Raw genomic sequence first — 49,181 nt, forward strand, 5'->3', positions numbered from 1 at the left:
TCCTTAGGAGCTTTCGATTACCTAATCCGCAATTAATAATAAAAAAATAAGTTTAATCATTAAAAGTCACTTTACTGTAAAAAGTAAGGTGACTTTTTTATTAGGTGCTTTTTTTAAACTTTTTTTAAACTTTTTTTAATTGTTTGAAGCGAAAGTGAGAGACTCATGCTTAAAATACGTTTGTAGGTAGACTCGAGGAGAAGACTTCTAGACCACCCACGTAAGTACTCCTGTAGCAGAATAAACACCCAAGCTTAACAGTACTTTTAGTGGAAACAAACTTCACTTTTCAAATCATAGTACTCCAATTAGTGTTATAATCACAAAATAGCTTCAATAGTAATGATGAAACAATGAAATTTTACTTATTCAGAACGATATCCTTGAACTAATGACGCTAATGTTATATATTGGGCTTCGTCATCTTATATAACTTATGACAATTAAATAATAGAACGAACAATAGAAAGGTGTATGTATAATGCAAGAGAATCCAACATTAAAACAACGGCTGGGATTAGCGTTATTGCTAAGCATGCTTGGCGCTTTAGGCCCGCTAAACATTGATATGTACTTACCATCCTTCCCTGATATTGCAAATGACTTGGAGGCTCATGCTTCGCTCGTTCAAATGAGTCTAACAGCATGCTTAATTGGACTTGCGACAGGACAACTCGTAGTAGGACCAGTCAGTGATGCTTATGGTCGTAGAAGACCATTGTTAATTTCGATTACATTATTTGTACTTGCTACATTACTATGTGCCTTTGCACCTTCAATTGAAATTTTGATTGCTGGTCGCTTTTTACAAGGACTGACTGCGTCTGCTGGTGTTGTCATTTCCCGTGCAGTCGTTCGGGATAGTTTTAGTGGTAAAGAATTAACGAAGTTTTTCTCACTCTTAATGGTTATTAATGCTGTTGCACCATTGGCCGCACCAATCGCTGGGGGCGGGATTTTATGGTTCCCAAATGCAACATGGAATACAATTTTCTTTGTACTATCAATCATCGGATTAATTATCGTAATCACTATTTATTTCAAATTGAAAGAAACACTCCCCGTCGAAAAACGCATGCCAAGCTCTTTCGGACATACAATTCGTACGATGGGATCCTTAATGAAGGATCGCTCGTTTATCGGCTATGCCCTTACACTAGGATTTGTACATGGTGGTAGCTTTGCTTATGTATCAGGTACACCATTTGTGTATCAAGGTATATACGGTGTTTCACCACAAATGTTTAGTATCCTATTTGGTATTAACGGAATTGCGATTATAACAGGTAGCTTTCTTGTTGGTCGCTTAGCAGGAATTATCGAGGAAAAGCGATTACTAAAAATTGGTGTAGTTACGGCAACGTGTGCAGCTGCATTTTTATTTGCCATGACAATCATTAAAGGACCACTTGCACTTATTGTTATTCCAATTTTTATTTATATGACTTGTATGGGAATCGTACTGACAAGCTCCTTTACCGTAGCCATAGCCAAACAGGGGCATCGCGCAGGCAGTGCGAGTGCATTACTCGGAATGCTCCCTTTATTAATTGGCTCGATCGTTTCTCCGCTTGCTGGAATAAATGAAACGTCCGCTGTGCCGATGGGAACAATTATCTTTACTACAACACTTCTCGGCTCGGCCGCTTTATTTCTATTAGGGGAAAAGTCTCCTTCTCTAAGTAAATAGTAAAAGCGTACATACTATTTTTATAGAGAAGCATTTGCGAAGAATGCTAGAAAAAGGATTATTGAAACCGTACCAATCCAAGTTGGAGAGTATTGAACATTTATATTTTGTTTGATAATCTTAGGAGATTTTCAAATAAAACGAGGGTGACTCAAAAGCAAAGCTTCGCCCCCCCAAACACAATATACAACCTAATGATGAGGTTAGTTTACTATATATCAGTGTTTGTTGGAGGGGGCAGCTCCTTTTGAGTTACCCTCTACTAGTTTTTAGCCGTGTAAATCAACTCTAGGTTTTATGACCTTAAAGCTGTTCTCCGTTTCTTCTACTTCATAAATCTTAGCTCGAGACTCTGGTGTACTAAATGGTTGATGAAGAATAAGCATCCATTCATCTTCAAATGTTTTGAAAAGCATTCCATGTCCACTATCACCTTCGACTAATGGTTCAAGCTGTTCCCAAGGTCCTATTAGCTTCCCTGACTTTGAGCTAGCGATTGTTTGGACATAGCTATCATTTTTATAGCTAGACCATAGCATCACTAGATGTCCGCCTTTTGTACGATACAATTGACAGCCATCAGAAACATAAACAGTAGGCTTTACATCTGGCTTTCGTTCAGCATTTATCCACGGTGCATCTGAAGCTTTAAATAGATGAAGAGGTTCACCATCTGCGCAAGACAAATCAGCCATAAGCGGAACCGCCTCAAATGTCCCATCTATTACTTGAATCCATTCATGACAATATACCATCCATGGCTTTCCACCCTCATCTACATACAAAGTGCCATCTAATGTCATGAAAGTGCTAGGAGGAACAGGTCCATCCGTTTTTAGTAATTCAAACGGACCGTCCGGTGAATTAGATACGGCAATGCTAGTGCCTCGAAGATGATTGGTTTTCCAAACCTCTGGTGGCTCTGCAAGGATCTTATCTCTATTATGAAGTGTGACGAATAAATAATATTTATTATCGTAGTGATGAACCTCAGGTGCCCATGTCCCATGCTGTGGATGTGCCCACGTTCCATCCGGGACTTCAAAAACGACATAAGGGCCCTCCCAGTTTAGTAGGTCTTTGCTTTTATAAACAAGTACACTACTTCTCTCTAAATCCGTTAATTCTGGAATTCCTGTCGTATAAAGATAATAAGTATTTGTTTCTTTATGTGACAAGACAAACGGGTCATGAGCAGGAATATTTTTCAGCCTATGTCCCTTTATAGGATTTGTTGTATCTGACGCTTTGTTATACGGCATTTTCAGCATCTCCAAACGATTATTTTTATTCTTTTAGCTTCTCGCCTAAGTCGAAGATTCCGTTTCCGAATACTCTTGCTTAAATGAGAGTTCTTTCAACTCCTCTGTCCTTTCGCGTGATCACTTTTCTTAAGATTTAAAGAAAGTAACACTATTAATCAACATTAATTTCAACAGATGAGCTTTCCAAGCCAACAGATGATGTTTTTAAAGTAATGGTTCCTGCTTTGTTAGTAGACTTCACATATATTAATAATTTTCCATTGTAGGCTTTTCTGTTTGTTTCTTTATAATTCTGATGACTTATAGGGTTGCTGCACTCAATTCCGATAATTTCACCAGGTCCCTCAATCTCACAATCAATTAAATTATCTGCATCATAGACAAGGGTATTATTCTTATCTAGGATTTGAACTTCTACATGTGCTACATCCTGTTTGTTCGCTTTTAATGTATTCGTATCAGAAAGTAACTCTAACTTAAAAGGGTCATCAGCTGTCTTTAATTCAAATGAACAGCAAATGCTACCGTTCCTTTTACCAATTGCCTTAATTGTCCCCTTAGCATATGGAATGTCCCAATAGATCGTTCCATATGGAAAGTCTTTACGCTTTTTTACACCTAATGATTCACCATTTAAAAGTAACTCTACTTCAGGACAATTTGTACAACAAGCAACCCTGACAATCTCTCCTTCATTCCCCTTCCAAGCGCAGATAACTTCATGGTCCCAATAAATTTGCCCTGGATTCTCTTCCTTGATAGGTGTTAAGCCGATATAGACCATGTCGTGATCAGACCATTCACTTTGTTTAAAATAGTATAAAGGCTTTTTGAAGCCAGCAAGATCGAGCATTCCAGGAGTTGCATGACGTACTGGCCATCCACGTGCTTCTCCCAAATAATCAATCCCTGTCCAGATAAACTGACCTGATATAAAATCATTTTGTTCGACAGCCATCCATACATCGTGATTTCTTCCATTTTCACTTCCGTAAATTACTCTATTAGGGTATTTTTTATGGTCTTCAATATAACGAAATTCTTGATAATTATAACCAACTACGTCTAGAGCATCTGGAAACTCAGTTTCATTTGACATTATAACACTTGCTAAAGCTGCTGTTACAGGTCGGGTCGGATCATAATGCTTTACAACACTCGCCAGCCTTTTGGCGATTTCCCCCATTCTCTTTGCTTCAGGTTTTTCAGCATTATAGCGCTCTTCAAGTACTGGGTGTGAATATGGATCATTCGGATAATCAATTTCATTCCCAATACTCCAAAAAATAATCGACGGATGGTTTCGGTCTCTTAACACCATGTCCTTCAAATCCGTTTCTGCCCATTCAGCAAATTCAGAAGCATAGCCATCTAAAGATGGTTCACCTCGATTCCATCCCTCTACCCACTTATTTTTAGGAAATTCCCACTCATCAAATGCTTCATCCTGAACTAAAAATCCATATGAATCACACATATCCAGTAATTCTGGTGCAGGGGGATTATGACTCATTCTAATCGCATTCACACCAGCTTCTTTTAAAAGCCGCAAACGACGATGCCAAACCTTTTCAGGAACAGCCGCTCCGAGACACCCCGCATCATGATGGATACATACACCTTTTAATTTCAAGCTTTTACCATTAAGAAAAAAGCCTGAATCCACATCGAAATGAAATGACCGAACACCAAGCGGCGTGGTCACCATATCTATCACTTCACCACTTTTTCTCATTTTCGTTTCAACACTATATAAATACGGATGATCAGGTGACCAAAGATTTGGTTGTTCAAGAAAAACAGAATGCTCAAAGTTAAGTTCATGATTTGCTGGAATCTTCTCGATAGATGAACAGGAGATTACTTCTTTTCCATTAGCATCTTTAATATGATGTTCTATCTGAATTGTAGCTTCGTCTTGAAAATCATTTTTCACACTTGTTTGAATATGGATTTCAGCCTCTTGTGTTGATATGTTCGGTGTCGTAACAAATACTCCATATGGCTTGATATACACATTATCTGTTATATTGATAAATACATTTCGGTAAATACCAGAGCCTGGATACCAACGAGAATCAGCAAAATCGGAATGATCTACTTTTATAGCAAGAACATTTTCCTTTGTTTCAAAATTCACATATGGAGTCAGGTCATAATGAAATGAGCTGTAACCATATGGTCGTTTACCAAGAAAGTGTTCATTTATCCAGACTTCACTATTTTTATAAATTCCATCAAACTGAATAAATAGCTTCTTTCCTTTAATATTTTTAGGGATAGTAAATTTCTTTCGATACCAACCGATCCCACCTGGTAAATACCCTGTTGAGCTTGCATATTCCTTCTTAAACGGACTTTCAATACTCCAATCATGTGGCAAATCTAATGTACGCCAAGCTGAATCATCAAACTGAATTTTATACGCATCAGAATTGTCACCTTTTAAGAATTTCCAATCAAAGTTAAACATTCTACTTTTTACAGATAGATTCCAGTCTTGAGTTAGTACATTTGACATAATCGCTACACCCCTTAACAAGTGATTGTAAGTGTTTTATTTAAAGCATTTTAGACTGATAGAATAAGGGCTATCAAGCAAGTATGATAGCCCTCTGTTCACTTAACTTTCATCGTTCGATTAATTGCCCTCTACAAGCTTTTTATATTCATCCATTTGCTTTTGGATTTCATTTAATACCTTCTCATACCCTGCTGCTTCTAATCTCTTACGCAAGTCTTCAACAGCTTTTTCTGGGTCTCCTGCTTTACCGAAGGCAATTGCGGGTACCATTTGAGCAGTTACTTGTGATAAAGCAGCAAGCTCTGCTTCTACAGGAGTACTATCGAAAACAAATTGTCCATATGGATATGGCTTCTTAATTTTATCGTACTCCGCGTAAATCTCAGACATTCCCTCCCACTTATCAGCACTTGGAATTTCGAACTTGTCAACACGCCCACCCCAGAAGTTAGAAGCGAAGGAATGCTTTGTTTCATCATAGCCTTCAGGACGAACACGTTTGCCGTCTTTAATTTCATATTGTACGCCTTCAATACCATAGTTAAATAGCTTGTAAATTTCCTCATCATTGCGAAGTAAATCGTATACCATTAACGCCCGTTCTGGGTTTTTACTTTTCGCTCCAACAGCAGTAGCTCCGTGAGTAATCGACATTGAAATTAAATTGTCTCGTGTATCAGACCATGCAAACATATCGATTTCTGATCCTGGTTGTTTTATGTCCATTTGTGGACGCAAGCCTGAAAATGTTTCAGTATGATGCTGGTCAGCTCCTGTCTTACCAGCTTGGAATAATGCCCGAGTGTCTCCTTTGTAGTTTAATACATCTGCACGCCAGTAGCCTTTATCCGCCCAATCTTTCATTAGCTTTGCATAATCGACAAAAATATCTTCGAACACCGGACTCATAATTGTATATGGATCCTCATAGGATTTAGCCCAATAAATCGGGAATACTCCTGTAGCGATTGGAATTTCAATCGCATCTGAATAAGAAGTTGTATATCCCCATGCAGTTGTAACGTTTGTTCCTGGTGTATCCCATGGAATGACACCTGGTTTATTATCGATAATACCTTGGAAGTACTTACCTAATGTTTCAAAATCCTCAATAGGTTCTGTAATTCCAAATTCCTTGGCCCAATCTGTACGATAGAAAAAGCCATGGTTTACCCATTGTGTAAAGGAGTCCTCAGGGATCATCACAATTTTGTCATTATATTTTGTTTGCTCCCAATTTTCTTCAGATACTTCCTCCCAAGTTTTAGGAGCGTATGTTGGAAGTAGCTCAGTAATATCCATGAATGCACCTTTTTGTGCATTTCCCCACGCATCTAACCAGTCAGTTGCTGTGATAATTAAATCAATAGGTTCTCCCGACGCAAGAGTTAGATTATACTTTGTCATATAATCCGCCCATTCAATCCATTTTATTTCAAGATGAGCGTTTACTTTTTCTTTTAATTTAGCATTTACTTGTTCCATTACTTTTTCTAATTGACCGTTTGTCGGCTTATCTCCCAATGTCATCATCGTAATCGTAACAAATTCTGACGTATCAATTTCCCCATCTTCATTGACCTTTGTGCTTGGATTTGAGTTTTCTGAATTCGTTTGACTAGATCCATTACAGGCTACAAGGCTAAAGGTCAACAGCATTGCCATGAACAGTACTAATAGCTTTTTCATCTTTACCATATAATTGCCTCCCTTTACTTAATTGTTCTTTCTATGAAATGAGGATGTTCCCTCAGACCATAACCAATTATCCTTTTACTGCTCCAACTGTAATCCCTTTAATAAAGAATCGTTGTACAAAAGGATAGAAGAGAATTACCGGACCAGTTGCAATCACTGCTGTTGCCATTTTCATCGTTTCCAACGGTATTTCCTGTGGTGCTACATTTGAAGCTGCAGCAGAATTCCTTATGAAGTCAGCACTTGTAATAACGTTATAGAGAAATAACTGTAACGGTCGATATTCCATGTTCGGTGATAGGAATAGCATTGAGTTGTACCATTCGTTCCAATAGCCTAACGCAATAAAGAGACCGATAGTAGCTAAGGCTGGTGTTGACATTGGAAGAATTAATCTGAGAAAAATCGTAAAATCACCGGCACCGTCCATTTTTGCAGATTCTGTAATTTCATGTGGGATTGATTTAGTAAACGCTTTCATCATAATGATTAAAAACGGACTTAATAATCCTGGAAGAAGTACTGCAAGATAATTATCTTTAAGATGTAAATATTGTGAGATTAACAGATAAAACGGCACTAATCCACCAGAAAAAAGTGTTGTGAAGTAAATATAAAATGAAATCTTATTTCGATAGTGGAAGTCCACTCGCTGTAATGCATAGCCTGTCATGGCGACAATGAACAAACCTAATGCTGTACCAACTAGCGTAATTCCAAATGTTACAGCATATGAACCTATAATAAGTCTTGGATTCCTAAAAACAATTTCGTATGCAAACGTAGTGAAATCTAGTGGCCACAAGGAAAAGCCGTTTTCCATAATCGCCTGCTCTGATGAGAAGGAAGATGAAACGATTAACACAAAGGGTAAAAGACAACATAAGGAAAAAATCCCGATAAACCCATAACCGATTATACGAACCATTATGGTCGATAAGTCTATATTCCGCCTACTCGTACTTTGCATAAACAATTCCCTCCTTTAAAACAATGAATTTTCTGGCGAGAATTTTTTAACTAGCCAGTTTGCAGTAATGACGATAATAAATCCAAATACTGATTGATATAAACTAACTGCACTTCCAAGAGAGAAGTTGAAATTTGTCATTAATGTACGGAACACATACGTCTCAATAATATCCGTCGACTCATAAAGCATTGTATTATTTGCCCCAACTAAATTGTAGAACAAGCCGAAGTTTCCTCGTAATACTCCACCTAAAGAGAATAGGAGTAAAATGATGAAGGTTGGTTTTAGCCAAGGGATAATGATATATCGAATTCGTTGGAATGCATTTGCGCCATCAATTTCAGCTGCTTCTAAAATCGATTTGTCCAGACCCATAATAGCAGCAAAATAGACGATTGAGCCGTAGCCTGTAGATTGCCAAAGGAAGGTCACAACGATGATATAAGGCCATATTGCAGGATTAGAATATGTTTGAACTGGATCCATTCCGATTGATTTTAAAAATGAATTTAGCGTACCATAATCGTAGCTAAGAATGTTATATGCTAGTAAACCAATTAGAACTGCAGATATAAAATGCGGGAGAAACATAATCGTTTGTGATACTTTTTTGAACCATTTACTTCGAAGTTCGTTTAGCATAATTGCGACACCGATTTGTAGGAAATTACCGAGAATAATAAATGCTAGGTTATAAGCAACTGTATTAAAGGTTAGCTTCCATAAATCTCCTGTCATAATTAAAAAGCGAAAATTTTCTAAGCCAACAAAAGCGCTTTCAAATATTCCGAGTGAATAATCATAATTTACAAATGCAAGATATAATCCTGGCATTGGTAGATATGCAAATATAGCAAAGAAAATAATTGCAGGTAAACACATTAGCAGTAGGGTTCGGTTCTTCCACATTCTTTTAAATACAGATTCTTTCTTCTGTTTTTCAACAATTGTTGTCTGTGACTGCACAGTTACGGTTTTCATATAAATCCCCCCTAACAACATAATCTTAATAATGTAGCAGCAACCAACTTTACCAAATAAAGCGACAATATTATCTAGTTGATTACTAATCTCTTACCATACTCAATATTTAAAAAGACTTTCTTATTTAAAAGAAAGGCTTGTTACATCTATATGGAGAAGATAAATGTAATAGAAACTAGAAATGAAACGGGTTTCAAAAATGAATAATTAAAAGATGGACGACTTCTTGATTAACTCTTTCTTGGATGATTTCTAGAATGGACATGAAATGGGTTTCAAAAATTAATTGCAATGTTTCTTATTCATTATTTTTGCCTTGTAATACCAATATTGTAAGCGGTTACTACAATTCCCATTATATTCATACGGCAAATAAAAGTAAATACAATTATTTTGACAAATTTCTATAATTTTTTTAAACTCCCCTCTAGGAAGGCGCAAATATTGAAACGGGTTTCTAAGTGCACTCATTAGCTGTTCCCTCGCTCTATAACTTATCAAAGGGAACAGCTAAACTTCTTAGTATGAATAATTGATTACTTATTTCTCATTTGTGAAATCTTTACGAGGAGTTATAAATCCTTTATCTGAATCCCCTTAAGCTTGAAAGAATACGAGTAGCATTTATCAGCAAATAATGTGAATTCTGGATGTGTTTTTTGCCCCCAGCTATCATCCCCACCGACACCCATTTGTAGATCATTTATTCGAATCACTGTCTTAGCACTTTGAGGTAATTTATATCCATGATCATGTTCTTCAAGCTCAAAAGGTGTATAAGGTAAGGCATTTACCTCAACTGTTGGGATTCCCGATATCTTTAAGCCCACCCCTTGCTGATTAGAAAGCACCGCCCATCTTACACCTGTTTTATTTCCGCATTCCTGAGGTCTTAAATATGGAACATATTGCTCTTTTACTTTACCTGTATATAATCCTATTTTAGCTCCCTTTTCTTTATCACAGTAATTTTCATAAGGTCCTTTCCCATACCACGTAATCGTATCAAATGAACCATCTAATGTTGTCATCATTCCGACCTCAGGTATTTCGGGAAGATCCTTTCCAGGCTTTAGCTTATAGTCTACTGTTATTTCTCCATCACCCGTAATAGTGTAAATAATCTCGCACGTGGACATTGTGGTTGGCAAACTGTAAGCAGTTGTAATGATAGTCGCACTATTTTCTACATCCACTAAAAACGATGTGAGAACTTTATTCATTCCAGCTTCTCTCCATACAGAGCTACGTTCATGTAATTTATTCCCACGGTCATTGTCTGTCATCGCACGCCAAAAGTTTGGCGACAATTCATTTTCAAGCAAATGCGTCCCTTTGAAACTATATGATTCTAGCGAGCCATTGTTTTTATTAAAAACAGCATGAAAGGATTCACCCTTTATTGTTACATCATTTTCTCCTACCTGTACTTTTGTATCTGGAAAGTTAATTAATGGATAATCAAATGTTGCTTTTCCTGTAGGAATGACAAATTGTTCAAAAGCAAGCTCATGTCCCTTTTGAGCCCAAATTGTGTCATTTTTCAAATGCAAACTTACAGTTAAAATGTATTCATCAGACTGTTTAAAGTCTTTTGGAAGGGAGAATGCTAGGTTTATCGTTTTTGACGAACATGGTTCTATCTCTATTTTAGCTGTACCCTTTTGGATGAATACTCCGTTTTCCGCTAGCTGCCAAATAAGTTCGAATTCCTGCAAGTTTGTAAACAAATAGTTATTTGTTACATTAATTTTTCCTGCTTCTAGATTATTTACTGTAAAACGGACATTCTGATAGCACTTTTTCACCTCAATAATTTTCGGTGAGATTGTTCCATCAGCAAAAATAAGACCATTCCCAGAAAAATTCCCATCATGTGGAGTTTCTCCAAAGTCACCGCCATATGCTAAGTAAGGCACTCCATCCTTTGTCTTTGCTTCTAAAGCTTGATCCTTCCAGTCCCAAATAAAACCTCCTTGAATGATCGGATACTTTTCAAATAAATCCGTATACTTGAAAAGGTTTCCACAGGAATTGCCCATAGCATGACTATACTCACAAAGTATATACGGTTTCGGATTTTCTGCATTCTCGGCATATTCAGCATATTTTTTTACACCCTCAGGATTAATATACATCGTGCTTTCAATATCTGAGGCTGCTTCTGATTTGCGATAATGAAAAATACCCTCATAATGAACAATTCTTGTCGGGTCATTCTTTTTAAGAAAATCATGCATTTTAAGAAAGTTCTCTCCACCAAATGATTCATTTCCAAGCGACCAAACAATAATCGAAGGATGATTTTTATCTCGTTGAAACATGGAGTTACATCGATCAAGGACGTTTTCCTGCCATTCAATTTTGCTCCCTGGCACTGTATCTTCTAAATCCTTTTGCCCATATTTCCATGTTCCATGTGTTTCAAGATTTGTTTCATCAATACAATACAATCCGTATTGATCACATAATTCGTACCACAATGGATGATTAGGATAATGAGAGGTACGGACAGCGTTTATATTATGCTGCTTCATGAGTTTAATATCATGAACCATTTCATCATACCCAATTGCTCTACCTTTATCAGAGGCAAACTCGTGACGGTTTACACCTTTAAAAACAATTCGTTTTCCATTGATTTTCATGAGGCCGTCCTTTATTTCAAAGGTACGGAAACCAACCCTACAGCTTTCTGTCTCTATAATGGTTCCGCTTTCATTTTTCAATATAAAAACAAGTGTATACAAGTATGGTTTTTCTGCACTCCATTTAAATGGATTTTTTACAATTGTTGAAGCATAGAGAGACATAAAGGATTGATTATTCATGTCCACCTTTATTTGAATTGGCTTCTCTAAAACAGGATTAGCATCATTGTCATAAAGCACTGCCTCTACCGTAAACCCTTGAACTGTTTTCTCAAATACATTTTTGATTTTTGCTTCGATATTCAATTTTGCATCCTTATAATCAGAATCTAACTCTGTCGTTACAAAGAAATCATTGATATGAACCTCTGGTGTTGAATACAAATAAACATCGCGAAAGATTCCGCTTAATCTCCAGAAATCCTGATCCTCTAACCAGCTTGCATCACACCAACGATATACTTCTACCGCTAGCTTATTCTCTCCATCAATTAAATACGGAGTAATATCAAACTCAGCCGGTGTAAATGTATCCTCACTATATCCAACAAATTCACCATTCACCCACACATAAAAGGCTGACTCTACTCCTTGAAAGCTAAGATATACCGGCTGGCCTTTCCAATCTTCTGAAATCGTAAATTTTTGAATATATTGCCCGACAGGATTATAATTTACTGGGGCAAAAGGTGGCTTTATATCCTCTTTTCCTTCCCATGGATATCTGAGGTTTGTATATTGCGGATAGTCATATCCTTGTAGCTGCCAGTGTGACGGAACCTTGATCTCATCCCAATTTTCATCGTCATAATCCATCATAAAAAATGCTTGATTTCTCATTTCCGGATTCTCATAAAATGCGAATTTCCACCTTCCATTTAACGACTGATAAAATTCAGATGCAGTTCGCTCTCCTTTTAATGCCTCCTCAACAGTCCTATATGGCATTAATGTCGCATGTGCATCCAAACGGTTCAATTGAAAAATTTCAGGGTTGTTGTTCCACTCTGGATAGCCATTTTTAGGGGGAGTATAGCTATACTTTTTCAGCTGTTTGATCATAAGAATACCTCACTTCCATAAATGTAAATTCCAAACGCTCTCTAAACCACTTCATGAAACCCGTTTCATGAATTTTCAAGTTAAAGGAATACAGAGTTTTATCATAGTAATATTCATATCTATTACATTATATTCCTTTTAACAAGAAACCCTTTTCATAATTATCGTACCTTACTTTTAGGTAATAAGCAATATTTTCCACATATTATTCAGAAAGTAATTTACAAGAATCTCTTAATATGAGTGAAGTTGGAACAACCGTTTCTCTCTCTGCATCCCTTTCATTTATTAAATCTGCTAGAACATTGATAGCAGTTTCCCCTAACAAATCGTAATTTTGACTTACAGTCGTAATCCCAGGAGGGAAATGCTCTGCCAAATAAATATCATCAAACCCAACAACAGAAACATCATCCGGAACCTTTAGCCCAAACTTTGTTAGAACTTTTATTACCCCGATCGCTACAAAATCATTTACACAGATTACCGCTGTTGGTCTCTCCTTTAAATAGAGCAGCTGTGCAGCAACCTCTTCACCAGATTCAATGCTAAACCCATTGCCAAAAACCCAATCTTTATTGACATCTAATCCTTTATTATTCATCATTTTAACAAACGTGTTCGTTTTTACATCTGTTGAACTTATTCCTTCTATTCCACCGAGGAAGCCAATTTTTTTATGATTCAGATTAACTAATAATTCAACAAGCTTTTCAATTCCCGATTCTTCATCTGTTCTTACAATATGCGCATCAACTCCTGTCATTTGCCCATTCACAAAAACGACAGGTATTCTTTCCATCACTTTCTTCATTTCATCTGCGTACTTTTGTTCGGTATCAGTGTCATTAATTCTTCCACCTAGATATATAATCCCATCCACCTGTTTTTCTACTAAGCTTTGTAAATATTTTGATTCATTTTCCGAGCTGTTCATCGTATTGCATAAAAACGAAGTGTACCCTAATTCCAAAGCATGTGCTTCACTTTTTTGCACTAATGTTGAAAAAAATGGATGATTGATGTCTGGTAGAATAAAACCAATCGTCTTCGATTGCTTGTGTAATAAGCTCCTTGCTAAACTATTAGGCCGGAAATTATATTTTTCAATTACATCAACGATTTTCCGCATTGTCTGTGGACGAACCTTTGCATTTCCCGTAAGTACTCTCGAAACTGTAGCAGGAGATACATTCGCTTCTTTAGCAATATCATAGATTGTTATGTTTTCCTTTTTCATAGCTTTCCTCCATCGCTTATAATTTCACTGCAATCTTGAAGGTTTTTTGAAACCCATTTCATTTAATTTAAATGCAATATTATCCATAAGTCAATAAGTATCTTGATTCAACTACCTTTTGAACTATATATCGTATTCTTTATCGCTCTCTTTTTTCAAATGTATGGTCATAGTCGTTGATTCATAAATTGCCAACCTCTTCTCTATATACTACTATTGATTCCTTTGATCAAGTATTGAACGGGATAACTTTTTTACATCTAAAATCTCCTACATCTAGACTTTCAATCAAGTTTTCTCTATATTAGTTTTTAAATAGGGGGTTGTTTAATGAAAAATAAAATGGATTCACGTGAAAAAATACTTCAAACTGCCTCACGTCTCTTTCAATTACAGGGGTACCACGCAACTGGTTTAAACCAGATAATAAAAGAAAGTGGTGCACCTAAAGGCTCGCTTTATCACTACTTTCCAAATGGAAAAGAGGAATTAGCTATCGAAGCAGTTAAATATACAGCATTATTTATTGAAAATAAAATGAAACAAACGTTGGATAGCTGTTCTGATCCAATTGAAGCGATTCAGCTTTTTATTCGAGAAACTGCCAGTCAGTTTGATCATCCAGAAACGATCGAGGGAATTCCCGTTGGACTCGTTGCAAGTGAAACTGCACTATTGAGTGAGCAGTTACGTGAAGTCTGTATGAATGCGTTTAAAAGCTGGGAATCAATCTTCACTGAAAAATTGGTTCAAAACGGTTATGAGGTAGAAGTAGCTCAAAAGGCAAGTATGCTAATAAATACGATGATTGAAGGTGGGATAATGCTCTCAATTACCCAACAGAACAAATCATATTTCTTACTAATTGAGGAGCAAATCCCACACTTAATTAGGAAAAAAGGATAATATTCATTTATCCTTTTTGATGGTATTATATAGACTGGTCTAATTAATGCGATTCCGAACTAGTCTATAGGAGGTCTTTATGACAACATTATTTAAGCACTCTCTTCAGGAAGAAAAGGTTCCTTATTTACTAAGAAGCGGTGAAGGTAAACGATATTTATTTGGCAGACAGGTTGCTACAGTTATGGCTGATGAAAAGAGTACTGGTCAGCTTTTTGAACAGGTATTAATTGCAGGAGGGAAAGGTGACCAGTTTCCTTTACATCTTCATAAATCGACTCATGAAGCCATTTTAGTCCTTGATGGAAAGCTTAGGCTGACACTAAATGGAGAAAATCATCTTCTATTGCCTGGTGATTTTGCCAATATTCCCGCTGGTACTATTCATTGTTATCAAATGGAAAGCCATCGGACCAGATTTGTTTCATACACAATGGGAGGAAATCTTTCTGCGATTTATTCAACTATCGGTATACCTTATGATAAGATAGAATACCCTCCACACGTAAATCAAGAAATTTCCAACTCACTTTTAGAAAAAGCTGAATCCATTGCAGATGTTAAACTATTTCTCAATGAGCAGCCACCATCTACAACAGCGTTGCTTGTTGAAAATGCAACTCTACCAACAGATGTTGTTCCATATGTATTAGAATCTGGAGAAGGTGATCGACTTCTAACAGGTGATCAGCTCCATCGGATTGTTGCAACACAAGAGAATACGAATGGGCAATTTATCGTCGTTGTGTCAGAGGGACCAATAGGAGAAAAAATTCCTGAGCATTACCATGAACAGCATACTGAAACCTTTTTTTGCCTAGAGGGTCAAATGACAATGTGGGCAAATGGAGAGGAAATCATGTTAAATCCAGGGGATTTTCTCCACGTTCCAGCTAATACAGTTCATTCTTACCGTCTTGATTCACATTATACAAAGGTTGTTGGTTTACTTGTTTCTGGTTTATTTGAACCATTTTTTCGAACATTAGGTGATCCATACGAGCATTATATTTTTCCAAGTGAGCCTCAACCATTACGATTTGATCGAGTTATTCAAAATATTGAGCAATTAGACTTAAAGGTAATCGGCAAAAATAATTAAGTATATTTAAGTGGAAACAAAAGATGTTTAGAAGAAACTTAATCTTTTTATGCATGTTGAGTAAAGCTACTAACGTTTATAAGTACTACAAATGTATTAAACCGAAAACACCTTGTTCTTCTACAGTGACGGTCCTTTAATAATAGGATGAGATAGTAGATAAGCTCTCTTTAGTTCATCCATGAATTCTTATGCAATCTACGCAAAAAAGCCTACATTTTTCTACATGTAGGCTTATTAATTATCGAACAAGTCAATTGAACTTTAAACATACAAAGAATCGATAATTTCAATTACCTTCGAAAGCTCTTTTTCCTTCATACTATTTAATCTCATATGAAAGGCTTCAAATTCTAGGTTCTCAGTTATCTTATTAGGAACAATTACACATTTCAATCCTGCAGCTATGGCTGCCTTTGACCCGTTGACGGAATCTTCAAAGGCAATTGCCTCATATGGTTCTATTCCCAAATAATGAATGACATTCCGATAAAGCGCAGGATCCGGTTTTACTTTTTCTACGTCATCACGAGTTTGGATAACATCGAAATAATCGAGAAGATTTAACTTTTTCAAAAAATACGTTACCCACTCTCTATTTGAACTTGATGCTAACCCTATTTTCAAACCTTTAGCCTTTGCTTCCTTTAAATAGTCTTCAACACCATCTCGCGCAATAGGAGACTCAAGCCTTTCCTTATGAAGCGTATGTGATTTTTCAATGACCTCCTCTTGTGTCATTTCACCGTTTGATTTACTCACTATATAATGATAGAGCTCTGTGGAATCAGTCCCTATATATTTAGCATATTCATTAATTGGTAGATCACCAGAATTTATGTTTAGCAAATCACAAAATGATTCATATAACGCGAATTCGGTATCAATGATTAACCCATCAAAATCACAAACAATCGCTTTAATCATGTTTCTCACCTTCAGCTTTCTTCAATAGATTTACGAAAGGATTATTTTGTTGCTTTTACGATGAAGCTTTCCTCACCGTATTGCTCGAGCCAGTCTTTTCTAAATTTTTCAACATTCTCTTCAATTGAAGGATGTGCAATAAGTGCCTCTATTAATTCAGGTGCGGCAGTAATTCCGTGTGCGCCTGCTAAACAAATGTTATGAATCTGTTGAACATTTTTAAAGCTTGCTGCTAATACTTTACAAGATAAATGATGACGTGTGAATATGTCTGTAATTTCACTAACAACCTTTACACCATTTCCTGTCAAATTATCAATTCGATTCACATAAGGGGCAACATATTCCGCACCAGCTTTAGCAGCTAAATAGGCATTCATTGGAGTATAAACTGTTGTTGCTAATGTACGGATTCCTTCTTGCTTAAGTAGTTTAATTGTTTTAATGCCTTCCATCGTTACTGGAACCTTTATAATTATATTTCCAGATAAAGTTTCGCAAATATATTTTGCTTCTTCTACCATATCTGTCGCATTTTTAGAAATTACTTGAACAAAAAGCTCTTTTTTATCACCAATTACAGTTCTTATTTCTTTTAATAAGGGTAAGTACGGCTTTTTCTCATTTACAATAATACTTGGATTTGTTGTAACTCCATCGATCGGAAAAAATTCAATTAACTTATTAATCTTTTCAATATTCGCTGAATCAATTACTAATTGCATACTTACTACTCCCTTTCTAAGATAGAATAATAGCTTAACTCTTGCTATTCATTTTCTTTTAAAGACGCTACAAAAGTTAAGCTAGTATTCATTCATCGTTTTATGAAAAAATTTGAATTTTATCGCCTATTTTTACTTCTTTAATCTCAGTTTCCTCTAAATATAAAGTGCCTGGTAATTCAGGAGTCTTCGAACCATCAAATTTTAAAGTAATATGACCTAGTGAGGATAAATTCTTTTTAACCGCATCACCTACAGCGGTAATTCTATATTCATTGTTACCTAATTGAAGCGTGTCACCAACTTTAATGTCATCTTCAACAGCATTCACATCAATTAAAAGGCAATATTCAGCTAGTTCTGCTGGTGCATTTTCACCAAATAAAATTAACATTTTTTCACCAAGGAAATCTGATACCGATGGACCGATTTTATTGATTTGTGTCTCAAATTTAGTTTGCATTGAAAAATACTCCTTTTCATTCATAATTTTCTTATAGGAATCGATTTCATCTTGACAGGATCCTCCAAAAGTGGAGGAATCCTGTCCTTATTTATATTTTAGCTGCTTTAAAACTTAAAAATAGAGCGAAAATATCAACTATCGTATAAGCCAAAGCTTGCTAGCCAGGCTATAAAGACTGTTGGTGCACCCGTTAGGAACCTTGAATAGAGAACCGACGGAACTCCTACCTCTACTGTTTCAACATCCGCTTCTGCCAATCCAAGACCTACTGGCACGAAGTCAGCTGCTGCTTGTGCATTAATGGCAAATAGAGCAGGTAATGCTAAATGAGCTGGAATATTCCCTTTTCCAATTTCAACCCCAATAAGTGTACCAACTACTTGAGCAATAACAGCACCCGGTCCTAAAAATGGAGATAGTAGTGGGAACGAACATACTAGAGCTATGACAATTAATCCCCATATCGAACCTGCAAACGGTGATAGGAATTTCGCAAACAGATCACCGATGCCAGACTCAAGAATAACACCGATAAGCATTGCAACAAACGCCATAAACGGAAGAATTGTTTTGATTACAGTATCAATTGCTTCACGGCCAGCTTGATAAAAAACACTAGTTATCGAGCCCATTGCCATACCAACTCGTGCCATAATACCTTTTGGCTTTTGTTGTTCACTTATTTTCTTGCTCGCATCATATCTAGGCTCTTTTACTGTGCTATCATTGCCCTCTTGAACAGCAGCTACTGTTGTTTCTACTGCACTGCCACCGTCTGCCAATTGAATATTTTCAGACTTTACACCTGAAACATAGATATCCTCAGTAATATGCTTAGCTAATGGACCACTTTGTCCTGTAGGCATAATATTAATTGTTGGAATTCGTTTTTGAGGATATAGTCCACAACGTAACGTACCCCCACAGTCTATAATTACACATGCCATTTCGCTTTCAGGAACAGATGTTTTAAACCCATCGACAAGTTCGCAACCAGTTAGTTCTGCAATTCTCTCTGCGATATCTGGTCTTTGTCCCCCTGTAATATAAACAACCTTATTTTTTTCTGCTGTCGGGGTAATGACTAATGGTCCGCCGAAGCCACCTGCACCTTTTGTTATTTTAATTGATTGAAAATTTGTCATTTTTCCCACCACCTATAATTGAACTGTATCTTTTAATTTCACATTTTGCTGTTTAGCAACATACGCTGTTGTTAAATCCGTTACCCAACCTCTTAAAAAGTTTGTTACAATCCCTACTAAGAAGTAACGAAGTGCTAATTCTGTCACATCATGTCCTAATGTCGTAATCCCTGCTGATATCCCAAGGAAAACAAATAACTCACCTGGATTTACGTGTGGAAACAATCCATTATGCGTGTGACATGAGTATGATGCTGCAGCATAGTAACTCGGTTTATATTTTTCTGGCAAAAATCTTCCAAGTGATAGTGTCATCGGATTCGCTAAAACAAACGTTCCAATGACGGGAAGAATAAAATATCTTGTAAATGGATTTTTCCCAGATTTTCTAGCAAGTTTTTCGACCCGCTCTTCCCCAACTAAACGAACAAGTGCATTCATCGCAACTAATAGCATGATTAATAACGGTACAATATCCGTAACTAGACCAACAAATGTTTCTCCACCTTTACGGAATAAATCCATAAAGCCTTCTGCTAAATTAATAATAATATCCATTATTTCAACCCCTTCTCATTTCTTTCTTTTAGGAATTAAAAAGTCTATCCAACCTTTTTTCACTTGCAGCTCGCCACCTTTAGAAATAATGTCATAACTTCTAAGAGCGTCTGCAATTGCTAGTCTTGTTAATTTATCAACACCTTGAAAATCTTCCTCAGAAATTTTCAATAAGTATTTGCCTTCAAACCCCTTTAACTCTTTAACTCGAGAAAATACGGTCACACCTTGCATTTTTGCTGCCTTTAAGATTTTATTTCTTTTATCAATGGCTATCATAACAACTGTCCCGGCACGAAATGCTCCTGTTTTCTTTCCGATTGCAACTCTTCCCAATGCTCGCATTTCAGCATATTTTTTGTTGAAATGTCTGATTTGCATAAACCCAAGGATACTTTGTACAAGCCATGCAGCTCCAATTAAAATAATTAAATATACTATCATCTACTCTTTTTCCCCTTTCATGATGTTCCTCATTAGTTGCTCGACTGTTCAATCACCCGCATAAATTGTTCATATGTGCTTACATTCGTTAATTGATCAATAATTTGTTGGTTATTAGCAATACGTATAATTTCGTCGTAAATCTTAACAATTAAATTTTCATTATGATCATTTTGTCGTTCTGGCAGACCAAGTAAGAAAACAAGTTTTACTTCTTTCCCATCTGCAACAACGTTTTCAGGAAATACTCCAATTGCAAGCTCAATTGATTCCGAACGATTGTTAAAAGTATGAGGAAAGGCAATGTAGCGATCAAACACCATGGATCCTTGCTCTTCTCTTTCTTTCAAACGCTCTTTAAAGCCAGTATCGAGATGACCATCCTCTACTAAATATTCAATCATTTCTAGCACATTTTCTTGATAGCCTTTAGTCGAGTCTAATAAGAAAAATTTCTCCTTTGTAACAAGATGTGTAATCATGGATTGATAGTCATTCGCATTATGAATCTTTAATTTTTTCATATATGTTACTTTTTCGATTTCTCTAGAGACATTACGTTCATCAAAAATCTCATTAATCATAATAAAAGGAGCACTCGTTTCAAAGGACAGCTTCACTGTTGAAAATACAAGATCGTATTTATCTAATATCACTTTTGTTGCTTCTTTTTCTGAGAACAGATCTATTTCTGTATTTTGATTGAGAACACGTTGTAATTGGATCGCTACTAATTTTGCTGTTCCTCTACCAGTTCCACATACAACAGCAGCTCTTCGAAATCTTTTTTCTTTTAAATCACTTTGGCCAATAAACACTCCAAAATAGAAAGCTAAATAACCTAATTCATCCTCAGGTACTTTAAGCCCATATCTATTCTCAACAACTTGACCAGCAATCTCTGCCATCTTGTAAGCAACGAAGTATTTTTCCTTCACATCAGCTAGTAAGGGATTTTTCAATCTCAATCCAAAAATTAATCGATTTAACATGAAAGTTAGATGATATTGGAGATCTTTAAAAAAAGACTCATTTTCATAAATAATTTCTTTCTTAAAGCCAACATGCTCAATGATTTGCTCTAATAATTTTTGCACATCCTGTGTAATTGCAATGTCTGCTAATGTCCGATTGTTTGTAGGTGTTCTTCTCCCGGCAATCGGTAGGGTGATAAACAAAATTTCAGCCTGAGGAATCTTAATGGGAAGCTGATTTTCTATTTTCTGTACAATCTCTAATGCAATTTGATAATCCATTGTCCCCAATAATTTTTTATGTTTTTCGTCTACTTCATTAATTGGGTGATCTTTCAAGATTCGATCCAGCATAATAATAATAAATTCCATTAATCTAGCTTGGGTTGTCGATTCTAGGTTATGCTTATTTGATATCATCTCAATTGCTTCAATAATGTCAGTATCTAATGGGTAATCTCCGTACAAAACATCATAAAGATTATCAAGAATGTAGAATCGGAGATCCAATTCCTTCCCCTTCAGCTCCATACCTCTATTTGGCTTTCCTTGAATGGTAAGACTATACGTTTCCAAGGAAACAGCTGCCTTTTTAATCTCATTAACCAATGTTGTTCTACCAATATGCATTTCAGATGCTAGATCATCAAGCGTATACGTCTCTTCACTATTCATTAAACGGTCAATTATAAAGGCAATTCTCCCCTTTTGAGAGTTTAGTGTATCGTCCTTTATTCTGTTTTTTTCTAGTAAAGATTCGAATGCTTGTTTATCAATTATATCTAAACGATATCCCCTACCTCTTTCATTTATAATTGAAGCTATTCCTACTAAATCATCATTTAATTGCTTAAGATAATTGCGAACAGACCTTGTACTTACGTTCAATGCATCAGCAAATTCTTCTAGAGAATGGTATTTACTTGTTCGAGCAATTTCCAGAATTTGAGCTATTCTTTCATCAAATATTATGTCTGACATTGTTAGCACCTCTTTCTAAAATGGATGCCATTATAGTTTTCCCCGTACGAATTGGCATCCATAGAGGCTATGATTTGACCCTTATGCCATCAACCGCGGGATTTACCGCCTGAGATATTAAATGTTGTACCTGTTATATAACTTGCACGATCAGAGGACAAGTAAGAAACAAGATCAGCAATTTCGCTTAGTTTCCCTTCACGCCCTAAAGGAATAGATTTACTATAATCTGTTGATAAACCATCTACGGTTACACCGCGAGTATATGCCAATGCTTCATTATAAGCATCTGTTCTCAATCCAGTAGTTTCAATAATTCCAGGCGCAATTGCAACAACACGAATATTGTGTTTTCCTAATTCCTTTGCCCAAGCACGTGTAAATGCAATGACAGCTCCTTTTGTAGCAGAGTAACAACTTTGTCCTGCAGACCCTTCCTGACCAGCTTCCGAAGAAACATTTATAATGACACCATTACCTTTCTTTAACATCTCTTTAGCAGATGCTTGTGCGAAAAGATATGGACCTTTTTGATTAACCGCAACCATAAAATCAAAATCTTTTTCACTTAATTCATATTCAGGTTTTTCACCCTGATCGTCAACTAAAAGTCTTGGAAGATTGACACCTGCATTATTTACTAGGATATCCAATGATCCAAATAACTCTACTGTTTTTGAAACTGTTTGATCAACACTTACCTTATTCGTTACATCACATTTCATAAAGTAAGAGCCATTAGATTGTTGTCCCTCTTCTCCATTCAGATCCGCAACAACTACTTTCACACCATTGTTTAAAAGCTCATTCGTTATATTTAAGCCGATGCCAGAAGCACCACCAGTAACGATAGCAACTTTCCCTTCTAATCCAAGCCAAGAACTACTCATTTGTAATTCCCCCTTCTCTATACTTTTTATGAAAACCATTTCAATTACAAACTCAGTATAATCATAGAGCTATGAAGATTTAATACAGTCTTTTTCACACTTAAGTGAAAACGGCTGTATTATTAAGCTTGTCAATTACTGAATAATAAGACACTTGGAGTGTTAATGCTGCTTTTTTCTAATATAAAAATACCGAGGTGCAAAATTATTGCACCTCGGTATTTTAAATATTACTTTATTTTCGTAGTTACTAGTCTAATAGAAAGGAAAAAAAATATTTAATACGGATTCTTTACAAACCTATTAAAGCTACCTAAGATTAATAAAAAATACTCGTATTTAGAATTTTACAAAACAGCTTTTATATGCTACTTCCTCCATATGCTTTCACCAAAGCGTTGTACTCATCTATTGTTATTGACATTACACCACCGTGCTTAGAATTTACAGGAATATCTAAATCGTCATTACTTCTTGTAAACTGGGCTGATTGTAAATCTGTCGTATAATAAGGGATATATTTCTTCTCTATCTCATAATGGTCAAGCAATAAACACCATTTATTGCCTTCTTTTAATTTAAAACAAGCAGGACCCTCAACTCCTATAAGATCTTTTAGATTCGTCTCGAGAGTAGTGAACTCGCCTAGTAAACTATCAGAAACTTCTACAGTTATGCTTTTAACCGTTTCGTCCTTTGAGAAACGATAATATTTACCGTCCTCTTCAATAATCGTTGTATCAATAATATGGTTGTTTCTTTCAATATAAAGTTTAGGCTTGGTAAAGTTTTTAAAATCCTTTGTTTTTGAATAAAATATTTTTTGTTTATCAGCACCAAAGTTTTCTCTTGATGCCCAAAAAACTAGAAAATCATCGGTTTCTTTATCATATATTGCTTCAGGAGCCCAAACACATCCTGTAGTTTCAGGACCAACCTTAATTAAACGTTGTTCTGACCAAGTGATTAAATCCGTAGACTCCCACACAACAATATGCTGACTGCCCGATTTTTGTACCTCGTCCCAATCCTTGCGAAAATACATAGATAAATCTGTACCTATTATGTAAAATTTATGATCGATTGGAGAACGGACAATAAATGGATCTCTTACCCCCTGTTCACCTAGCTTTGAGGTTAAAACAGGCTTCCTATCATTTAAAGTCTCCCATCTTATCCCATCCTGACTAACGGAAAAATACACCTGTTCTAAGTCAGCCCTACTTTCATTCTCATGAATAAAATGGACAAATAAATATGCATGATCTTCAACATTTATCACTATGTTTTCTCCCCTCTGATTAACCTGTAGAATCATAAATTCTAGGTTTCTTAAAAAGCAACAAATTTCCCGCCATTCACCCGTTGTGTAATCGTTTACAAATCTAGTTATTATCCATTATAAGAATACATGCACATGTAATCAATAATAATCGTTTATGAAAGGTAGATTCTTTACATGAATTAAACTTTTTTGTGTCGCAATTTTGAATAAGATTGTTCGTATTCATGCAATCTAAAAAAAAGCATTCATCGTTTCAATAAATGAGAATGGGGTACTCACATATGACAGGAATTCTTTTAGCCATCCTTGCAGCCGTTACTTGGGGCAGCATCGTATTTGTCAGTAATAAGCTTGGTGGAGATGAAGACAGCCAGACACTTGGTACAACAGTTGGTGCCTTAATATTTGCTATTGGTGTGTATTTTTATAAGATGCCTCATTTGTCTTCTGTCACCTGGGCAATAGGCTTTATTTCAGGCTTATTTTGGTGCATAGGACAAAAAAATCAATTTGGCGCAGTTCGATACTTAGGTGTTGCAAAAACAGCTCCAATGTCAACAGGGTTACAGCTTATTGGAACAACATTCTTCGGTGTTTTTATTTTTAAGGAATGGGGAACAACAAAGAGTATTATAATCGGGCTTGCTGCGCTTGCTTGTATTATTACAGGTGCGATTCTTACATCTATCAAGCAAGGGAATGATAAAGGACAAGCTAAAAGTAGAAAAAAGGGATTTCTTATCTTGCTCATATCGACAGTAGGATATGTTACATATGTCGTATTAATTCGTTGGTTTAATATTGATGGCTGGGCAGCTATCCTACCTCAAGCGATAGGAATGGTAGCAGGTGCTTTCTTTATCACTTTACGGGATAAGCCATACAATATCTATGCTGTTCGAAATATTTTAACAGGCCTTCTTTGGAGCACAGGAAACCTTGGACTATTACTTGCTTTACCGAAAATCGGTGTGGCGACAAGCTTTTCCCTTTCGCAAACAGGCATTGTTATTTCAACTATCGGCGGTCTTTTCTTTTTAAACGAGCGCAAAAGTAAAAAGCAGGTATGGCTTGTTTTACTTGGATGTTTGTTTATTATCATTGGCGGAGTCTTATTAGGCTTTACAAAAACATAAAGGAGGAATTATATGTATCCAAGTCTTGAAGGAAAAGTAGTTGTGATTACAGGTGGAGCTACAGGTATAGGGAAGGCAATGGCAGAGAGATTCGGTGCTGAAAAAGCGAAGGTAGTCATTAACTATTTCAATGAAGAGCAGGAAGCAAATGAGATCATTAAGACGATTGAAAAGACGGGTGGAATCGCAAGTGCGATACAAGGTGATGTCACGAAGGAAGGCGACATTAAGAAGATCATTGCCCATGCCATAGATACATTCGGCTCCTTGGATATTATGGTCAATAATGCTGGAATAGAAAATGAAGTCCCTTCTGAGGACCTCTCACTCGCTGATTGGAATAAGGTAATATCAACGAATTTGACAGGTCAATTTTTAGGTTGTCGGGAAGCAATTGACTATATGCTAAACAATAACATAAAAGGCTCAATTATCAATATGTCTTCTGTTCACCAGGAAATCCCATGGCCTCATTTTGTCCATTATGCAGCAAGTAAGGGGGGCGTGAAATTGATGACTGAAACACTCGCACTTGAATTCGCCCCTCACGGAATTCGAGTGAATTGCATCGCTCCTGGTGCAATCGATACGCCAATTAATAAAGAAAAGTTTGATGACCCTGAGCTTAAAAAGGGAGTCGTTGAGCTTATTCCAATGGGTTATATCGGCAAGCCTGAAGAAATTGCAGCATGTGCAGTATGGCTTGCTTCGAGTGAAGCGAGCTACGTTACAGGTCTAACACTCTTTGCTGATGGAGGAATGACTCAATATCCTGGTTTTCAGGCAGGAAAGGGCTAAAGATGAAAAAGCAGCCAAAAAGATGAATCTTTGGCTGCTTTAAAATATAATTTTTATTATTAATGTCCATTTCAAAGATAGCTCTCGTGTAAATACTCTGATAAGCAAAGAATAGCAAGTGATTGTCCATATGGCATATTCGTAACTTTAATCTTTTTATAAAAATCTAAACTATCACCCATCCCTGTACCAACTGACACCTTTTGCAGAGCACCTTCATCATTTATTTCATTTACAATCCCTTTAATTGCCTTTAAGGCTACATCCTTATATTCATCACTAATATATTGTTTATGAACTGACTTTAAAATCCCGTAAGCAAAACCAGCAGTTGCTGAAGCTTCTAAGTAAGAGGATTTATCATTAATTAATGTATGCCATAAGCCGCTCTCATCCTGATATTTAGCAAGTGCTTCAATTTGTCTAGTTAATGTATTAATTAGAAACTCTCTTAAAAAGTCCCCTTCCTTTAATTCCAATATTTCGATAACTTCTGGGATTGCGATGGTAATCCAACAATTCCCTCTCCCCCATAAAGCTTCAGCATAATTGTGGTTACCTTCAAATGTCCAACCATGATACCATAATCCTGTTCTTCGATCTGTTAAGTATTTAATATGGATCAAAAACTGTTGCTTTGCTTCTTCAATATATTCATCTTTATTGAAAATCCTTCCAATTTTTGCGAGAGGGAGCACAGTCATCATTAATGTGTCATCCCAAAGCTGATTTTTATTTTCTGGTCCGTATGTCATATGCTGCAGTCCATTTTCTTTTGTACGCGGCATATCGTTCATGACCCACTCAGCCCATTCTTCTAAATAAGGAATAAGTGTAGGGTCCTTTATTTCTTCATATAAAAATGCTAATGTTAATAGCGGTGCCATTGTATTTACATTTTTCGGAGGAACCCCTTCCTCAAATCTAGCTTCAAACCAGTCATTAATCATTTTTAAAGCCTTTTGGCTATTTGTTAATTTCCAATATTTAAAAATCCCATACAGCCCGACACCTTGCGGCCAATTCCATACAGCCCAACTTTTATCATCAACTACGAGTCCATCGAAGTTTAATAAGTATTCCCCTGTACTGTCCTTAATTTGTGAAAGATTATCCATTAGTTGTTCAATATACGTATTAACTTTACTTTTATTAATAAGCTCGGTTTGATTCATTTTATCTTCCCCTTTATAATGATAATATTTTTCTAGTGCATTCGTTTTCAAATCTTCATCATTCTTGAGATAGATAAGATTTTTTATCGTTCTTATTCAAATTTAAATGTAATGATGGCTTTTTTCTTTTTTACAAACATGTGCCTCAAAAGTAATTGGCCCAAGCAATCCAGATGGTAAACGAGCATTATCCATTTCATTTGCTCGATTGTTCGTAACTTCAATTGTTAGTTTATTAACACCTTTTCTTACATAATCTGGATTCACTTCAAAGTGATACGGAGCCCACATTTTCACACCAACCTCATAACCATTTAAAGCCACCTTGACGATTTCATATACTTCACCTAAATTTAGGAAAACCTTTTTTATAGAAGCTATTTCATCTAATGTAAATAGATTTTCATAGACGACTGTCCCAGAAAAGGACTCCATTCCTTTCCAAAGATGCCAGGATTCTAAAGCGAATAATTGATAATTATTTACATACCAGTTTTTATCGATCTCCAATTTTTCAATGGTAAAATCCGCTCGTTCCTCTTCCCCAATTAGAGGTTGCTGATTTATATGAACTGCATAGACAAGCGAAGATCTTCTTTCGAGTAGCAGTGGAACAACTAAATTTCCTTCCTGATTCCTCAAATTCACTTTTTCTATACTCTCTGTCCATGCATCCCATTTCTCAACACTACCTTTTTCCTTCAAGACAAAGCTTCCATTGTAGTTTTCTTCACCTTCATTGACAAAAAAATAAAATAGCTCGGAATCTTTAATGATTTTACTAACTCTTATATCCTTGCATTTTGGAGAAATCATCACTTCTTCACGCTGAACGATAGATAGTGTATCAATGATTTCTTCAGCTCTATCGATGGTTTTCACTCCCTTAATTTTTGGCTTTTCATCTTTATATACGAGAGAAATGACCTCTACTCCTTCTTGAATAAATAGTTCAAGCTTCTCTAGTAAAGTGTCTTCTAGCTTTGAACTATCTTCTATTATTAAAGTGTTATATGCTTGATTTTCAATCTTAATTTGTCCTTCTGTTAACAGACTTTTTGAAGAAATTAAAGAATCCTCAAGGTAATTAAATTCAATTTGATTCTCGTACAGGTGTTTTGCAATTTTCCATGGTAAATAATCCTCTCCACAAAGAATAGCAATTCTCGTTTGATTGATACTATCCGTCATTAGCCAGCTAAGACGCTTCATATATTGAGCAAACTGTTTATAATAGGGCCACCATAGGTTATTCGGTCCAACGTCTGGTGGACGTTCGTGACTTCTCTTCTTTCCATCAATTGAATAATAAAAGGCATGTGGACATAGAAGATTAACTCCTCTAACTAAAAGCCAATCGATATACCACTTCATATCACCTGGAGTAAGTGCCCACGGACTTTCTTTACTACAAACACCCAAAAATTCATTCAAATTTCGTCGTCTTCCTCTATGTCTTGCAGCATCGGCAGAACACTTTCCAGCTGTCGAGTGTACTCCTTCTATCGCTTTTCCATCCTCAGGTGCAACCCAACGCCAGACAACATCCTGACCTGGTATATGAAAATGCTCGAGCAAGCCAATGTCACTGCTTCCTGCTGGATGACCTGTTAAGGCAATTCCATGACGTTCACACCATTTACTTATTTGCTCGTAATAAGCTTCCGTTAGTCTTGAATTGACAGCCTTTCGATAGTTGTTTCGATATGTTTCTGTCTCATCTCCAGCATAAAACCACAAGGAGGCTAGATGCTCTTCTTTGTTTCCATGCTGTTTATAATAGGAGAGAAAATCTCTAGTCCAGGGCTTTAAACCAGCCTTTGCCCCTCTCCCCAAAATATCTGGTTCATCAGTAAACATGGCAATGACTGTATTCCCAAAATAATCTTTCAATCTATCATAGTAACTATCATGTGTAATCTGAATAAACTTTGCCACTGCTTTAGGATTTAGTAAATCAGCAGATGCTGGTGCATGCTCTTCTCCATCATCTTCCCCAAAATGGATCCCACGAATGCTTCCTCCAGAAAATGCTTCAACAAAAACGAGAATGGACCAGTTCCCGTCATCAGGAGGACAAAATGATACTTTACCGTTATGGACAATTAACTTTTTTGAGGATGATAAATCTATTGATTCTGATGATAACTTTTTGACTGCTTGAACCGAAACCAATGAGTTCTTTTCAACTAAATTAATCCTTATTTCTTCATTTTTGTTACAAGGATACTCAATCATTTTTAATCCTTTACTTGCATATTCCGGATTATCTTTTACAACTAAACCTTTCGCTGAACCAGAGGGATACATTGCTTCATCATATAAAATCACCTGCATTCCAAGTCGTTTGGCTTCTTCAACAGCTGTGTGGACAAATTGAAAATAGGAATCTGATAAATAAACGATTTCCTCTGGAATACCAATCCTTGGATGTAAAACAAAGCCGGTTATCCCTTTGGCATAGAAATCATTGATTTGTCTAATGATTTCCTCTTTCGTTAAACGATCATTCCAAAACCAGAAAGGAATTGGAGTGAATTCCTCTGGAGGGTTTAAAAATTGTTGATGCAACGTACTCATCATTCTATATAACACTCCTTTCTAATGAGAGAGCAGAGCATAGTCCCAGCTGAATTTTAATTTACTGGACTATTTTAAAACTTAATCAATTCATCTACTTTTACGGCCTGACCTGTATTAAGTGAAATATTCCCGGCAATACCTGTCAAAATCGACATCGCTCCATCTACATGAGAGGCTGCACGATTGAATTCGTCTTTAACAGGAGTTCCGAAAATATCTTGTAACAGAATTGGATCTCCGCCACCGTGTCCACCTTTTCCTTCTATCACCTCAACCTCATAAGGCTTGCCAAACATTGGCATTACGATGATTGATTTTTCCTTTACTCTGCCTTCGTCATCCTTACTTCCGCCTGAATTAATGTATGACTGTTCACGAATGCGAACTTCTATTCTTCCTTTCGTACCGTTAAAGGAAACCATGTATCCTTCCCACGGTAAATAAGCATTTAACGAATAGTTTAAAATCGCTTTGTTTTTATATGTGACTAAAACACCAAGCGTATCTTCTATGTTAATTCCATCGCCAAAAACACTTTGATCACGTTGGTATCCATCTTCTTTTTCCGCATCCAAATACATAGCTTTTAAATGTTCATTTTCCTCTAAATGAATCGCAAATGGATCATTTTTTGCATACTCACTCCCATACGCTCGTTGATAAAACTGTGTAACTCCTCTAGCTTCAGCATTTTCTCTACCATAAAAACGCAGTCCGCCAGTTGCATAAACTGTCTCTGGCTTTGTATCTAACCAAAAGTTTACTAAGTCAAAATGATGTGTTGATTTATGGACAAGCAAGCCTCCACTATTTCGCTTATCTCGATGCCATCTTCGGAAATAATCAGCTCCATGCTGTGTATCTAACGCCCACTCAAAATGAACAGAATTTACTTGGCCAATCACATCATTCATAATTAGCTCGCGAATTTTCGTATTATGCGGGGCATAACGATAGTTAAAAGCAACGCGAACTTCTTTTCCGGTTCTTTTTGTAGCATCAATAATTGCTTGGCACTTTTCAGCGTCCACTGTCATTGGTTTTTCGGTAATCACATCACATCCTAATTCAAGAGCTTTTATAATATATGTATGATGAGTCCTGTCCACAGTCGTAACAACTACGGTATCTGGTTTTTCAACCTCTATCATTCTTTCAAAATCAGTATGCACGTATGTGTTTATTTTCGGGTGATCGTATCTCTCTTCAAGTAAACGATTCGCGTAATCCATTCTAGTTTGATTCAAATCACAAAAGGCAACAAGCTTACACACTTCTCTGAAATCCCTTACAATTGCTCCATAAAAAAATTCGGCTCTTCCGCCAGTTCCAACTAAAACATATTTTTTCATGCCTTTTCTCCTCCCTTATTACCGAAACAATTTCCTAATTAAATTTTGAGTCTCTATAAAGGTGCTTTGTCAAAAGTATTTATTAATACAATATTCTCTCCCCTTAACGTAAACCCTTTCATAAATGATGAGAGTTTATCTCCAATACTTAGTTTTATATTTCGAAGTTATAATCCAAATTTTGAACCATATGCAAAAGCAGCTCTTTTCACCTCATTTATTAATTTGATTCCATCTAATCGTTACCAGAAGAACCGTATAAAGTTCATTCTTTCTTTCTACGTTAGTACCTTAATAAATTTCCGACAATAGTACTTTTTTGAAAAAGGGGTTATTTGGGTAAAATTATGATATTTTTTATTAGATTGAATGGCTTGAACTGGCCCAAAACGAACTGTTTTATGATCAACAGGTAGAAATATCATTAAATTCATTCAAATTTGTTTCTACAATTGGTGTAATAATCACTAAAACAGCTTCATCTATCTTTCGTTGTCGATTTCCAATAACCTCATTTAATGTATTGCTTCATAAAGTAGTTCAAAAAATGGCCAGCATCCAAGAATAAATAGTTGGATGCTGGCCATTTATCATGTAATAATATTAATTTTCTTTTATTCTTCTTACAATAAACACTAATACGATACCTGCTACAGCTAACATTATTCCAAATAATAAAACATTGTATAGGCTTGTAGCAGTACTAGGAAGTTCTTTCCCCATATCGGTTCTTGTAGGATTCTTACCATTTATCTGGTCTGTAGGTTTCTCTCCTTCACCCGGCTTTGTCGGATTCTCTCCTTCACCTGGTTTTGTTGGGTTCTCTCCTTCACCCGGTTTTGTCGGATTCTCTCCTTCACCTGGCTTTGTCGGATTCTCTCCTTCACCTGGCTTTGTCGGATTCTCTCCTTCACCTGGCTTTGTCGGATTCTCTCCTTCATCTGGCTTTGTCGGATTCTCTCCTTCACCTGGCTTTGTTGGATTCTCTCCTTCACCTGGCTTTGCTTTAACAATAACCTCAGTAAAGTCCATGAGCCCCCCATCTACTGTAGCAACGCTAATTATTACTCTTCCTTCCTTTAAAGCTATTACATTTCCATTTTCGTCTACTTTAGCGATATCTTCACTACTACTTGACCAAAGGACATCTTGATTTACTGCATCTTCTGGTGTAATTGTTGCCTTAAGGTGTACTTCATTTCCTACAACTAGTTCTAATTCTGCTTTATTGAGAGAAACGCTCGTTACTCGCTTTCCTGCACTTGGCACATCAACTTTTGGAACATTTTTAAGTAGTGCTTCATGTTCAGCTTTTGTCACAGGAATAACGGTTCCATGGCGAGGGGAGGCCGGTAAATCAAAGTCTTCAGACATTTTCCACTCACCAGAGTCCAAATTGGTTGTTTCAAATGGAACATAGCCTCTACCACCAAATTCGTCTAAAAATAGGTACCATTTTTCTTCAGTATTCGACTTAAAGATTGTTGGGCCTTCACCTGCACCAATTGAACCCTTTCCAATACCTTCCTTAATTAACTCAAAGCTAGGGTCAAGAACAGAATCTCCTGCCTCTTGGAATATAAATTTACCATTTGGTGATTCAGTAGTATTATTTCTTTCATCCTTTGAAAAACGATAAATTTTACCATCATGCTCAATCATCGTCGTATCAATTACAGAGTATCCATTATCTATATAAACTTCTGGCTCAGTAAATGTGTAGAAATCTCTTGTTTTGCTGTACATCATTTTGTTATATGTTGAACCAGTATGTTCCGCATTCTCATATAATTTAGAAGCCCAGAAAACAATATATTCACCAGTCGTCTCATCGTAGAAGATTTCAGGTGCCCACGTATTTCCTGCCTCTTGAGGAGCAACTTCTACCATTCTTTGTTCTGACCAATTAATGAGATCATTCGATTCCCAAACCATTATCGATCTGCTGCCATGTCTTTGTGCTCTATCCCAATTCCCATTACCATTAATTTTTAGGTCTGTTGCAATTAGATAAAATTTATCTCCTTCAGGTGAACGAATGATAAATGGATCTCTAAGTCCTTTTTCACCTAAATCAGAAGTAATCGCTGGTTCGCCATTGTTTAATTCTTGCCACTTTAGTGGATTATTTCCTTCACTTAAGGCAAAGTAAATTTGTTCACCATTTGAAGTACCTTCACCAGTAAAATAACTAAATACGTATCCTTCATAGCTTTCCTTCTTTGGTAATTCTTTGACAACGGCAAGGAACGGTTTTGTTACTTTTTCATTATTTAATACAATAGTTGCCGTCAATTTAACTGTTACGTCTCCTTGCCCATGTATAGGACGAGTCACCTCACCAGTTGTTGTAATAATGGAAGGGTCACTGGATTTCCACGTAATCGTTGAACCATTTTCACCCTTTGTCGGCAATGTTAAGTTTCCACGTACATCATTTATGTTATATACGTTTAAAGCCTCTGCTTCTGCTTTAACTGCCGCTAAATCATGTGGCTTCTTTAAAACAGTAACAGTGAAATCTTTTTTCATACTATTTATCCCATCTGAAACTGAGGCTGTTATTGTTACTTTTTGATCCCCATCTTCATAAGAAGGTCTTTTTACATGTCCTTCATTTGTAATGATTTCTTTGTTTTGTGATTCCCAAGAAATGACTGTTCCAAACGGTCCATTTTTTGGAAATGCCAAATCAGTCACGATTTCGTCCTTACTTTCATTTCCATTAATAAACAGTTCATAATCTAGTTGCTTAACTGCATTTTCTAGTAATAGACCATCCATTTCAGCTATTTTTTCATCCGCTCTTTCTTTTAGTTCGCTTACTTCTGAGTCTGATAATGCCCCATCATAAATTTCAAGATCTGCAATCATACCACCAAAGTATGGATCAGCTGAATAGAATGATTTTCCGATAAAACCACTTGGTCCATTTAGATTGTTAATCTGGTCTAATGTATAACCATTTGTTGATGCACTTCCGACCTCTTTACCATCAATGTAAAGCTTCAATGTTTGATCTTCACCAGACATAACAGCTGTGACTAACTTCCACTCCTTCGATTTTAATGGACCAGTTGTTGCATTCGCACCTGCTTCATTATTCCAGCTTGTCATTCCGAGTCCTACACGGGCAGAACGATCACCTGAATTACGACTTGGTGTTGTAAAAAGATATTTGTTACTATCCTGACCTAATGCAAAAATCCATTCAGCCTCATTTGCTCCATTCCAATTCACCAGAGATGAAATGGTTATACTTTCCAAGTTATCTAAAACTCCTTTTGGCATTTCAATATAAGAGCTTGTTGATCCACCTTTAAAGTTGATAACACCTACTTCTTCTCCTTTAATTAATTGTGCATTTTCAGGATTTACAAGCTTCCCTTCGAAATTCCCAGCATTATCCTTAACGTTTGTTCCATCAATATTTTTCATATCATAATCAAGAATTAATTTTGCTTCCTTCGGCTCTTCGATTGGAGGTTTAGAAACTTGTTCATCTGCTAAATTAGCAATTTCTTTATTATTTAAAGCACGGTTGTAAATTCTAAAATCATCAAATTTCCCTTTAAATAAACTGTGATTCTCATTGCTAGATTTGCCTAAGTAGTTCATCGTAGTTTCTAAAAGCATTCTCGGCTCAACATTATATGTTGAGCTTCTCGATACTTCTTTTCCATCAACATATAATACAGCATCAAATCCTTCAATTGTCATCGCTACATGATGCCAGTTTTCTGTTGAAAGCTTAGGAGCTCTTAGGGCATATTTATAATTGCTGCCTAATGGTGAGTTTTGATTTGCAAATTTCTCGGTAAAAGGCGTTACAATTGCAAATTCAAGATTCCCCGTATCACCTTGTGTACTTAAATACATTGTATTGCGATTTGCAACTCTTCCTGTATTAGAAGAGAAATCAAAAATCCGTTGATTTGACCGATTCCCATCTACTTTAACCCATGTAGACATTGTCATACTTTCTAAATCGAGGTCTTTTATGATATTTTTCGGTAGTTCAACATATCCCGAATTTCCATCTAGGTATAAAGAGCCGCTTGATTGACCAACCGTATCACTAGAATCAATCTTAGATTCACCTATTAATTTTGCATCAAAACCATTATTAGAAACATCTTTTACTGTTTTCCCATCCATATCATCTTTGTCAAAGGTATAATGTAGGACTGGTTCTTCTAATTGCTCTTGTGAAGGCATACCATATTTTTCTTGAAGAGCATTATATTCCGCACGTGTTATTGGAATAACGGTTCCATGTCGCGGTCCTGGTGGAAGAGCATATTCAGATTCTGGAAGTAAGTTATTCACAAATTGTGAGCCATCTTCCAAATTTGTCGACCAGCGTACATGATACGGCCATGAATCTAGGAACATATACCATTTATCCTCATGAATATCTTTAAAGATCGTTTGACCTTCATTGTTTCCTTGATGACCAATTAGCCCTTTTTTTCCATCTTTTGTACCCTGAATTACGTCATATTGAAAGCCATTCTCCTTAATTCCATCTTTATCTTGGAATATATCAGTTGCTTTTTCGTAATATACTCTGTAGTTGACTTCTGATTTCGTAAAGCGATAAAATGTGCCATTATTTTGAACAAAGCTCGTGTCGATAGTCGGGAAGCCTTCATCAATAAACACTTTTGGTTCAGAAAACGTATGGAAATCCCTTGTTGTTGCATAATACATCACATTATACTGTCCTGCTGGTCGTCCATTTGGGTAATCACCATATGTTTCTTCATTTTTCATTGAAGAAGCCCAAAATACAACATATTCACCCGTCTTATCGTTATAAATTGCTTCAGGTGCCCACGTATTACCACCTGTTTTAGGAGCAACTTCTACCATTCGTTGTTCGCTCCAATTGACTAGGTCATCTGATTCCCAAACCATAAGAGAATGACTGCCTGTAATTTGTGCCTGGTCAAAGTTGGTGCTTTCTCCCATTTTTAAGTCAGTAGCCAACATATAAAATTTGTCACCTTCAGGGGACCGAATGATAAATGGATCTCTTAACCCCTTTTCTCCTAAGTTTGATTGAAGAACGGATTGGCCATTATTCAATACTCTCCACTTTAATGGGTCTTCAGCGGTAGCAAAGGAAATTTCTTCTCCACCTTCGTATTCCCCTGTAAAATAGGAAAAGAAATAAGCATCATATTTCAGTTCACCCGGGTCTTTTATAACATTCACGTTAAATTTCTTTTTTACCTCTACCTCACCGTTCGTTATAGTCGCTGTTAATGTGACGTTTGTATCTTTTTTTGGCCTAGTAACCCAACCAAGTTGCTTTACATCTTCAGTTGCTTGGGCTGAACCTTTAATAATTTCCGGATTTGAAGATTCCCAAGTAATCGTACTTCCATGTTCTCCCTTCACAGCTAGACTAAGATTTCCTCTTACATTATGACTATTTTCCACTGTTACATTAGAGGCATCTAGTTCAACCTTATTTTGGTCGTTATACTCCTTTAGCACTTTGACTGTAAATGTTTTTTTGCCAGTTAACCCTTCATAACTTAAATTTGCAGTTAATTCGACTTCTGCGTCTGATTCATTCATTTCAGGACGAATGACTTGTCCGTCATTTGTTATAACCTTTGTATTACTTGAACTCCACGTGATGTCTACACCATTCCTACCTTTCTTAGGAAGAGAAAGATGACTAGTAATCTCATCTTTACTTTTATCTATTTTGTTTAAATAGTGAGTGATATCCAATGAATCTAACGCTTCCTTCATAACAAGCTGATTTAAGTTTTCAATTTTAGCTACAGCCTCTGTATATAAAGCAGAAACTTCACCATCTGACATTGCACCATCGTATACCCGAAAATCTCCAATCATTCCTTTAAAGAAAGAATCACTTTTAAAGATTGATTTTCCGATAAAACCAGAGAAGCTTGCTGAAGGATCGATAATATCAGATAATTTTATGTCATTTGCTGATCCTGTTGCTATCTTCTTCCCATTTACATATAAAGAAATCGTGTTAGAAGTTCCTGAGAAAACAACAGTTGCTACTTCCCACTTTCCTTCTTGCATTTGTGATGAGCTTTTAATAAGTGACTCATTTCTCCAACCAGCTTTAGAAATACCTGTAGCTGCAACATTCCCAGAACCATGTAGTGGTGTTACAAAAAAGTATTTATTCCCATTCTCTGCATCATCTGTTGGTGTTCCTAACCCAAAAATCCAACGATTCGCCCCATCGTTTTCCCAATTTACAAGAGTAGAAACCGTTACATCCTGTTTTCCATCTAATAGATCAGCCCCATCCTTACTTTTAGGTATTTCAATATACCCGCTTCTCGATGTTGAACTTCCACCATTAAACGAAACATACCCAACTTCATCATTGTAAACTAAGTGCCCATTTTCCGGATTCTTGAATATACCGTCAAATGTTTGCTTATTACCTGAAATGTCCTTGATTGTAATCTGATTCTCATTCTTAACATTTGATTTCATGTCATAATGAAGGATCAATTCAGGTATCTTCGTTAACTGCTCTTCTGCAAATAATCTTTGTGGAATTATCCCCGATATAGTATTGAAGATTAATAGGGTTAAAACGAGTATTGTTGTCGGTTTCTTTATTCCCATTTACGTTCCCCTCCTAAGCATGTTTTTCATCCACTCAATTATAAAACGCTTTCATTTTAAATTTAATAGATAAAAATTTGAACATACTTTCATTTTTTTAGCTCTATAAAATAATTACCTTTCCTTTATGTATTTTCTTTAGAGAAAATTGTATTTTTTTTTAGCTTGACGGTTTAATAACCTTTTAAATAGGAATCTTAGTAAAAAAGGATGTCACTAATAACTTAACTTTTTAGGACATCCTTTTAAACATATATAGAAGGGGCTCTATCTCACCCTTCACCATTAATGTGATATCGATGCTTGATTTACCTTACTTCGAGAAACAATCACTCGTTGAAGGACAATAAATAACAATAGTAAGGCACCAATTGCAATTTTCGTCCACCACGAGCTTAATGTTCCTTCAAACACGATGACTGTTTGAATAATACCTAATATTAATACTCCAACAACACTACCGGCAACATAACCTGCTCCTCCAGTAAGAAGAGTTCCACCGATAACTACTGCTGCAATCGTATCTAACTCTAGCCCATTTGCATGAAGTCCATATCCTGACAACATATAAAAGGTAAAAATTAAACCCGCTAGAGAAGCGCAGAATCCACTTAATGTGTATATCATAATTTTTGTTTTTCCAACAGGTAATCCCATCAATAGTGCAGATTGTTCACTTCCACCTAAAGCATAAACATTTCTACCAAATTTGGTGTAGTGTGCGATAAAAACAGCTGTAATCACGACAACAAGTGCTACAATTACACTAATAGAGATAAAATTACCTCCACCAATCGGTATTCGTGTACTAGCCATAAAATTGAAAAATTTATGATCAATTGAAATCGTCTCAACGCTAATTAAATAACTCAATCCTCTAGCGAGAAACATTCCAGCAAGAGTAACAATAAATGGTTGTAAGTTAAAATAGTGAATAAGACACCCCATGCCAAAACCAAGAATTGTTCCGACCATTAAGCTAATTGGTATGACAATCCAAGGAGATAGTTGAGCGTTCATCGTAAGACTTGCAGCAACCATACTTGTTAAAGCAATTACCGAACCTACAGAAAGGTCGATACCTCCCGATAGAATCACAAATGTCATTCCTACTGCAACGACAATTAAAAACGCATTATCAATAAATAGATTTAAGAATACTTGAGACGAAAAAAAACCTGTATATCTGACTGAACCAAAAATGTACATGACAACAAATAACGCAATGGTTGCAAAAAGTGGGAGATGTTTGGCATCAATCTGTAACGTTCTCATGATAAAGTCACCCCCTCATCCTTCTTCTCTACTTTTCTCATTGCCATACGACCAGATAGTTTCTTTCTAAACTCTGGAGATTGTAAAAGACATACGATTAGTACAACTATTGCTTTAACAACTAGGTTTATTTCTGGCGCAATACCAATGGAGTAAATAGTTGTTGTCAAGCTTTGAATAATAAGTGCACCGATCACTGTTCCACCTAATGAAAATCTTCCTCCATTTAACGAAGTGCCCCCTATAACCACTGCTAAAATCGCATCAAGTTCATACCATAAACCAGCATTATTACCATCTGCACTCGCAACATTAGAGCTCAAAATGAGTCCCCCGATTCCAGCACATAAGCCGGAAAAGATATAGACCATTAATAAAATGTTTTTTGAATTCAAACCTGCTAATCGACTTGCTTCAGGATTTGTACCTACAGACTCAATGAATAATCCTAATGCGGTTTTTCTTGTTAGGAAAGCAGCAATAGCGAGAACTGCTGCAACGATAAAAATCGAAAAAGGAATCATTAGCAGGTGACCTCCACCAATAAACGTATAAGGATCATAATATACAGTCATAATTTGACCATCTGTAATTAACTGGGCAATACCACGCCCTGCAACCATTAAAATTAATGTAGCTACTATTGGCTGTACACCAATCCGTGAAACAAGCAAGCCATTCCACACACCAGTCAACAGTGAAATCGCAATAACTAACCCAATAGCGAGAAATAATGGGGTTAAATTATCTCCTGAAGCACCACTTACAGCCATCGCTCCTACAGCACCAGCCATCGCAATGACTGAACCAACTCCTAGGTCTACTCCTTTTGTAGCAATAACAAGTGTCATCCCAATCGAAACGAGTAGCAATGGTGCACCTCTATTCAAGATATCGATGAGACTTCCAGTTAAATAACCGTTTTTGACTTCAATGGAAAAAAAGCTCTTATCAAAGAGTAGATTTATAAATAAAATCAGAAACAATACGACAATTGGCCAAAATAACTTTGATTTCATCATGATATATTTCCTCCAGCCATAACTTTCATTATGTCTTGTTGTGATAGTTGTTCATTATTATCTATTTCGCCAACCTTTTTATGGTCTCGTAAGATAGCTATTTTTCGACAAGTTCTTAACACTTCTTCTAATTCAGATGAGACGAATAATATAGACATTCCATCTTTACTTAAGGAGAGCATTAGCTTCTGAATTTCTGTCTTTGCTCCAATATCAATACCTCTAGTTGGTTCGTCTAAGATAAGAAGGTCTGGGTTTGTAATTAACCATCTTGCTAGCAATACCTTTTGCTGATTTCCACCACTTAAATTTTTAATTAATTGTTCTGGATTAGGAGGATTGATGTTTAGAAGTTTAATATACTCATCTACAATTTCTATTTGTTTTTTCTTAGGAATATACTTGAACCAGCCTTGTGTTCCTTGAATGGCTAGTATCATATTTTCACGAATAGTTAAGTCTGCAATAATTCCTTCTGTTTTCCTGTTTTCTGAGCAAAAAGCTATTTTATTTGCAATAGCTTGTTTTGGAGAATGAAGATTTATCTGTTTCCCGTCTAACGTGATTTCGCCTGTATCTGCTTTATCTGCACCAAATAATAATCTTGCTAATTCAGTTCTGCCTGAACCGAGTAGTCCAGCAAGACCTACTATTTCTCCCTTATGAATATTGAGATCAAATGGCTCGATGTTCCCCTTTTTCGAGAGATTTTCCCCTTGCAAAAAAGGCTCCATTACCTTGTCATTAGAATCTACATTTCTATTGTTCTCATTGATTTCATTTAAATCTTTCCCGATCATTTTTGAGACGAGTTCAAGTCTATCAATTTCCTTTGTCAAATATTCTCCAATCCACATACCGTTACGTAAGACCGTTAATCGATCTGTTATTTCATAAATCTGATCGAGAAAATGACTAACAAAAACGATTGCTAATCCATCCTTTTTAAGCTTCCTTATAACACCAAACAGCTGATTAACCTCATTTTGGTCAAGACTAGATGTAGGTTCATCTAATATCAATACTTTCGCAGAAACATTTAATGCCCGTGCGATTGCCACCATTTGCTGAATAGCAACTGAATAAGATGACAATAGTTTTGTTACATCAATATCTAGGTTTAACCTTGACTTTAATAAATCTTTAGCTTGTCTATTCATCTCTTTCCAATCAATGCGTCCTCGCTTAACAATTTCTCGTCCAATAAATATATTTTCAACTACAGATAAATTAGTGCATAAATTAACTTCTTGATAAACCGTACTGATCCCTAAATTTTGTGCTTCTAGTGGGTTTGTGACATGAATTGGTTTTCCTTCTAGCATCACGTTTCCTTCATCTATCGAATACACACCTGTCAAAACTTTAATTAAGGTTGACTTGCCTGCACCATTCTCACCCATTAGTGCGTGAACTTCTCCAGGATATAATTTCAGATGAACATTTGACAAAGCTTTAACTCCTGGGAATTCTTTTGTAATTCCATCCATGACGAGTACTGGAGTTGCTGTTTTCATAGAGTCCCTCCTATCAAGCTCACTTAATATTTTGTTGATTTTTATAATACCTAATAGAAAGTCACTAGTTTACAATACCGAATTGATTACTAGTGACTTTCCAATTGTATTAATACTGACGAGTTGGAAGAAGCTCTTCCGCTTGGTCCATTGTATACATGCTTTCTTCTACTGCGACACGCTTTTCAATCTTCTCTCCTGCTAAGTGAGCTTCAATCAAGTCAACCATTTGTGGGCCAAATAATGGGTTACACTCCACTGTGACGTTCATCTTACCTGCTGCCATTGCCTCGAATGCACCTTTTACTGCGTCGACACCGATAATCTTAATGTCTTCACCTGGTTTTAAGCCATATTCTTCAATCGCTTGAATTGCTCCTATCGCCATGTCGTCATTATGTGCGTATAACACATCAATGTTGTCTCCCTCTGACTTAAGGAATGCCTCCATTACTTCTTTTCCTTTTGCACGTGTGAAGTCACCTGTTTGTGATTTGATAATTTTAAGATTTGGGTGTTCTTTGATGACTTCTTCAAATCCTTCTTTACGGTCAATTGCTGGTGCTGAACCTACTGTACCTTGTAGCTCTACGATATTCACATCACCTTTTACATCCTTTGTTTCTTCCACCAACCAGTTCGCCGCTTTTTTCCCTTCTTCAACGAAATCCGATCCTAAAAATGTGACCCAAAGGGAATCATCTTCAATATCAACTGCACGGTCTGCGAGAAATACTGGTATTCCTGCATCCTTTGCTTCCTGTAACACAGTTTCAAACCCTGTTTCAACTACTGGTGAAAAGACGATGGCATCTACTTTTTGTGCGATAAACGAACGAATCGCTTTTATTTGATTTTCTTGCTTTTGCTGTGCGTCAGAGAATTTCAACTCATGTCCCGCATCTTTAATTGCGTCCTGCATAGACTTTGTATTCGCTGTTCTCCACTCACTCTCTGCACCAACTTGTGAAAAGCCTATGACTAACTTATCCCCAGATTTAGTACCTCCTGAACCCGTGTCCTTATTATCTGTATTTCCTTCAGATCCTGATGAGCTACATGCTGCTAAAAAGAGCATTAAAGCCATTACTATTAAAATAAATGCTTTGCCTTTACCTATTTTTTTCATAAAATGAACCTCCCTTTCATTCCAATTCTTTGTTTTTTTTACATTGCTGAATTGGTATAAGTTTATCTTAAAGCGTTTACAATTGTGTTTGAATAGAATAACTTTTGAATTAATTGTATTTATTTATGCCATCTATAGAGCAAAACAACTAAAGTTTAAATATTTTTAGAAAAGTTGCACAATTTTTCAAAAAGGAAAACCCTCTTGATTGTCCAAGAAGGCCGAATGTCATCAGTATATGATTATGTTGATAAAATGGATTAGCTAGTTTTACATAAGCTTCATGGAATCAGCAAGCATTGCCAAACAAAATTTTTTTTCCATTTACTAGCTTCCCGCTAATTGCATTTGGTTTTTATATTGCCTTGTTGTCATACCAGTTATTTTTTTAAAAGTTCTACAAAAATAATGTGAATCACTGTAACCAACTTGATTCGCAATTTCATATGTTTTATTTTGTGTTGTCTTTAAAAGCTCTTTTGCCTTTTCAATTCGAATATTCGTTAAATATTCAATTAATGTTGTACCTGTTTCTTGACTGAATAGATGGCTTAAATATGATGCACTTACATTTACAGCATCTGCAACTGTTTGCAATGATAATTGTGAGTCATCAAACCTTTGATGAATAAAATTAACTGCCATTTGCACTGATTGGGAATAATGAATAGCAGATCCGCTTCTTGTCGATAAAACCAGTTTTAACATTTTTTCCATATAGGAAATAACCTCATCATAATAACGAATCCAGCTTGCATTCATTTCTAATTGACTAATTTCCTTCATAACTTCAAAGTTGTCAGTTTTAGTTTCCAATTCCTTTAAATAATGTGTAATCGTAATAGTAAAATCCATTAGAAAATAATAAATGGTAAATTGTGAGCGAACATTCCCTGTTTGAAGATATGACGAATAAGAACGGGAAAAGCTTTCAATATCACATTCTTTCCCCACTTTAAGAAACTCGATCAAATCTCTTCGTTTTAAATGATGTAACTCTTTTTTCGATTCAATATCTCTTTCTGTTTCCTTTGAACTATATTTTTGTATGATTTTCGAATAATTTTTCTCTTCATCTGCTTCTGAAAAAGATTGTGAAATACCTTTTATACGACTTTCAACTCTCCCTATACCAAAGAGAATTGAATTATCAGGTGAATGTTCTTCATATTTATGCAAACGTTGTCTAATCATTTCAGATTCATGTTCAAGCTGCTGCTTTGACTCTCCTAACATAATAAAAACGGATTCTCTTACCTTCCTGTGAAAACGCAAACATAAGTAGTCCTTTTCAATCCAGTCAAACTCATGAGAATCGCTTTTACTTTCAACCATGACGACATAATAGTAGCTTGAAATAAGATGAATATTAAGTCTTGATGCTTCTTTAACAGCATTTGAAAAACTATATAACCCTTCACAAAGTTCATATAGAAATTTATCTCGAGCAACCGTTTTACTTTGCATAGCTTGATTTTTTAAATCAAGAAGTCGTTTTTTGTTAAGCTCCTCCTTCTCAATCTGAGCTGAAACTTTCATTAGTATATGAAGCAAATCTTTTGAACTTACTGGTTTCAGACAATATTCAGTCACTTGAATTCGCATTGCTTCTCTCGCATATTCAAATTCATCATGTCCACTTAATATAATGATTTTGGTTGAAGGCATTTTTTCTCGAATCATTCGACTTAATTCAAGACCATCCATAAACGGCATTTTAATATCAGTGATAACAATATCGGGTTGGTGCCTCTCGATTAAAGGAAGCGCAACTTCACCATCTGAAGCATCACCACAAAAAACAAAGCCTTCATTTTCCCAATTAATACTTTTCGCAATTCCTTCTCTAATTGCTATCTCATCATCCACTAAGAAAACTTTTTTCATATTAACACCTCTTTGCTGGAATTATGATCCTTACACGTGTTCCTGAACCATACCAACTATTAATTTTTAATCCAAATGGTTCACCATAAAATAGAACAAGCCGTTGATGAACATTCACCATACCAAACCCTCCACGGTCTTTTTCAAATGGAACGCCCTGAGACATTTGCTTTTTTATTTTCATTAGTTCATCTTCTTTAATCCCAATCCCATTATCGATGACATCAATACAAATATGTCCTTCTGGGTTAAAATCACCTTTAATTCGGACGAAGCCCTTGCCACGCTTATTTTTTATACCGTGATAAATAGCATTTTCAACAAGTGGTTGAAGTGATAATTTTATAATTTCATATTTTAAAATGTCTTCATTTAGATGAAATGTTACGTCTAAAATGTCTTGGTATCGTATTTTTTGTATCAATAGATAATTCCGAATATGTTCTATTTCATCTTCTAATAGGATACAATCTTTTCCTTTGCTTAAGGAGATTCTGAAAAAATGGGACAAGGCCTTTGTGATCTCCACTACTTGTTCTCCCTTTTTTGCTTCTGCCATCCAAATAATCGTTTCAAGTGTGTTATATAAAAAATGTGGATTGATTTGTGCCTGCAGGGTACGTAGCTCAGCAATTTTTAATTGTTTTTGTTCATCCACGCTTTTTTTTACAAGGGTATTGATTTTCATCATCATGCTATTAAAATTTTCACCTAAGTCAGCAATTTCATCTGTCCTATGATTCGTTACCATCACATTTAAATCTCCTAGTGAAGCTTGTTTCATCTTCTTCTTTAAAACTCGAAGCGGCAGAATTAATCTTGAAGTAATAAAATAATAAAGGCCAATGATAAAAATAATACTAGAGCCCACTGTGATAATAATAAGACTTTTAATGTTTTCTGTTGACTTTACAATTTCTGACAATGGGGATACTCGAACAATCTTCCAACCTGTAATATCAGAAGTTTGAAAAACAATTAATTTTGAACGTTCTGTAAGGTAACCATAACGGTTTTCTTCGATGAAGTCTCTGTTTTCTACTTCGGGGGCGCTTGCTAATTCTGGTGAAACGAATAACGTGTTTCCATCTTGATCTTCAATATGAATCGTTCCGGAAATTTTTGAAGCAGTTTCATGAAGAATGTTCTTGAAAGTAGAAGCTTTTATTATGATAGTTATGAATCCTAGAACTTTTTTAGAATCATCTGAAACAATAGCACTTGTCATCGAAAGTGCGGGGGTGCTATTTTTGTAAATCGGCTGAATCACTGTGTTCATATTGTCTTCAAGGTCATTAGAATTCTTTAATTGATTAAGCGATACCTTATCTAATAGATATACACCACGGTCTTCACTAATCGCTTTTCCTTCGAGATCGATAATTCTAATATTCATTATCGAATCACTGTACTGATAGTTTTCTTTATAAAAGTTTATCATTGTAAGTATATCTTTTGCTTCATTAGCTGTATTTTTGGAATCAATCAAAAATTGAACAGTGCTTTCCTTTTTACCAATCTCATTGAATAGCTTGATATCCTGAATAATGACATCAAATTCTCTAGTTAATTGGTCAACTTTTTGTTGTGCCAACGCATATGAATTTTCAGAAACAATGTTGTATGATTTTATATAAGAAACAACTCCTACTACAATTAACGGTATAACTGTTAATAATATAAACATCACCATTAGCTTTAAACGAAAACTTGAATTTATCCTTCTAATCAATTTCATACATTACCTACCAGTCTTTATTTAATAGTAATGCAAGCTTTTAATAGGGAAGACCCCTACGATTCAATTGTTTAAAGTTTAAACTGTTTTATGTTACTTTCCATTTCTTGTATTCTCTCAACAAGTTTATATGATGCATCAGAAACTTCTTCAAGGGTCGTTAGCTGTTCTTCTCCCATAGCAGCAATTCCAACAACCTGTTCTTTGCTAATCCGCGAACTATGTTCAATTTCCGCAATCATTTGGCGAACAGTAACCATTTGCTCAAAAGCTAATTGAATATCCTGTTTAATACTTTCAATTTCCTCTTGTTGCTCATTTCTAATTGAAAGAACCTTCTGGTATCGACTCTTTATTTGAGTTGATTTTATATTAGAAGTATGAATATTTTCTAAATTTCGCAAAATGCCAGATTGCATCGTAACACAAACATCCTGTAATTGGATCACTTCATTTTCAATATTTAGAGAAAGCTTTGTAGATTCCTCTGATAGTTCTTTAATACGTTTGATTGCACCTTCAACATTATTGTTGATGAAGTTTTTCGGAAGTTCATTACCTAATGACTGACATACAATATTTAATTCAAATAGGATAAGCTTCATAAATTTTACATGGTCATAAATCTCTCTAGAATTTTTTTGAAGCTTTCTCGTATCGTTGTTTTGTATCTGAATATTGTGGTAAATCATTTCAAACTTTTCTATAAAGTTATCTATAGAATCGTTGATTCCATCCGTTAATTTTTTCGTTTCACTAGAATGTAAATTAATTTTGTTTGATTTAATCAATACTTCATTGTATTTGTGAAATAGGTTTTGTACGGTTGCTACTGATTTATGAATGAGTTCATCTTGTTTATGAAGGTTAATCGAAATGGTTTGAGTTGCTTCCGCTACTTCTTCACCAGCAAGTCTATTTTCAAGAATACTTTGATGGATGTCCTTTGACGTTACTGCCACAAGGTCATTTGTTTTTCTAACACTCATAATAATGTCCTTTAAGTTATGAAACATCCGATTATATGCTCGACATAAATCTCCAATTTCATTTTTGGAAGGGATCGAGATTTCGCCAATCGTTAAGTTTCCTTCAGCAATTTCATTCGTTTTTTGCCCCAACTTCCGAATCGGTTTAACAAAATTCCCCGATATATACCAGGCAAATAACAAAGAGGCGAGAATGACCACGATAAATAAACATAGATATATAGTTAGGTCTCTCTGTAAATTTAATGAAATATCATTCTTAGATTGTCCAATTATAACAAGCGTTGATTGTAAAAGTAACTGAACTTTCTCATCAATTAAGGTTGATAGGATTGTAATGTATTCATATGTAATATTTCGTTTATCTGCAGAAACCCCAGATTGAATTTGCTCACCAAGTCTATCAATATATTGAGTAGTGGTATTTAATATTTCACGAACTGCAATAATTTCTTCTGTAAATAATTCGCTTTTATCATTCATTTCAATTTTTTCTAAATTTCGGTACATATCTTTTAGATGATCATATTGACTTCCACTTTCAAATGGAACTTTACCATAAGCAATATCCCTAATTTCGTCATTTAATTGTTGCTTTAATACACCATTTATTGAGTTAGTCATTGTAACCGTTTCCAACATTGCGTTATATTGCTTAACATACCCTAAGAAAAGATAGATCTGGACACAGTTAATAGCTGCAAGCCATACAAGGATTGCAAGAATGACTAGAATTAGCCTAGTCCTTAATGAATAGTCAGATAACTGCAAACTAAATTTCATATTATAATCCTCCCCCCTATATTAATGATTCAATAAGCGTTCCGATATTTCATAATATTCTAAAAATATAGCAATAATAATATAACATCTTTCCAAGAGATTAGTCACGACATTTAAAAACACTTTAAGGGTGTGCCAATCATGTTGAAATTACTAATTATTTAAGTGTAATAATCACAAGATTGAAAAGAAGGTACGTCAAATAATGAAATAGTGATAGCCCCCATATCTCATACTTCCTAATTTATTTTCCTCCACCACCTAATTTCAAGCTGTAATTACCTGTAACAAACTATGCTAGAGTCTCTTAAAGTATTTCTAAATATCCTTAAAGTGCGATATTTTTATTGTAATGGAGCAGCTTTTAGGTTAAATGAATGCACAAGTTATATGTTGTTGGAGCTTTTAAAAAACAATGTTTAAAGCTTTCTAAACGGAGTAGTTGAATACTTTATTCAAACTCATTGGTGGAAAAACTTAATAAATTATTTGTCTGAAGTTTTATTATAAAACTAGTGGTCACAAAGGAGGTTATTATAAAAAGCTCAATTTTGCTATTGAGCTTTTTCTCTATAGCCATTTATTTCAATTATAGGCCGAAATTATATAATTAAATAATAAAAAAATAAATCTTTTTTAGATAAGAACAACTGACTTTTTATAAACCCCGAATA

General features: G+C 35.7%; 32 protein-coding genes. 5 read left to right on the plus strand and 27 right to left on the minus strand.

Annotated elements, in window-relative coordinates:
* The first annotated feature begins 481 nt into the window (after positions 1-481).
* Positions 482-1,690 carry a Bcr/CflA family efflux MFS transporter gene (locus HU235_RS06630; RefSeq protein ID WP_174879704.1) on the plus strand — a complete coding sequence of 403 codons (1,209 nt, stop codon included), beginning with the start codon at positions 482-484 and terminating at the stop codon, positions 1,688-1,690.
* Between the two features lie 269 nt (positions 1,691-1,959).
* On the opposite strand, the gene HU235_RS06635 is transcribed toward HU235_RS06630, so the two are convergent.
* The 7 genes from HU235_RS06635 to HU235_RS06665 form a co-directional block, all read right to left on the minus strand.
* A complete protein-coding gene (locus tag HU235_RS06635; protein WP_095298459.1) occupies positions 1,960-2,952 on the minus strand; it encodes a glycoside hydrolase family 43 protein in 993 nt (330 codons plus the stop codon).
* 154 nt (positions 2,953-3,106) lie between these two features.
* Positions 3,107-5,476 (minus strand): glycoside hydrolase family 2 TIM barrel-domain containing protein, encoded by a 2,370-nt coding sequence (locus HU235_RS06640; protein ID WP_233452152.1) that lies wholly within the window; start codon positions 5,474-5,476, stop codon positions 3,107-3,109.
* A gap of 120 nt (positions 5,477-5,596) precedes the next feature.
* Positions 5,597-7,177 carry an ABC transporter substrate-binding protein gene (locus HU235_RS06645; RefSeq protein ID WP_095298457.1) on the minus strand — a complete coding sequence of 527 codons (1,581 nt, stop codon included), beginning with the start codon at positions 7,175-7,177 and terminating at the stop codon, positions 5,597-5,599.
* Positions 7,178-7,244: 67 nt separating this feature from the next.
* The gene (locus tag HU235_RS06650; protein WP_095298455.1) at positions 7,245-8,147 is read right to left on the minus strand and encodes a carbohydrate ABC transporter permease; all 903 of its coding nucleotides are present in this window, start codon (positions 8,145-8,147) and stop codon (positions 7,245-7,247) included.
* Positions 8,148-8,162: 15 nt separating this feature from the next.
* Complete coding sequence (locus HU235_RS06655; RefSeq protein WP_370877232.1) at positions 8,163-9,059, minus strand: ABC transporter permease; 897 nt, start codon at positions 9,057-9,059, stop codon at positions 8,163-8,165.
* Positions 9,060-9,706: 647 nt separating this feature from the next.
* On the minus strand, positions 9,707-12,847 hold the full coding sequence (gene lacZ / locus HU235_RS06660; protein ID WP_174879705.1) for a beta-galactosidase, LacZ type: 3,141 nt from the start codon (positions 12,845-12,847) through the stop codon (positions 9,707-9,709).
* Positions 12,848-13,052: 205 nt separating this feature from the next.
* Positions 13,053-14,087 carry a LacI family DNA-binding transcriptional regulator gene (locus tag HU235_RS06665; protein ID WP_174879706.1) on the minus strand — a complete coding sequence of 345 codons (1,035 nt, stop codon included), beginning with the start codon at positions 14,085-14,087 and terminating at the stop codon, positions 13,053-13,055.
* Between the two features lie 330 nt (positions 14,088-14,417).
* Between HU235_RS06665 and HU235_RS06670 the strand changes: the two genes are divergently transcribed.
* Together HU235_RS06670 and HU235_RS06675 are read left to right on the plus strand one after the other, a co-directional pair.
* Positions 14,418-14,993, plus strand: coding sequence for a TetR/AcrR family transcriptional regulator (locus HU235_RS06670; protein ID WP_174879707.1), 576 nt, complete (start codon positions 14,418-14,420; stop codon positions 14,991-14,993).
* Between the two features lie 79 nt (positions 14,994-15,072).
* Positions 15,073-16,095, plus strand: coding sequence for a quercetin 2,3-dioxygenase (locus HU235_RS06675; RefSeq protein WP_174879708.1), 1,023 nt, complete (start codon positions 15,073-15,075; stop codon positions 16,093-16,095).
* A 264-nt stretch (positions 16,096-16,359) separates the two neighbouring features.
* On the opposite strand, the gene HU235_RS06680 is transcribed toward HU235_RS06675, so the two are convergent.
* The 9 genes from HU235_RS06680 to HU235_RS06720 form a co-directional block, all read right to left on the minus strand.
* The gene (locus HU235_RS06680) at positions 16,360-17,022 is read right to left on the minus strand and encodes an HAD family hydrolase (RefSeq protein ID WP_174879709.1); all 663 of its coding nucleotides are present in this window, start codon (positions 17,020-17,022) and stop codon (positions 16,360-16,362) included.
* A 41-nt stretch (positions 17,023-17,063) separates the two neighbouring features.
* Positions 17,064-17,747 (minus strand): fructose-6-phosphate aldolase, encoded by a 684-nt coding sequence (locus HU235_RS06685; RefSeq protein WP_174879710.1) that lies wholly within the window; start codon positions 17,745-17,747, stop codon positions 17,064-17,066.
* Positions 17,748-17,847: 100 nt separating this feature from the next.
* Entirely contained in the window at positions 17,848-18,210 is a 363-nt protein-coding gene (locus HU235_RS06690) for a PTS glucitol/sorbitol transporter subunit IIA (RefSeq protein WP_095298441.1), read from the minus strand.
* 134 nt (positions 18,211-18,344) lie between these two features.
* On the minus strand, positions 18,345-19,358 hold the full coding sequence (gene srlE, locus HU235_RS06695; protein ID WP_095298439.1) for a PTS glucitol/sorbitol transporter subunit IIB: 1,014 nt from the start codon (positions 19,356-19,358) through the stop codon (positions 18,345-18,347).
* Positions 19,359-19,370: 12 nt separating this feature from the next.
* Complete coding sequence (gene srlA, locus HU235_RS06700) at positions 19,371-19,916, minus strand: PTS glucitol/sorbitol transporter subunit IIC (RefSeq protein WP_095298438.1); 546 nt, start codon at positions 19,914-19,916, stop codon at positions 19,371-19,373.
* 15 nt (positions 19,917-19,931) lie between these two features.
* Positions 19,932-20,360 carry a transcriptional regulator GutM gene (locus HU235_RS06705; RefSeq protein WP_174879711.1) on the minus strand — a complete coding sequence of 143 codons (429 nt, stop codon included), beginning with the start codon at positions 20,358-20,360 and terminating at the stop codon, positions 19,932-19,934.
* A 32-nt stretch (positions 20,361-20,392) separates the two neighbouring features.
* Positions 20,393-22,315, minus strand: a complete 1,923-nt coding sequence (locus HU235_RS06710; protein WP_174879712.1) for a BglG family transcription antiterminator — start codon at positions 22,313-22,315, stop codon at positions 20,393-20,395.
* Positions 22,316-22,404: 89 nt separating this feature from the next.
* Positions 22,405-23,205 carry an SDR family oxidoreductase gene (locus HU235_RS06715; RefSeq protein ID WP_174879713.1) on the minus strand — a complete coding sequence of 267 codons (801 nt, stop codon included), beginning with the start codon at positions 23,203-23,205 and terminating at the stop codon, positions 22,405-22,407.
* Between the two features lie 361 nt (positions 23,206-23,566).
* A complete protein-coding gene (locus HU235_RS06720) occupies positions 23,567-24,487 on the minus strand; it encodes a glycoside hydrolase family 43 protein (protein ID WP_233452153.1) in 921 nt (306 codons plus the stop codon).
* Positions 24,488-24,771: 284 nt separating this feature from the next.
* Here HU235_RS06720 and HU235_RS06725 point away from each other — a divergent pair, with 284 nt between their 5' ends.
* Both HU235_RS06725 and HU235_RS06730 read left to right on the plus strand, forming a co-directional pair.
* Positions 24,772-25,626 (plus strand): GRP family sugar transporter, encoded by an 855-nt coding sequence (locus tag HU235_RS06725; RefSeq protein WP_095298428.1) that lies wholly within the window; start codon positions 24,772-24,774, stop codon positions 25,624-25,626.
* 12 nt (positions 25,627-25,638) lie between these two features.
* Positions 25,639-26,424 carry a glucose-1-dehydrogenase gene (locus HU235_RS06730; RefSeq protein ID WP_095298426.1) on the plus strand — a complete coding sequence of 262 codons (786 nt, stop codon included), beginning with the start codon at positions 25,639-25,641 and terminating at the stop codon, positions 26,422-26,424.
* A gap of 71 nt (positions 26,425-26,495) precedes the next feature.
* On the opposite strand, the gene bglB is transcribed toward HU235_RS06730, so the two are convergent.
* From bglB to HU235_RS06785, 11 genes are all read right to left on the minus strand, one after another.
* A complete protein-coding gene (gene bglB / locus HU235_RS06735) occupies positions 26,496-27,599 on the minus strand; it encodes a beta-galactosidase BglB (protein WP_174879715.1) in 1,104 nt (367 codons plus the stop codon).
* A 102-nt stretch (positions 27,600-27,701) separates the two neighbouring features.
* Positions 27,702-30,182 (minus strand): glycosyl hydrolase, encoded by a 2,481-nt coding sequence (locus HU235_RS06740; RefSeq protein WP_174879716.1) that lies wholly within the window; start codon positions 30,180-30,182, stop codon positions 27,702-27,704.
* 71 nt (positions 30,183-30,253) lie between these two features.
* Positions 30,254-31,534 carry a Gfo/Idh/MocA family oxidoreductase gene (locus tag HU235_RS06745; protein WP_174879717.1) on the minus strand — a complete coding sequence of 427 codons (1,281 nt, stop codon included), beginning with the start codon at positions 31,532-31,534 and terminating at the stop codon, positions 30,254-30,256.
* 603 nt (positions 31,535-32,137) lie between these two features.
* Positions 32,138-38,167 carry an immunoglobulin-like domain-containing protein gene (locus HU235_RS06750; RefSeq protein ID WP_174879718.1) on the minus strand — a complete coding sequence of 2,010 codons (6,030 nt, stop codon included), beginning with the start codon at positions 38,165-38,167 and terminating at the stop codon, positions 32,138-32,140.
* A 285-nt stretch (positions 38,168-38,452) separates the two neighbouring features.
* The gene (gene yjfF / locus HU235_RS06755) at positions 38,453-39,442 is read right to left on the minus strand and encodes a galactofuranose ABC transporter, permease protein YjfF (RefSeq protein ID WP_174879719.1); all 990 of its coding nucleotides are present in this window, start codon (positions 39,440-39,442) and stop codon (positions 38,453-38,455) included.
* Positions 39,439-40,464 carry an ABC transporter permease gene (locus tag HU235_RS06760; protein ID WP_174879720.1) on the minus strand — a complete coding sequence of 342 codons (1,026 nt, stop codon included), beginning with the start codon at positions 40,462-40,464 and terminating at the stop codon, positions 39,439-39,441. The genes yjfF and HU235_RS06760 overlap by 4 nt, the downstream gene beginning before the upstream one ends.
* Positions 40,461-41,981 (minus strand): sugar ABC transporter ATP-binding protein, encoded by a 1,521-nt coding sequence (locus HU235_RS06765; protein ID WP_174879721.1) that lies wholly within the window; start codon positions 41,979-41,981, stop codon positions 40,461-40,463. The genes HU235_RS06760 and HU235_RS06765 overlap by 4 nt, the downstream gene beginning before the upstream one ends.
* A gap of 109 nt (positions 41,982-42,090) precedes the next feature.
* Positions 42,091-43,110 carry an ABC transporter substrate-binding protein gene (locus HU235_RS06770; protein ID WP_174879722.1) on the minus strand — a complete coding sequence of 340 codons (1,020 nt, stop codon included), beginning with the start codon at positions 43,108-43,110 and terminating at the stop codon, positions 42,091-42,093.
* Between the two features lie 327 nt (positions 43,111-43,437).
* Positions 43,438-44,997, minus strand: coding sequence for a response regulator (locus HU235_RS06775; RefSeq protein ID WP_174879723.1), 1,560 nt, complete (start codon positions 44,995-44,997; stop codon positions 43,438-43,440).
* Position 44,998: 1 nt separating this feature from the next.
* On the minus strand, positions 44,999-46,735 hold the full coding sequence (locus HU235_RS06780; protein WP_174879724.1) for a sensor histidine kinase: 1,737 nt from the start codon (positions 46,733-46,735) through the stop codon (positions 44,999-45,001).
* Positions 46,736-46,806: 71 nt separating this feature from the next.
* A complete protein-coding gene (locus HU235_RS06785; protein ID WP_174879725.1) occupies positions 46,807-48,507 on the minus strand; it encodes a methyl-accepting chemotaxis protein in 1,701 nt (566 codons plus the stop codon).
* Between the last annotated feature and the right edge of the window lie 674 nt (positions 48,508-49,181).

Source organism: Metabacillus niabensis, assembly GCF_902829255.1.
Taxonomy (GTDB): Bacteria; Bacillota; Bacilli; order Bacillales; family Bacillaceae; genus Metabacillus; species Metabacillus niabensis.

What these genes read in the sequence shown, in the direction of transcription:
- HU235_RS06710 (WP_174879712.1), bottom strand. Translation starts at nt 22,315, where the DNA reads ATGTCAGACATAATATTTGATGAAAGAATAGCTCAAATTCTGGAAATT.
- HU235_RS06655 (WP_370877232.1), bottom strand. Translation starts at nt 9,059, where the DNA reads ATGTGGAAGAACCGAACCCTACTGCTAATGTGTTTACCTGCAATTATT.
- HU235_RS06745 (WP_174879717.1), bottom strand. Translation starts at nt 31,534, where the DNA reads ATGAAAAAATATGTTTTAGTTGGAACTGGCGGAAGAGCCGAATTTTTT.
- HU235_RS06680 (WP_174879709.1), bottom strand. Translation starts at nt 17,022, where the DNA reads ATGATTAAAGCGATTGTTTGTGATTTTGATGGGTTAATCATTGATACC.
- HU235_RS06690 (WP_095298441.1), bottom strand. Translation starts at nt 18,210, where the DNA reads ATGCAAACTAAATTTGAGACACAAATCAATAAAATCGGTCCATCGGTA.
- HU235_RS06780 (WP_174879724.1), bottom strand. Translation starts at nt 46,735, where the DNA reads ATGAAATTGATTAGAAGGATAAATTCAAGTTTTCGTTTAAAGCTAATG.
- HU235_RS06685 (WP_174879710.1), bottom strand. Translation starts at nt 17,747, where the DNA reads ATGCAATTAGTAATTGATTCAGCGAATATTGAAAAGATTAATAAGTTA.
- HU235_RS06750 (WP_174879718.1), bottom strand. Translation starts at nt 38,167, where the DNA reads ATGGGAATAAAGAAACCGACAACAATACTCGTTTTAACCCTATTAATC.
- HU235_RS06730 (WP_095298426.1), top strand. Translation starts at nt 25,639, where the DNA reads ATGTATCCAAGTCTTGAAGGAAAAGTAGTTGTGATTACAGGTGGAGCT.
- HU235_RS06740 (WP_174879716.1), bottom strand. Translation starts at nt 30,182, where the DNA reads ATGATGAGTACGTTGCATCAACAATTTTTAAACCCTCCAGAGGAATTC.
- srlE (WP_095298439.1), bottom strand. Translation starts at nt 19,358, where the DNA reads ATGACAAATTTTCAATCAATTAAAATAACAAAAGGTGCAGGTGGCTTC.
- HU235_RS06705 (WP_174879711.1), bottom strand. Translation starts at nt 20,360, where the DNA reads ATGATAGTATATTTAATTATTTTAATTGGAGCTGCATGGCTTGTACAA.
- bglB (WP_174879715.1), bottom strand. Translation starts at nt 27,599, where the DNA reads ATGAATCAAACCGAGCTTATTAATAAAAGTAAAGTTAATACGTATATT.
- HU235_RS06650 (WP_095298455.1), bottom strand. Translation starts at nt 8,147, where the DNA reads ATGCAAAGTACGAGTAGGCGGAATATAGACTTATCGACCATAATGGTT.
- lacZ (WP_174879705.1), bottom strand. Translation starts at nt 12,847, where the DNA reads ATGATCAAACAGCTGAAAAAGTATAGCTATACTCCCCCTAAAAATGGC.
- HU235_RS06775 (WP_174879723.1), bottom strand. Translation starts at nt 44,997, where the DNA reads ATGAAAAAAGTTTTCTTAGTGGATGATGAGATAGCAATTAGAGAAGGA.
- HU235_RS06715 (WP_174879713.1), bottom strand. Translation starts at nt 23,205, where the DNA reads ATGAGTAGTTCTTGGCTTGGATTAGAAGGGAAAGTTGCTATCGTTACT.
- yjfF (WP_174879719.1), bottom strand. Translation starts at nt 39,442, where the DNA reads ATGAGAACGTTACAGATTGATGCCAAACATCTCCCACTTTTTGCAACC.
- srlA (WP_095298438.1), bottom strand. Translation starts at nt 19,916, where the DNA reads ATGGATATTATTATTAATTTAGCAGAAGGCTTTATGGATTTATTCCGT.
- HU235_RS06725 (WP_095298428.1), top strand. Translation starts at nt 24,772, where the DNA reads ATGACAGGAATTCTTTTAGCCATCCTTGCAGCCGTTACTTGGGGCAGC.
- HU235_RS06675 (WP_174879708.1), top strand. Translation starts at nt 15,073, where the DNA reads ATGACAACATTATTTAAGCACTCTCTTCAGGAAGAAAAGGTTCCTTAT.
- HU235_RS06670 (WP_174879707.1), top strand. Translation starts at nt 14,418, where the DNA reads ATGAAAAATAAAATGGATTCACGTGAAAAAATACTTCAAACTGCCTCA.
- HU235_RS06630 (WP_174879704.1), top strand. Translation starts at nt 482, where the DNA reads ATGCAAGAGAATCCAACATTAAAACAACGGCTGGGATTAGCGTTATTG.
- HU235_RS06760 (WP_174879720.1), bottom strand. Translation starts at nt 40,464, where the DNA reads ATGATGAAATCAAAGTTATTTTGGCCAATTGTCGTATTGTTTCTGATT.
- HU235_RS06635 (WP_095298459.1), bottom strand. Translation starts at nt 2,952, where the DNA reads ATGCCGTATAACAAAGCGTCAGATACAACAAATCCTATAAAGGGACAT.
- HU235_RS06785 (WP_174879725.1), bottom strand. Translation starts at nt 48,507, where the DNA reads ATGAAATTTAGTTTGCAGTTATCTGACTATTCATTAAGGACTAGGCTA.
- HU235_RS06770 (WP_174879722.1), bottom strand. Translation starts at nt 43,110, where the DNA reads ATGAAAAAAATAGGTAAAGGCAAAGCATTTATTTTAATAGTAATGGCT.
- HU235_RS06645 (WP_095298457.1), bottom strand. Translation starts at nt 7,177, where the DNA reads ATGGTAAAGATGAAAAAGCTATTAGTACTGTTCATGGCAATGCTGTTG.
- HU235_RS06665 (WP_174879706.1), bottom strand. Translation starts at nt 14,087, where the DNA reads ATGAAAAAGGAAAACATAACAATCTATGATATTGCTAAAGAAGCGAAT.
- HU235_RS06640 (WP_233452152.1), bottom strand. Translation starts at nt 5,476, where the DNA reads ATGTCAAATGTACTAACTCAAGACTGGAATCTATCTGTAAAAAGTAGA.
- HU235_RS06765 (WP_174879721.1), bottom strand. Translation starts at nt 41,981, where the DNA reads ATGAAAACAGCAACTCCAGTACTCGTCATGGATGGAATTACAAAAGAA.